Source organism: Streptomyces sp. NPDC001515 (assembly GCF_053597115.1).
Map to the genome: position 1 here is coordinate 169,612 of NZ_JBSFHN010000012.1, position 47,488 is coordinate 217,099.

Sequence of the window (47,488 nt, forward strand, 5' to 3'; positions counted from 1 at the left end):
TACGCCATCCGCCAACACGACCCTGACGGTGGTCAGCGGTCAGTTCTTGACCGGGTCCTACTCGCTGCGGTTCACGGCGACGGCTGCCGTTCCGAGCGGAGCGGAGAGCGTCAGCGCGAACACCCCGTACGTACGGGACGTGATCCCGGGTGTCACCTACGTGGCCCACATTCCGGTCCGTGTCAGTGCGACGGGTGCGGGGAGATCCGTCAAGGCGCGCATGCTTTTCTATGCCGAGACCGGCGGGAATATTGGCTACACGGACTCTACGATCCAGCTAGACCCCGCACAGACTGGTTGGGTCCCCGCCAACTACCTGTCGGTCTCGATGGTCGCCCCTCCAGATGCGGTTCGAGTGCGAGTCACCTTCTACGCCTACGGCCTTGCCGCTGGTGAGTACGTCAACGTCGATGACGTGATCCTGACGAATGTCACTGACCGTTACGGCGAACTGCTGGAGTTCGAAACGCGCTCCATTGAGAGCGACACGTCCAGGTGGACCGCGCAGAATGCGACGTTGCGCCGCGCCTTCGGGTACCTAGCCACGGGGGCTGGGTATCACTGCCTCGCCGGAGCGTCTACGGCGGCCAGCGGGGTTATGTACCTGCGGACGACGGCCCTCTACCCGGTCACGCCGGGAAAGTCGTACGTGACGTATGGGGCGATCCAGTGTGCTACGGCCACCAATACGGGCAGCGTTGGGATCGAGTGGTACACATCGGCAGGGGTGTGGATCTCTACCACGTCACTTCCCCTGTCCTTCTCTCCCACCATTCAGAGGGTGGCATGCTCGGGGGTAGCCCCCGCCAATGCCACCAAGGCGCGTCCGGTTTTCAGCATGGTCCCCACTGCGGTGGGGCAGGAAGCGGCCCTGGATGACGTCAGCTTCGCCTCTCCGCAGACCACTCCGGCGGGCGCTGCACGTAACCTCCTGACCTACGAGGAGTGGTCCACTGAATCCACTCTTCCAGCCTGGACCGTGACGGGCGGATCGACGGCCCGTGCCTACTTCACCAGCGCACTCACTGAGGGGTTTTTTGCTCTACGGGTGACCCCCTCCGTCCCAGGTGCCGGTACCGTCCAGGCCAGGCTAGACCGCCTCGCTCCAGTCACTCCCGGCTTGACGTACCAGGTCGGCGCTACGGCCTTCCGGCACAGCACCTCGCCAGGCCAGGCCATTGTTTCCATGATGCGCGCAACGATCGACTGGTATGACTCCAGCGGCGCGCCCTTCATGATTGATGAGCCGGACCAGTTTTACCCGGTAGAAAGCCCGGACGAGTGGTACGCATCGGTGAACACTGAGACGCGTACGTGCCCTCAGGGAGCCGCGTACGCCCGAGTTGGCCTGGAGCTGGTCTGCGACACTCCGCTGATTGACTTCTGGTCGGTGGACAACATATTCCTGGTGGAGGCCACCAGTGAGTACGACCTGACCGCCAACAGCGACATCGGGTGTGTGACTCTCAAGGTCAACTATGTGAGTCCGAATGTACCCAAGAACCAGAGAATCACCATTCGGCGCATTGATGAGAGTGGGGATTCCACACCCATGCGCACCTATGGGGGCGAGTGGGAGCTAACCCCCAACCCGTTCTCTCCACTGATAGTGGAGGACTATGAGGCCCCCCTAGGTTCTCGGGTCTGGTACCAGGTCACCTGGTCCAACGAGGATGGCAGCCTCTACGGGTCACGCCTGTTCACGCGGCCCATCACAGCGCCAGTACTGGACAACGGGGACTATGTCTGGTTCAAGGCGCCAGGCGTCCCAGCCCTCAACACGCGAGTGATGATGGAGGGTCCTCTCACCTGGGCCAGGGAGGCAAGGTCCGCACGGTACGACATCGTCGGCCGAAAGCACCCGGTACACCGCACCGATGTCCGGGCTGGGCGAACGTCGAACATCACCGTGCTCATATGGGACGCCGGAGCGCACGACCAGTTCAACAACCTGTTGGACGCCGGAGGGCCAGCGCTGATCCAGGCCATGCCCGGCTACGGGATCGAAGGAAATCTCTACGTCGCGGTGGGCGCGGTAGAGGTAGAGCCGCTGAGCCCGGATGCCCGGGAGGACGGCTGGCGTTGGAAGCTGGCCGTGACAGAGGTTGACCGGCCAGACGGCGGGCTCCAGGGGAGTGCGGCCAGCACTTGGGCGAGCATCCTTTCCGGGTACAGCACTTGGGAAGCGCTCTTCTTTGGCAATGAGACCTGGACCGATGTTCTGACAGGGGGCTAACTGTGCAGCCAGTAAGCACCAAGTGGGCCCGAGCGCTGAGCGCAGATCACGAGCTGTCGGTGAAGGTGAACGTGCTCTACAACGGCGCTGTCGTGGCCGAGGACGTAACCTTCACCGACGGTTCGATACAGGTGGACCGGGGTAGTGATGTGCGCCGGTCCCTGACGCTGGTCATTGACGATCCAGCGGCCTTCCCGGTAAACCCCACCGACAGATACGCAGTTTACGGACAGCGCATCTACGTTGAGGCCGGGATCCGGTACCTGGATGGTGCGGCAGAGCGCGTGCCCGTCGGGACCTTCGTCATTACTTCCGTCAGCGGGGACATCCACATGGGCCCGATGACCGTTGAAGCTGCCGGGCTGGAGATCCTGGCTAAGCGCTTCCTGTGGGACTCGGCGCAGTCCACCAGGGGGTACCAGAGCGCGGCCACGTTCCTGGCCAGCCTTCTGCCCGCAGCGGTTCCCGGAGCGGCATTCGTGGACTCTTCCACGCTAGGCGCCTCCACACCGCTGGCCACACGTACCTGGGACGCCCAGACGGATGCCTGGAGCGCATTCCGCGAGGTAGCGCTGTCGGTGGGTTGTGAGCTGTTCTGCGACGCAGCCGGGACCTTCCGCCTTGTGGACATCCCTGACCCACTCAACGCTTCTGTGCCGCCCGTCTGGGATGTCGCAGCGGGCGAACGCGGTGTCATGGTGCGAGCAACCATGGCTCTGACGGCGGATGGAGTCTACAACCGGGTCGTCGTCACAGGGGAGAACACCAGCGACAACGCGCCGCCAGTCCGCGCGACAGCGAGCATCACAGCGGCCTCGGATCCGCTTCGGTACGGGGGCCCCTTTGGGCGAGTCACCAAGTCAGTCAGCTCATCGCTGGTGACTAGCACCGCGCAGGCTCAGGTGATGGCCGCTGGTCTCCTGGCCAAGCTGCGTGCGCCGAACCGCAGCGTCTCCCTGGAGGCGATTCCAAACCCGGCCCTGGACGCGGGGGACCGGATCCGGGTTGACTACGGCGCTGCCGCCCCTCCAGAGATTCACATCGTCCAGGCCTTTGACCTTCCGCTGAGCGTGGCAGGGGGCGCGTTCAGCATCGAAACCGTGGCAGGAAGGAGGGAGGACGATGGCGGGACTTGATGCCCTGCTGGGCGCATCGGTGGAAGCGGTCCGGCGATCCGGCGCGCTCGAATCTGGGGCCATCATGGCGGTTGTCTCGGCCGTCAGGGTTGACGGCACCGTGGACTGCGCACGGGCCGACGACCTGTACCCCAGCGTGCGCATCCTGAGTGGCTACCAGGCCCCGGCAGTGGGCGACCGCGTCGAGTTGCTGCGAACGGTTGGCGGCTGGGTATGCCTTGGTGCTCTTCAGTCAGCCACACCAGCACCGCAGTGGATCACGGCTGCGCTAGCCGGTGGCTATACCACGGACGGCAATGCGAACGGCGTCGTTCAGTACCGCCGCTACGTGGACCGGGGGACGCCCTACGTGGAGTGGTCTGGTGGGCTCTCGTGGACGACATCCGGCACCCCGCCTAACGGAGGCGTCTTCTTCACCGTTCCAGCAGCCTTTCGACCCACCTCTCTGCGGTCCGTTGCAGCCGCTGCGGGTGGCGTGTGTACGAAGGTTGACTTCACCGCCGCTGGCGCCTGCACAGTCATTATTCCCAGCGGGTCAGCGCTGACCACCTGGTGCAGCCTCAACAACGTCCGATATCGCATCGACTAGGAGCGACCCATGCCGCTGACAGACTCGTACGGGCAGGGAGTCACGTACCCCACGCTGACGGACAAGCCGAACGCTCAGACCCTGGGCCAGGGCATCGTGGACGGGCTAACCCCTCGCGTTGTCATGGTCTTCGCCAGTGCGGCCGTCCGAGGGGCGACGATCATCAAGCCATCGTCGGGCATGGTTACGTGGCTACGAGACGTCGCCCGTCTGGAGGTGTACGACGGAACGGGGTGGGCAACCGTGGCCGCCGGGACGTCCACGTGGAAGACGATCAACCTTTCGGGTACCCACCTGACCCACAACGGCAACAGCCAGGGCACCTTTCAGTACCGCTTGGTGAACATGTTCGGGGAGATGACCCTCATGTTCCGGGGCGGTATCAATGTCACGTACCCGAACCCCAACGGCATCCTGCCGGGTGCAAACCGACTCAACGCCGACCCCCTTCCCGCTCAGTGTCGCCCAACGACGCTCCGTACGGTGGTCGTCCCATGCTCAGACTCCAACTCCAACCGGATCACCATGAAGCTCGATATCAGCAAGGAGGGAATCCTGAGCATCATCGGAACCTCCGCCAATGCGATGCCGCCCTGGATCGGATTCAACGGGGTGTTCTGTTCCCTGTAGCACCTACGAATATTCGTAGGTCATTCGACTCCCTAGAACATAAGCGGTACCCATCGAATTAGAGGAGTGAACCTGTGATACCCACTGCTGCCAGCGTGCTCGCCATCGCCAAGGCGGAGGTTGGCACCCACGAGACCCGATCGGGCGGCCACTGGGTCAACGACAGCAAGTACAACCGGTGGTATGGCCGTATCCCTGGCTACCCCCGCGACGGCATGGACTACCCCTGGTGTGCCGTCTACGTGGCGTGGGTGGCCGACAAGGCGAAGGCTGCCGCGCTCTATCCGAAGACCGCCGGGTGTGAGACCGCCGTCGCCTGGTTCAAGAAGGCGCGGCGATTCAGCGAGTACCCTGCCATCGGGGCCCAGGTGTTCTACGGGCCCGGAGGCGGTACCCACACCGGCCTGGTGTATGCCTACGACGCGGACTACATCTACACCTACGAGGGCAACACCAACGCCAACGGGTCGGCCGAGGGTGATGGGGTCTACGCCAAGAAGCGCGCACGGCGGGACAGTTACGTCTACGGCTACGGCTACCCCGCCTTCGCTGAGGGCATCAAGAGCGCGGACCCCGCCTGGGCGGACCAGGCCCCCAAGGTCACCAAGCCCAAGCCGCCCGCAGTCAAGCCCAAGCCGCTGGTGGACCTGTCGGAGCTGATCCGTGCCGCCAAGCTGGACCCCACTGCCAGGCAGGGGCACCAGACCTACCCGTACGGCGTCAAGATCGTGGAGGCGGCTCTCCGGGCCGAGGGGCTGCTGAGCGCCAAGTATGCGTCGGATGGGTCGTATGGGACCACCACCCTGGAGGCCATGTCCAAGTGGCAGCGCCGACTTGGCTACACCGGAAGCGTTTCCCGGGTTGGGTCTTCCGCTGACGGGCGCCCCGGTCTGGCGTCGCTGACGCGCCTAGGGGCCAAGCACGGGTTCGGGGTGAGGCCCTGATGGCGGGAGAGGAGTCCGGGGCATGGATCCCGGCCAGCGAGCTGTTCGCGGAGCTGCGGCGGCTCGCAGAGGTGACGACCAGGCTCGATGAGCGCCTATCGCAGAACCGCACCCATGAGGACGTGGAGGCGCTGACAGACCGGGTCACGGCGCTGGAACAGCGGATCTGGCGGGCCAGCGGGTTCGCTGCTGCTGTCGGCGCGCTGGTCAGTATCGGCGTAGCGGTCATGACGAAATGAGGGGAGTTCCGATGGGAACGCACAGAGCTGATGGACCGGGGCGTATACGGACGGCCCTGGCGTGGGCGGTCCGACACAAGGGCACGATCCTGAGTGTGGCGGTGGCTGCGCTGCCGCTGATCGCCCGGTACGTCCCGGACTTCCCGGCGGACATGATCCTGTCTGTCATCCGGGGCTTCCTGGGCGCCTAGCATTCGACCCCCTAGCCCTCTCCTGAAGGCACCAAACGAAGGAGAGGGCGAATGGGGCTTCCGAACATCGCGCTGATCGGCAAGGCTGGCAGCGGCAAGGACACCGTGGCGGAGCGTCTGACCACGCGCTGGGCGTACACCCGGCTGGCGTTCGCGGACCCGCTGCGGCATGTGGCGCTGGACATCAACCCGTACATCCCCACGGGCCCGGGGATCACCGTGCGACTCCATGCCTTGGTGGCGGACGTCGGATGGGATTACGCCAAGCGTACCTACCCGGAGGTGAGGCGGGTACTCCAGCAGGCGGGCCAGGGTGTACGCAACATCGACCCGGACTTCTGGCTCAATCTCCTCATGAAGAAGGTGGAGGCGGCCCGGTCCTGGAACATGCCGCTGGTCGTCACGGACTGCCGCTACGAGAATGAGGCCATCGCGCTCAGGCTGGCGGGCTTCCGGACCGTGCGCGTCCACCGGCCCCGGGGTACAGCCATGACCTTCTCGGAGGGCCGCGCGGCCATGCACGCCAGCGAAACGGAGCTGGACGACTACCCCTGTGACGGCACGCTGCACAACGTCTCCACGGTCTCCGACCTGATCGCAGCCGCTGACGCACTGATCCAGTAGGTACCCTGACGCCCCCAGTGACTCCCTTACCGGAGCGCTGGGGGCGTTTTTGTTACCTCCGAAAAATTTTCGGAGGTGGCTTGCAGAGACCACCTCCGCCGTGCTTAGCTGTACCCACAACGACAACGAAGGGGCGGACACCATGATCAAGGTCATCCAGGAGAACGGCAAGTTCACGGGTCACGTGGGCGACATGTACGAGACCCCCGCCTACGTCACGGAGGAGATGGCGCAGGCAGACGCCAAGTGCTGGCTGGCCTTCAACGGGGAGGCGCTGGACGAGTACACCCGTGGGTACCAGCTTGGCCTTGCCGCCCGCCGCGTGGCCGACCGGAACAACACGATCACCGTTTCCACGGGGACCTTCGTCATTCCGTCGGAGATCGCGTTTGAGCTGCGATCCTCGAACCCCCACCCGCGATCGATCGTACCCGGGATGTACCACAAGGCCATGATGAAGCGCCAGGAGGCGTTTCAGGAGGTGGAGCGCCTGTGTGGGATCGACGGGGCCGAGGCGCGCAAGGTTCCGGCACTCCTGAGGGCGAACAGCCCCCACTCCTACTAGTACTCTCCCGGGGCGGAGTTCATGAACTCCGCCCCGGGGACACGTACCTCCGAAAATTCGGAGGTAGCTGGACCCTGGCGGCGGAATCCGCTATCATCACCACCTGTACGGCAACACCACTCGGAACGGGAGAGAGACCATGGCTGCAACCCAGAAGCTGGACGTTACGACCGAGGCGGGCGCGGAGGCCATCGACCAGGTCAAGGCCAACGCGGAGCGAGTGAAGGCCCTCCTGATTGAGGCCGGTGAGGGGTCCGGCGAGGCCGCTGAGGAGCTGGACAGGGAAACCGAGGCGATCATCAGCGCTCTGAGCGGGAAGGGCTCCATCAAGATCAAGACGGAGCTTCGTTCCGCCTGGAAGGAGTCGGTTGCCGAAGGTCTGAAGCGCGGCCCCGTGTCCGGAGAGGTTGCCGTCAAGACCTGGGACCAGTACGAGGGTACCGAGGAGCTTGTCTCCATGGGTGCTGAGAAGCTTGCCGAGGGTGTGAAGCTCAACATCAAGGCTGGCACCGTTGCCAAGGAGGTGGCCGCCCTGGTCTTCGATGTCTGGACGCGCATCGAGAACAAGGACGGGAACCCGGACCTGAAGGGGGACAGTAACGCGGCCAAGGAGGCGTCGGGTGAACTGCTCCGGCGCGCCGGACAGGGATTCGAGGACTCCTACGACACGCAGAGGGCGCTCAAGCGGCTCATGCGCTCCGTCCAGGACTTCCGCTCGGATGTCCGCGCTGAGTGGCTGCGCAGCCTGGACGGAAACGACGAGGTCGCCCAGGAGCGCCGGGAGCTGGTGGCCAGCGTGTTGGAGAACAAGCCGGAAGGCGAGAAGGCGTCCGAATGGGTCGCTACCGCTTACGGCACGGACACGATCGGTCAGACGGAGCGCAAGCGCCTGGCCTACCACCAGAAGCAGGCGGCCCTCGCGGCGGCGCAGAGCGGTGAGGAGTCCGAGAACGTTCCGGAGACCGCCGCCAGCCAGAGCACCCCGGACGAGCGGGTTGCCCAGATGGCCAAGCGTGTCATGAAGGACATCACCGCTGCGACACCGGCTGACTTCGAGGCGGCCTCTGAGGAGACCAGGAAGGCGGCTCGGGACCAGCTTGAAGCCGTCATTGCCAAACTGAAGGCATTTGTAGCGGCCACCATCTAAGCGAGTGCCCTAGAAGCCCCACCTGACACCTGGTCAGGTGGGGCTTCTGCATGTCCGGGCACAGCGGAAGGGGCGCAACAGCCTCATGACCTGCATAAATGTAGAAGATGTAGTTTCTGTACCTAGTCTGACATTCCCTATAGAAACCCATAGCTAAACCGGAGCCGCCTTCATACCTACACTTCCTACACTCAGCATTCGGCCCCCTAGGTCCCCTGTGAAGACACAGAAAGGGGCCGTCATGGCCAGAGTTCTGAACGAGGAGACCGGGCAGTTCCGCCGCTACTACCGGGAGAGCGCTCCGGACGTCCGCTACCCCAGCGTGACCAGCATCGTGGACCACGCCCCCAAGAAGTTCCTGCCGCGCTGGTACGCCGACATGGCCGCAGACCTCGCGCTGGACAGCATCGACTACGTGGCCCGGATGAAGGAGCGCGATCCGCGTGGGGCCAAGAAGTGGCTGGCCGGTGCCGCTGGTCGCTACACGCGCAATCGTGGCGACGTCGGCAGTGACGCCCATGACCTCTTCGAGCGGATGATCAGGGGCCACCAGGTCCGCCGCCAGTCGATCGACATGGAGCCGTACCGGGCCCAGTTCCGTTCGTTCCTGACCTTCGTCAACCCCGAACTGGTGAGGGCGGAGGACGTGGCCTGGTCGGACACCTACCAGTACGCGGGAAGTTTCGACGCCTGGCTACGGCTGTGGGTGGTCAAGGGGGCGGACGGCACCTGGACTCTCGACCCGGGACGGAGCCACCCGATGTCCGTGCCCGTGGACGTGATCGCGGACTGGAAGACGTCTAAGAGCGTCTGGGCCAGCGTCGCCCTTCAGATGGGTGGATACGCGTTCGCTGACCTCATCATCGATCCGGACGGCACGGAGACCCCCATGCCCGCGTTCGATGGCGCCGTTGTCCTCCACATCACCCCGGAGGGCTGGGCCCTGTACCCGGTCTACCTGGACAAGCTCCAGAGGGCGTTCCGCTACTTCCTGCACCTGCGGGCCACGCACGAGTGGGAGACGGCGGACAGTAAGACGGCCCTGGGCAAGCCGCTGGCACGCTCGCAGCGGGAGACCGGCACGGAGCGGAGAGGCTGAGCCATGGGAAGGAAGATGACCAAGGCGCCCTCTCACGCCTATCGCGCTGTGGTGGTCTGGGAGCAGCGGGATGGCGGCCAGGAGACCGAGTACCTAGGGCCCTACTGGCGCCGGTCGGATGCTCAAGGACGCCTGTCCCACATCGAGCACTACAGCCGACATGGCCGCCTGACGTTCATCGGCGGACACATCGAGACTGCATCCCTGGGGGAGTGGACAGCGTGAACACCACCAGCAGCGCCCAGACGGGCCCCAACTGCCTCTGTAACCCGCAGAAGTCGGGCCTGTGCCCCATCTGTAGCGGCTGACCCTCTAAGGCCCCCAGTGACCCCCTCCAGGGCCGCTGGGGGCCTTTGGCATTCGACCCCCTAGGCCCGGTGTGTAAGGGGAAAAACACGCGGGACCGGGGCGGGCATTCGACCCCCTAGGCCCTGAGTGAAGGGGAGCGAGGCGGCAGGAACAGCCCGCGCGGCGCGGTTCAGCGCATAAGACGCGGTGACCCTGCCTCGCTCCCCGATCAATTCACAGCAGAGGGGACCAGATGGACGCCAGCATCTTCCACGACCCGGAGCGCGAGGCCAGAGAGGCGGAGTTCGCCCGCCCGGACTACGCATTCCAGCTCCGCACCGGCACGCAGATCACTCCGCCCGGTGCCAAGAAGTCCACGCCGGTCAGCCTGGCCCAGTGGCGCATCCTGGCCGCCGGGGAGGAGACCGCCAAGGGGCTGGCGGAGCTTCTGGGGGGCTCCCCGGACCACAAGTTCCCGGAGAAGGAGCACGACTACGAGGTCATGACCGAGACCTCGTCCCTGGAGGTGGTCATCAACGGCTCGGACGCCGTCGATGACAAGTTCGTCCAGTGGGGCACCCACGGTCTGCCCATCCACGAGTGCGACGGCCTGCGGTCTCTCCTCAAGGAGGACAAGGGCGCGCCGTGCGGCTGCTCCGGCACCCTGAAGGAGCGCAAGGCCAAGAACCGCGCGGGCAAGGCACCCGGCCCGAACATCGTGATCTCCATGCGCCTGGCGGGCCTGGGCTACGAGCTGGGCGTTGGCCGCTGGATCGCCACGAGCTGGCAGTTCGCGGAGACCATCCACCAGATCAAGGATGAGCTGGACGACGTGGACGGCGAAGCGCTGGTCCGCCTGGAGATCGTCCCCGAGGAGTTCACCAACAGCGACGGCGAGCTGGTGAAGTACAAGAAGCCGGTCCTTACGGTGCTCGGCTCCTACAACGACGCGATCTCCGAAGAGCGCTGATGCTAGACCGCGCCGAGCCGTACGACTGGGCGCGGGCAGTCCGGGGGACAGATGACGTCACGTTGTCCGTCCCCCTCTGGGACTGGCCCGTGAGCGCCCGCCCTGCCGTGCTCGCTGAACGCCAGCGACGCGGGATCCTACAGCATGACCCCGAGCCCATCGGGGACACCGACTACCGCTAGCGCCTGAAGCGCAGCAAGGAGAGGTATCACATGATCTACCACGTCACCCGTACCGACACCCCCGGACCCGGAGAGTTCGTTTCGGCCGTCGTGATCGCCCGGGGGCGGTCCCTGGCCCGCGAGGCCGTCAGCCACCTCAGTGGCGTCATCTCGAACGGCACCCAGCGCAACGTCTGGGCCAGGCCGCTGGACACCGTGAACGAGAGCGGCATCGTCGTCGCCTACCACGACGAGACCCCCACCCTGGACGACGCGATGGACATCGACCCGGCCACCGACTATGACTCCCAGCTCGTGGAGCCCGAGGCCGTCTGATCTTCTGGCCCGGTACCACTCCCGAATATTCGGAGGTGGTACCGGGCTTGAGGCAGTAGAGGGGGCAGGTGGCCCCGCGATGGGAGAGCGCTCGTGTTCAAGGCTGAAGAGAAGGTCAAGTACGCCCGTATGGCGATGCCCGCCACGATCCTGAGCGGGCCGCACAACTCGCCGGGGCACGACCGCTACCTGATCCGCAAGGCGGACGGCAACGTGTCTCTGGTGAAGTTCACGGAGCTGTCCCCACTGGCGCCCGAAGACCCGCGCGTGGAAGTCCTCACCCGCGCTCTGATGGTCAGCTACGAGATCGCCTCGGAGAGCATGCGCGAGTCGTTCCGGGTGAAGGCCAAGCGACTCCTGGCGACCATCGACCGGGCATCGGCACCCGAGCCCGAGCCGCTGACCAAGGGGAGCCGCATCCGCATACTCAAGAGGTCTGCCGAGGGTGCGATCGTCCGGGAGGGGGATGTCCTGGAAGTCGTGCACGTCACAAGGCACTACGTGTGCACCGAGGCCCCCCGTTCCCTCCGCAACCGCAACTGGGCGTTCCAACTGTCCGGCGAGGGTGACCTCTGGGAACGTGTCTAGCGCAAATGATTGCCCGGTACCACCTCCGAATATTCGGGGGTGGTACCGGGCTTCCGGCGGTAAGGGGTGCACTACCCCACGGAAAGGGGTTATCTATGGCCGAAGTGAGGTACGAACGGGCCTTGGTTGATATGACCACGGAGGAGATGCGCGTCATTCGTATGGCGCTGGCAACGTTTATCGATTACGCGGCCTACACCAACCAGCAAGAGTGCGACTTGGCTCATTCGCTGAAAGTCGATCTGGGCCCCCGCTCCCGTGGGTAAGCGTGCGGTGTTCACGGATTATGCCGGGAACGAACTGCATCCCGGGGACCTGATCACCTACAGCGCGCGGCAGGGGAACAGTGTTCGGGTCACGGATGCCGTGATCCTGGAGGTGACCGCCGAGAAGGCCAACGTGCCTCATGTGGGGGTTGTGCTGGTGCCGGTCCTCAGGGTCCAGCCCACGGGCGTGGAAAGCGGCCCCGTCAAGCGCAAGTCGGGTGACCCGCAGTGGATCACCACTGAACATGTCCGCTTGATCACTCCGGACTTTGCGCCATGAGCGCCGGTCTGATCGTCGGGCCGTACGCTGCGGTTCCGCTGGGCAACCTACGAGCATCAGGCCCCCGAGTCACTGTCTGGATAAAACCGGGGGCGCCCTCGCGGGCTGACTGGCCAAGGTATTTGGATGCGATTGCTGCGGCCGTCTCCCGTGGCGCTGATGTGAGGTGGCTACGCGAATGAGCTTCGATGCCAACAGGGACAAGCTGGCCTCCATTCTCATGGAGTATGAGCACACCACCGCACCACTCATTGACGCGACCAACAGGCTGCGTGAGGAGCTGGTGAAGAAGGGGTGGTCCCCGCAGGGGGCGGAGAACATGGCTGCCACCTGGTACGGGACGCTCTTCAGCTCGAACGGCGGCGCAAGGTGACCAGGCTCGGGCTCAGTCGATGGCGCAGTGTGCGCCTTGAAGACGCTGGCCCGTACCGCTGGCGCCGCCTGTTCAGTCACCGGCGGTTCGCGCTGGTGTGGATCGAGTGGGAGGGGAAGTCGTGAAGAAGTGCCGACTATGCGAGCGGGTGAAGCCCGCTGATCAGTTCCTGGCAGGGAAGGCGAAGAAGCCTTCGAGCGCCTGCGCCGATTGTCGCCGCAAGAAGCAGCAGCAGTACGTCCGCAGCTACTACCGGTCACTGCCGCCGGACAAGCGCCACACGCTGACCCACAGGCGGCGCGCGGAGGCGTACGGCGTAGAGCACGTCCCATACAGCCGGACGGCGATCCTGGCTCGCTGGGGCCACGCCTGCGCCTACTGTGGGGCGTTTGCCACCCACCTAGATCACGTCCACCCGCTCTCCAAGGGTGGCGCTGATGCTGAGCACAACGTGATTCCTGCGTGTGCTGCATGCAACTTGTCGAAGGGGCCCAAGACCCTGGCCGAATGGTCCGAGACCTTCGGGCCCAGTGAGGACCCGGGCATCGGGCTTCCCTTCTAGCATTCGACTCCCTCTCACACCCTCGAAGACAACAGAAGGGCACCACTGTGGAGTTCGCAGAGATTCTGAGCCGCTTTGAGGGTGTGGGGGAGCACGATGACGGCGGATACACCGCGCTGTGCCCGTCCCATGGAGACAGCCGCCCGTCGCTCCGTATCTGGCTCGGGGATGACCGCAAGGTCAGGATGAGTTGCCGGGTCGGGTGCGAGACCAGGAACGTGATCAAGGCCGTGGACCTGCGCTGGCGTGACCTCTTCGATGCGGAGGGGGAGGGGTCCACGGTGGCCAAGGAGCGCCCGGCCTTGGTGGGCATCGCGCATACCGCTGGCCTCCAGTCCTTCGTGGACATTGCCGGGCAGCACTTGCGCGGCACCAGCAGTGACACGGCGGACAAGGCCAGGGCCTATGCGCTGCACCGCTTCGGCGTCACCCCCGGTATGTACGAAGCGCTTGAGCTGGGGCTGAGCGATGATGAGACCGGGGCCAGCCTGCCGTACCTGGGCCGGGGCTTCCTGGCGTACCCCCGCCTGGTTGTGCCGCTGTGCAACTTCGATGGCATGGTGCATGGGATCCAGGGGCGGGACCTGACGGGACAGTGCCCGGGACGCTGGCTGTCCCTGACCAACCCTAAGGGACACCGCTGGGGCCAGTACGGCTACCTGAGTGGCGCCAGCGGCTACGGGGTCACCCTGGTAACCGAGGGGCCCGGAGACGGGCTCACAGCCGTCGCGGTGGGGTACGACGTCGTGATGATCAGAGGCGCCGCCTTGGTGGGCAGTCCGGAGCTTCTGGAGGAGCTGGCGGAGGGGCTGCGCGGCAGCCTGGTCATCGCCTGCGGTGACGTAGATACCTCTGGACAGGACTTCAACGCCAAGCTGGCAGAGGGCCTGCGTCCATTCGGCATAGACGTCCACGCGCTGGCCATTCCGCGACTCGGCCCGAAGACGGACCTTACCGAGTGGCGAGAGCACAACCCGGTCGCCTTCGCTGCGTCCCTCCATGCTGCGGTCAAGGCCGCCAAGCCGGTGGCACTCCCTGAGGAGGCCGCCAGGGTCGCGGTCAGTGAGGAGCTGAGCGAGGCAACCGGATCTGACGTCATCAGCAAGGACCAGGGGATAGCTGCTGCCCGGATCATCGCTGGGCTCCTGGAGAGGTATGAGGCGAGTGACACCATGAATGCCCATGCCCTGGTCGCATGGTGCGGGGGGCGGATCAAGTACGCGCCCGCAATGGGGTTCTTCGTCTGGAACGGGCGCAAGTGGAAGGCTGACCCCGGGGCCGATCTTGTGCGCCAGGAGGTCCACCGCATGGGAGGCGCGCTGGTCCTCGCCGGACGTACCCGTGAGTCGCGCGGCTTCACCATGACGACCAACATCGACAACCTGATGAAGGAGCTTCGGAGCGTCCCGAGCGTCTACATCTCACACACGTCGTTCGACAGCCGTCCGGATCTGCTCAGCTTCCGAAACGGCACGGTGGAGCTTCGGACAGGACGCCTGCGTCCGCACAGCAAGGATGATCTTCTCACCTACTGCCTGGACATCGACTACGACGAGAACGCGCAGTGCCCCCGCTGGGAGCAATTCCTGGGAGAGGTCTTCCCGGACAACGCGGACCTGGTCCCGTACATGCAGCGACTCATTGGCTACGGCATCACGGGATACACCGACGAGCAGTGCTTCGTTGTCTGCTGGGGGAAGGGCGCCAACGGCAAGAGCGTACTCACTGACACTCTGTCAAGTGTCTTTCGCTCCATTTCCAAGACGACACCCTTCGCCACCTTCGAAGAGCGGTCCAGCGGCGGGATCCCGAACGACATCGCGGCTCTCCGGGGCAGCCGCCTAGTGATGGCGTCGGAGGGAGAAAGCGGAAAGCCGATGTCGGAAGCCGTGCTCAAGCGGGTGACCGGCAAGGACATGATCGCGGCTCGCTTTTTGCGGCAGGAATTCTTCGAGTTCAAGCCGTCGTTCCTGCTGATGCTGGCGACGAACCACAAGCCGAAGTTCAGGGGTCAGGATGAAGGGCTCTGGCGGCGCGTCAAGATGATCCCCTTCACGCGGTACTTTGCCCCCGAGGAGCGTGACTACACCTTGGACGCCAAGCTAGAAGCGGAAGCGTCCGGCATCGCCGCGTGGGCTGTCAGAGGGGCTGTCGAGTGGTTCGCGGAGGGCCTGAAGGACCCGGGCAGCATCAGTGCGGCGACGAAGGAGTACAAGGAGACCAGCGATGCACTGGCTGGCTTCTTCCCTGGCATCTTGATCCCTGACGACTCGGCCCGCTTGGAGGGGTCTGAGGCGTTCACGGCCTATCTGGATTGGTGTGAGGCGGAGAACCTGCCCGCCAAGGAGCGATGGACCCGACGAGCGTTCTACGGAGCCATGGAGGAGCGGGGCATCACGAGGGTGCGGACATCCAAGGGCATGGCCCTGGTCGGCGTTCGACTCCCTGGCGCAGTCGCAGGGGCGGGGCCGGGCATCTTTGGCAGCGACTAGGCGCTAGCTAGCCCATCATGGACCACCCCCGAATATTCGGGGGTGGTCCTTCGTGTAGGTCGAAGGGGAGAGCGTGAAGAGGTACGACTACAGGGTTGCTGGTGAGCGGGTCACGGTGAAGGTGCCGGAGGACAGCCACGACGTTCGGGCCTTCCGGATGTGGTTCGAAGGGGCTGACCGGCGCGGACCTGTCGGGCTGGACACGGAGACCACGGGCCTTGACATTTACGCCCCGCACTACCGACTGCGAACGGTCCAGTTTGGCGACAGGCGCACCGGATGGGTGCTGCCCTGGGAGCTGGGAGGGGCGTTCCGGCATGCCGCCAAGTGGGCGCTGGGGGTGGGGCGCAAGTTCCAGATCCACAACGCGCCCTTCGACTGGGCCGTTCTGGACCGGCATGCGGGGGTCGCAATTGAGTCACTGGCGCCTCGCACCATTGATACCCGCCTGAAGGCCGGTCTGGTGGACCCTCGCCAGCCTCAGGAAGGGGGCAGAGGGACTGCCCTCAAGCCGCTGATGAACTGGTACGTGGATCCCCGCGCGGCGGACACTCAAGGCGATCTGACGGCGGTCTTCCGTGAGCTGGGACTGACCAAGTCCACCGGATGGGCGGGGATACCTCTGGACCATCCGACCTACTTGCTCTACGCCGGGCTGGACCCCATCTTCGCCGCGAGGCTTGACGCCTGCCTTGATCGCGAACTGGACATGCTCCGCGTCCGGCCCCGACTGGTTGAGTACGAGCACCGGATAGCCCGCATCTGCGCAATCATGCAGCGGAAGGGCATGGTCCTGGATGTGCCGTACACCAAGGCTCTTGATGCCCGGCTGTACGATGAGGCCGAGGAGTTTGCCGCCAAGGCTGCGCGCTACGGGGTGAGCAACGTCAATGCGCCTGCCCAGCTCCGGGAAGCCCTTCAGGCCATGGGGGAGATCTGGGAGGCAGAGGAGAGGACCGCGACGGGTGCCCTGAAGGTAGACAAAGCCGTGTTGCACCGGTTCGCGGACCTTGACTTTCAGACGGGTGCGCCGCTGAACAGTCGCAGGCCTAATCCGCTGGCGGAGGCCATTATCCGCAGTAAGAGGGCTGGCAAGTGGCGCTCTGCCTACACCCAGACCTTCTTGGAGACGATGGACGCTGACGGGAGGGTGCACGCCTTCATTAACTCCATGATGGCGCGCACGGCCCGCATGTCCGTGACGCGGCCAGCACTCCAGACGCTCCCCTCGGGCGACGCCACGATACGGCGTGCGCTGCTGGCGGAGGAGGGGCACGTGATGGTGTCCACGGACTTCAGTGCTGTTGAGATGCGGGTGCTGGCCGCGCTGGCGGACGTGAAGCAGATGAAGCACGGCTTCCAGCACGCCGACAGCTACCCCAAGGACGAGTACCCGGACGGGTTCGACATCCACATGTACACGGCACGCCTGGTCAAGGGTCCTGGTGCCACCAAGGCGGACCGAAAGATGTTCAAGGGCGCCGGTTTCGGCAAGGTCTACGGCGGCGGCTACAAGGGAGTGGCCCGTCAGACCGGGGCCGATCCTGAGGACATGCGGAGGACCTTTGCTGAGTACGACAGGGTCTTCCCGGAAATCAAGCGCAAGTCCAACCGCTGGCAGCGCGAGGCGTATGAGACGGGCATGGTGCACCTGAGTGTGACTGGCCGACGTCTTCCGCTGGACCGGGAGCGAATGTACGCAGTGGTCAACTACGCCTGTCAGAGCGTGGCGCGGGACTGCCTCGGCCAGAGCCTGATCAACATGGAGGACGCTGGCCTTCTGGAAGCACTCCGGTTGCCGATCCACGATGAGGTACTGGCGAGTGTTCCTGCGGCTGAGGCTGAGGACTACGCCCGGCGCATCAAGGAGTGCATGACCTTCGATCTCTACGGGGTGCCCATCGTCGCGGACGCGGACATCGGCAAGCGGTCTTGGGGCAGCCTCTATGGCGCAGATCAGTAGGTGACACAGGGTGACCGCCAAGTGGGTTCCTGACCACTGGCGGTCACCTTCTTTTTTCGGAGGTGCCTACCGAGGGCACCAATCCAAGAAATTTTGGCCAACAGCCCGTCGAAGGTTGCGTCCGAGCCACAAGAACCCATCCCTGGCGTGTCCGTCACTCTGGCCTCTCATTCCAAGGGATGAAGCGGATTACGCCTTGGATTCTAGGTACAACGACCCGGGCTTCAGGGCGGTCTAACTCGCAAAGGACGTTGACCACCTCCGAAAAACGGAGCAACCTCTACCCCAGCAAGCCCGAAGCGACCGGCCGGATCTTCGGACAAGCGGAAGCCCCCAGGAAGGGGCTTAGCCCGCTCAACCCCGCTGTGATCTCGCAACGGCACTCCCTTGTCTAAATCAGGGTGTGACGGGGGTCACAACTGATCCGGCCCCTTCCTGGCATTCGACTCCCTCGCTCAATCAAGAGCGAGGAAATCAACCAGGAAGGCACGCGCCATGACCACCACCCTGACCATGAGCCAGATACGGGACGCGCAGGCGAACGGGCTGGAGGGCACCAGTGCCGTCCTTTCCGCCATGAGCAGCCGACTGGACCAGCTTGCCGCGATCGCCGCGAACCGCATGACTAAGTCCCTCCACAGCGCGGCCGACTACAGGGAGGACTTCCGGCAGGACGCGGCGCTTGCCATGTTCGAGGCGCTGCCCCGGTTCCAGGGGCAGTCCACGGACAGCTTCTACGGCTTCATGTGGACGACCGTGGAGAGCGTCCTCAAGGACAAGGTCCGGGCCGCGAGGAACCAGGGTGTGGACGAAGACGCCACCAAGGTGTTCGCGGCGATGATGGAGCGCGCTGACAACAACGTCTATCTGGCCGAGAAGTTCGCGCAGACCGTTCCCCCGAAGGGCAAGCGTCTGAGTGCCGACCGGGCCGAGGCTGCCCGCCTTGCCTGGCAGGGCGCCCGTAGCCTGGATGCACCTACCTCCGTCACCCACAACAGCAACGGGCACCAGACGATCGCGGACGACCTGGAGTCCACGTACGGGATCCCGGAGGATCTGGTGACTTCCGAGGACATCAGCGCCGAGGAGCGCCGGGAGAAGCACGCGGTGGTCAACGCCATCCTGGATGTGATGAGCGAAAACCAAAGCAACGCCCTCCGCCACTCGTACGGCATCGGGGGTGTGCGCTGCTACGGAACCGGGGACAGCGGTGACCTGGAGGGGCTGGCCGCTGAGCTGGGCCTGTCGGTGATCCAAGTCCGTGATGCCCGTACGAAGGGCCACAAGGCGTTCGCCAAGCGCTTCATCAAGGCTATGGCCCGCACCGCCGAAGAGGCCCAGGCCATGGAGCAGGCCGCCGCCTCCAACCTGGGACGTGGGGGCCGCAAGTGAGGTTCACCATCAGGGTGACGGATGGCGCGCGGGTCTACCGGCTGGCCCCGCGTCGGGACGGCTACAGAAGTCTCGCGGAAGCGGAGGCCGGTCGTCGTGTCCTCAGGCTCATGTGGCCCGGCGCCACCCTGGAGATTGAGCCGCTGGATGCGTCCTGAGTACGCCGCGCTGTACTGGTCACATCGGAGGGTCAGGGCGGCGCCCTATAGGCGCTCCCAGGTCTTCACCCGCTGGGGAAGTGTCTGTGCCTACTGTGAGGCGCCAGCGGAGCACCTGGACCACGTACGGCCCCTCTCGCGCGGCGGACGGGACGTGGAAGCGAATGTCCTCCCGTCGTGCGCCGACTGCAACCTGTCCAAATCTGATCTGACGCTGGCCGAGTGGGCCAGCACCTTCTAGGAGATCCGCATGCGTACGTTCAATCTACCCTCCGGCTACATCGTGAAGCGCCGGGTGTGCCGCCTCACCCGGGACCGGCTGGAGTTCGAGACGATCAACCCTGAGGGGGAGACGATCAGCTCTGTGTCGCTAGACCGAGCCGACTCGGCCGTTCTTTCGGAGGAGTTGGGGCGCGCATCCCGTTCTCAGGGATGAGTCACCCCCGAATATTCGTAGGTGGTTGCGCGGCACGTGGTCGTGTCGCATAGTGGGTCGGACGGGGACCGGGACGCATCTGGTCCCCGTCTGAAGGAGGCGGAAATGCACAGCGAGACGATCAAGAAGATCGGCAGAGTTGACCTGGTGGAGGGCGAAGAGGGCTTCTTCTTCGTCCACATGGAGGTCATCACGCGGGGGAATGTGCGCAAGATGATCCGGATTCCGCACTGCGCCGCTGATGGGTTGAGGGTGGATCTCGACTGCATCATGGGGGCGATGGAGCCGCAGGCCCGGAAGCTGTCCTGGGAGTCCTGCATGACGTGGTGGCGGGGTCTCGGTCGATGAGATACGCAGGGGCCGCACTGGTAGCCGTCCTGGCGCTTCTCGCGGCTGCCGTGATTTCGGCCAGTCCAACAAGCGATTCGTGGTGCGAAGGCCCGCCCAGGGTTGACCGGGAAGCCCCGCACACTGATAGAGTCGGTCCACGCAAGCACATCACGCCAAGAAGGGGTCATCATGGCTGACATCAAACTGAACCTGATCGAAGTGACCAACGCGGTGCGCATTGAAGGTGCTACCCGCGCGGTTGCCGTGTACGCGGTAGATCTGGTACGCGGGCCGGTCACCATCGTGATGAACGAGGACGGAGCCCGCTGGCTGCGAGCCTCCATGAACGACGCCCTTGGGCCTTGGCTGGCCGAGGACGAAACCGAGTAGCACCCTGGGCTTCCGCTTGGCCACCTCCGAATTTTCGGGGGTGCCTTGCGGGGGCCCTTCGTGTGTGCGATGATCCACGCATGTCGAACGAAGGGGACAATGTGTACACCGTGACCTACACCATGAACGGCGAGCCTCAGCGCACGGAGGGGTTCGAGACGGAGAGGGAGGCAGTCCGCTTCATCGGAGACGTGGAGCTGTACGTCAATATGGAGCTGATCGGGTACAGCGGCAACATCAACCGGGCCGCGTACCGGCGCTAACCGAGGGCCCCTGGCGCAGCAGCCAGGGGCCCATTCTCTTGATCATATACATGCGTGGACGTTACATGTATATCTACGCACGGTGATTCTCTGACCAAAGGACTTTTACATTTCCGTCACAGGGGCCACACTTCTGCTCAACAGGCTGTTGAGGAGTGGACGACTCCGCTTAGCTTGTGACGTACGAAAGAGGCGTGGGTTACGTGGGGGAGTGGTAAAGATGATCACTTGTGTGGACCTGACGCCAGCAGCAAACACCCGGCTTGTAGTGCGGGTACCTACGCCGCTGGGTGCAGGTGGCTGGACGTGGGGGCCGCTGGTAGAGCTGCCCGGGGATCTGGGCCAGGAGTGGGCGTACAGCGACACGGAGGTACGCGCCCTGGTTCACGTGTATGGACGCATGGTGTCTCAGATCGTGACGCGCAGTCAGGTGGGCGCGGATCGATTCAGGGTGGATGCGTGGGGGATGGTCACCGGCCTGTGTGTCGGCATGCGCGAGTGGGCGTGGTCGGTCAGCGCGAGGGCCTTCGAGCCGGTAGGGGAGTACCTGAGCGGGTGGAGGGACGCGGCCCGCGCGTACTACCTGAAGACGGGCAGGATGATCGACCGGGAACGCTTCACGGCCAGCATCGGTATTCCCGCTGTGCCCGCCATGGGAGCGCTGCCATCATCGGCGCTGGCCGCCTAGGGTCGGCGCATGAAGGTGACATGGGTAGTGGAGGGGCGGGGCAGTTCCCGCCGGTCTGTTGAGTCCGCAGAGGCCGCCTGGACCGCCGTCAGGGACGACGTCAGACGGGAGCATGCGCGCATCTGCCCACTGAGGCCCTGTCAGCGCTCCTGGGGGCGGTACACAGCCTGCGGCTGGCGATGCTGACGGACGGACACGCAGCCGTAGTACAAGGGCGCGACTGGGAAGGCGCTGTCGGACCCGTATTGGTGACTCTCTCGCAGGGGCGGTAGCGCCGTACTACCGTGACCGCATGACTGAAATCCAGACACACCCATCAGCGGCGGTCATTGAGGGGCCCGTGCGAACGCACCGGTTCGGATCCATCGGATTCCGGCTGGACGATCGCCGGGCCCCGTTCGCGTGCCGGGCCGCCGCCGCCCATCTGCTCCGGGAGTTCGGACTGACGTGGGTGCCTGACCTTGCCGACGATGTGGCCGTGATGGTCACGGAGCTGGTCACCAACGCCGTACTGCACGCCCGCCCGCTGACCAAGTTTCCGGCGGGAAGCCTGACCGTGTGGCATCCCAACAAGTGGCTGGTTCTCACGGTGCACGACAAGGCCCCCAGGACAGCAGCGGTGACCGCGCCTCACCCGGCGGACATGTCCTGGGGGGTGGGGGAGAAGGGCAGGCGCCCCGGGGCGATCGACTGGTCATCCACCAGCGGGAGAGGGCTGTCCATGGTTCAGGCCCTGGCGCTACGGCACTGCGGACGGCTGGACTGGGCCAGTGACGATGACCCCGTGATGCCCGGCAAGGTGGCCAGGGTGAAACTGCTGTTGCCGGACGTGAGCTGGCCTCACACCTTCATTGACCCGCACAAGTAAAGGGCCCCGGGAGCGACGCATGCCCCCGGGACCCACGTAGACCCTACCCTCAGCCCCAGATCGCGCCTGTGATCTGGGGCTTTCTCGTTGCATAGGTGTTCCCATATCATTCGGCATGGTCATGGGCAACCTCGGGATCACCTCACACGGCGCCTGCATCGTGATCCCGGCCGCCGCGTTCGAGCCGGGGGCGGTGCTCTCCGCCGTCCAGCAGGAGCGCTGCACCTCGCTGTACGGCGTCCCCACGATGTTCATCGCCGAGCTGAACCTGCCCGACTTCTCCTCGTACGACCTCTCCTCGCTGCGCACCGGCATCATGGCCGGATCCCCCTGCCCGGTCGAGGTGATGAAGCGCGTCGTCGCGGAGATGCACATGGACGAGGTGTCCATCTGCTACGGCATGACGGAGACCTCGCCGGTCTCGACGCAGACCCGCCGCGACGACGACCTGGAGCGCCGCACCGGGACCGTCGGCCGGGTGATGCCGCACATCGAGGTGAAGGTCGTCGACCCGGTGACCGGGGTGACGCTGCCGCGCGGTGAGTCCGGTGAACTCTGCACCCGGGGCTACAGCGTGATGCTGGGCTACTGGGAGGAGCCGGAGCGGACGGCGGAGGCCATCGACGCCGGGCGCTGGATGCACACGGGCGACCTCGCGGTGATGCACGAGGACGGTTATGTGCAGATCGTGGGCCGGATCAAGGACATGATCATCCGGGGCGGCGAGAACGTGTACCCGCGCGAGATCGAGGAGTTCCTCTACCGCCACCCCAAGGTCGCCGATGTGCAGGTGGTGGGGGTGGCGGACGAGCGGTACGGCGAGGAGATCCTGGCCTGCGTCATCCCTGTCGACCCGGCCGATCCGCCGGAGCTGGAGGAGATCCGGGAGTTCTGCCGCGAACAGCTCGCGCACTACAAGATCCCGCGTCTGCTCCAGATCATGGACGCCTTCCCGATGACGGTCAGCGGAAAGGTCCGCAAGATCGAACTGCGGGAGAACTACGGGAAGTAGAGGAGACCGGAGGAAGCGGGAGGGTGCCGTCAGGCGGCTTCTATGACGTCGCCGGCGGTGCCCTTCGTGGCCGCCGCCCATTCGATCAGCAGGACCTCGTACGCCGCGGACTCCACGGGGGACCACTCCTGGCCCGCGCGCGCGTCGACGAGCGCACGGATCGCCTCGTTCGCCTCGACGGCCGCGGGGTGGGCCGGCTGGGCGGGGAAGACGGTGTACGACGGTGTCGTGGCGGTGGAATGCCGTGGAGTTAAGACCATGTGCCCCACTCTAGAGCCCGCCACTGACAACACACCGAACAAATGTGTCCCCCTGGCTCGAACGTGACCGATCGCACTCAGTGTGGCCGCCCGGTTTCTGTGAGCTGCGGCACGTCACGGCGCATGCAGACCCGTGGCCACCGGTCCAGGCCGTGCCGGGCCTCCTCGGCGCGGATGGCGCGCAGGCCGTCGGTGAGTCCGGATTCGTTCGGTCGGGGCCGGTCGAGACCGCCCCGGCTGTCCAGGCCGTCCAGAGGATCCGGTCCGGCCCCGTCCGGGCGATCCGGTCCGGACCCGTCCGGGCGATCCGGTCCGGACCCGTCAAGGACGCGGAAGCCGAGCCGGGCGTAGTACGGGGAGTTCCACGGGACGTCCCTGAACGTGGTCAGGGTCAGCGCGGCCAGCCCTTCGCGCACCGCCCACCGTTCGGCGTCGTCGACGAGCGCGCGGCCCAGCCCGCGCCGGGCGGCCGACGGATGGACCGAGACCTGCTCGACATGGGCGCAGCCGTCCACGCGGTCGACGAGCAGATACCCGAGCGGCCGGTCGTCGTCGCCGGTGACGACCCGGGCGCGCCCGTCCGCGCGGTAGGCGTCGAGCAGGTCCAGCGGCGGGGGAGCGTCGTCGGCCACGGCCGCCATGCCGAGGGCGCGGAACGCTTCGCCGGCGGCGCGTTCGATGTCCTGGAGCAGGGGCAGTTCCGTGCTGCGGGCGGTACGGATGTGCATGCCCCCGAGTATCCCGCCCACCGCTTCCCGGGCGACGGGCACCCGGTTCAGGGGCCGGTCCCGAGCAGATCGTGCGCCGGGCCGTTGAGCGGCCGGGGCTGCCCCGTCAGATCCAACACGAAGAGCGGGACGCCGAGCGCGTCGGCCCGCTCCCGGGCATCCGGGGCGTATCCCGCGAGCGAGAAGAAGACCCCGGCCACCGAGGAGTTGAGCGCGTGGAGCCACAGGCACTCGACATCGCGCAGGGTGCTGGGCCGGGTGGTGGCGTCCACCTGGGCGATCGCGCCCGCCGCCCGCAGATCGATCCGTGAGGCCGGGCGCCCGGCGGGCCGCGTCACCTCGCGGAAGCCCAGCCAGGCCAGATACCGCGCGGCGGCACCGACCGCGTCCTGCGTGGACCGGATGGCGAGGGGCCGGAAGGGCGGCCTGGGCGCCGGCGCGGTGCGGGGGAGCGGGATGTGGGAGGGGCCGGTGGCGGGCGGCGTGCCGGGGCGCTCGGACCGGCCTGGGCGTTCGGACGGGGCGGTGTCGCCGGGTCCGCCGCTCGGAGCGGGGCCGGCGGGCCCGTCGGGGCGGCTGGGATCACCGGAACCGCCGGAACCAGGACCGCCGGAACCGCCGGAACCGCCGGAATCACCGGAGCCCCCGGGACGACCGTGCCCGCCGGGGCGACCGGGGGCGGACATGGGCCGGACCGGCAGGCGTAATACGGCACCGCACGGGCAGCACAGTTCGGGCTGCGGCCACTGGTCGTGCCTGCCGCAGGCGTGGCAGCGCACGGTGACCCAGTCGTCGGTCCAGGTGCGGTGGGTGACCGGGGCGGCGGGTGCGCCGCGCAGCAGGGGCGGGACGGCCGGGGCGCCGCAGGGGCAGGTGTAGGCGGGCGGAACGTACGCGTGGTCGCGACGGCAGGCCGGGCACCGTACCGGAACCGCTCCACCCACCTGCTCGCTGTGCTCCCTCTGCTCCCCCTCGTCCACCGCGGGGCTCCTTCCGGCACGCGGACGCGGCCGGTCCCCGCTGTCCGGGGCGGCTCCGCTCCGTGCCCCATGCTCCACCAAGAGCGAGGCCCGGGGCAGGGAGTTGAGCCACTTCGACGCCTCGGCGGGCGGGAGCGCGTAGGCGGCCTCCTTCCCTTGACGCCCGTCCGGCCGGACTTTACATTGACTTCCATATAACAGAATCAAGTTTCCGTCATGCGGAATTGGCGCTCTCAGGTGGCGCGACAGAGCCCGACTCCACCCAGGTCCGAGCAGGAGCACTCAATGCCTCGAATGACCGCTGCCCGCGCGGCAGTCGAAATCCTCAAGCGCGAGGGCGTCAGCAACGCGTTCGGTGTGCCGGGCGCGGCGATCAACCCCTTCTACGCGGCGCTCAAGGCGGCCGGCGGGGTTCATCACACGCTCGCCCGCCACGTCGAGGGCGCCTCCCACATGGCGGAGGGCTACACCCGGGCCCGTCCGGGGAACATCGGCGTCTGCATCGGCACCTCGGGCCCGGCGGGCACCGACATGATCACCGGTCTGTACTCCGCGATCGCGGACTCGATCCCGATCCTCTGCATCACCGGCCAGGCCCCGACCGCCGTACTCCACAAGGAGGACTTCCAGGCCGTCGACATCGCGGCGATTGCCGCCCCGGTCACCAAGTCCGCCACCACGGTCCTGGAGGCCGCCCAGGTCCCGGGCGTCTTCCAGCAGGCGTTCCACCTGATGCGTACGGGACGCCCGGGCCCGGTCCTGATCGACCTCCCGATCGATGTGCAGCTCACCGAGATCGAGTTCGACCCCGACCTGTACGAGCCGCTGCCGGTCCACAAGCCCGCCGCGTCCCGCAAGCAGATCGAGCGCGCGATCGACATGCTGAACGCCTCCGAGCGCCCGCTGCTCGTCGCCGGCGGCGGCATCATCAACGCCGACGCCTCGGACCTCCTGGTGGAGTTCGCCGAACTGACCGGCGTCCCGGTCGTCCCGACCCTGATGGGCTGGGGCACGCTCCCCGACGACCACGCGCTCAACGCCGGAATGGTCGGCCTCCAGACCTCCCACCGCTACGGCAACGCGAACTTCCTCGAATCCGACTTCGTCCTCGGCATCGGCAACCGCTGGGCCAACCGCCACACCGGCAAGCTCGACGTCTACACGGCCGGCCGCACCTTCGTCCACGTCGACATCGCGCCCACCCAGATCGGCAGGATCTTCGCCCCGGACCTCGGCATCGTCTCCGACGCGAAGGCGGCCCTCGAACTGTTCGTGGAGGTCGCTCGCGAACGGAAGGCGGCCGGCCGTCTGAAGGACCGCGCGACCTGGGCCGCCGCCACCCAGGAACGCCGCGCGACCCTTCAGCGCCGCACCCACTTCGACAACGTCCCCCTGAAGCCCCAGCGCGTCTACGAGGAGATGAACCGCGCGTTCGGCCCCGAGACCCGGTACGTCACCACCATCGGCCTCTCCCAGATCGCCGGCGCCCAGATGCTCCACGTCCACCGCCCCCGCCACTGGATCAACTGCGGCCAGGCGGGACCCCTCGGCTGGACCATCCCGGCCGCCCTGGGCGTCGCCACCGCCGACCCCGACGCCTCCGTCGTCGCCCTCTCCGGCGACTACGACTTCCAGTTCATGCTGGAGGAGCTGGCGGTGGGCGCCCAGCACCGCATCCCCTACGTCCACGTCCTCGTCAACAACTCCTACCTCGGCCTCATCCGCCAGGCCCAGCGCACCTTCGACATCGACTTCCAGGTCAACCTGGAGTTCGAGAACCTCAACTCCCCGGAACTGGGCGTCTACGGCGTGGACCACGTCAAGGTGGTCGAGGGCCTGGGCTGCAAGGCCATCCGCGTCACCGAACCGGACGCCCTCCTGCCGGCCTTCGAGGAGGCCAAGAAGCTGGCGGCGGAGTTCCGCGTCCCGGTCGTCGTCGAGGCCATCCTGGAACGCGTCACGAACATCTCGATGAGCGGGACGGACATCGCCTCGGTCAACGAGTTCGAGGACCTGGCCACGGAGCCGGGGCACGCGCCCACGGCGATCAGGCCGTACGCGGAGGCCTGATCCTCAGGGACCGTTGCCCCGCCCCCAAGAGCGCCTACGGACCCTCGTAGGCGCTCTTCCTGTTGTTCCTGGTCATGTGCTGGGCCGGCCGCATGCCCTCGGGGTGCCCCGCAGCGGGCGGCAAGACACCGCGGCCGTTCGGAGCCCGTGCGGACCCGTACGGCGCTCTGCGGTGACGTCCGTGATACTGGCGTGGTCCGTATGAAGAAGTGAGCCGGCGGGGGGCGCATATGGGTAGCTTTCGCGTGAGTCGAGAAACGCCGTTCGCGGAGTGGAGGAAACCGGCGATCGCTGCCGAGGTCTACGCGAGATGTATGACTCCCCGCGGTGAGGTGACCCTGGTCCGGGAACGCGGCCCACGGACCTGTCCGGAGGACCACGCCGATGCGGTGGAGAGCTGGACAGTGTCTCTGCGGGACGAAGAGGCCACGCTCAAGGTTCACCGGCTCGTTGCGGATCCCCGGTTGTTGCGGTGGCGGATCCGGAAGGGCTTCGAGGGTGAGGCGGCCGGGGAACCGTTCCGTTTTACCGGCACGTCCGCGCTGCGGCGCTCCCGCCGATCGGTCACGTATGAAGGACCCGCGATCGATGTCCGGATCGTGCCGCGTGCCTTCGGCCTCCGTCTTGTCGAGCGGGGAGAGGAGGTCGGATCCCGCTCATTCAGCACTCAGTGGGAGCTGCCGGACCCCACGGATCACGCCGTGCTGGCCGTCTGTCTCTTCGAGTGGGCCGGGTTGGAGGATCTGCTCAGGACGCCCGTGCTCCGGGACCTGTGACCGGCTGACGCATGCTTCCTCGTTCAGGACCGCGGGCATGCCTCAACCCGACCGACCCGTGAGCAGGTTGGAAAGGCTCCGTGGCTGGCACCGGGTGGTGCGCGAAGCTGCCGCCGTCCACGAGCGTGGGGATGCCGAGCCGTCCCACGGGGGCGACGGAGTGCGGGCCGGTTGTGGTCAGTCCGGGTCACGGACGGCCCTGACCGTCACCAGCTGGGACGCGGCGAGCCGGTATTCCTCCCCCGACGGCGCTCTTCCGACCAGAAGGTCGTCGAAGAAGCCGCCCGGCACGATGGTGCAGAAGGTGTACGACTCGTCTGCCTGCGCGAGGCAGACCTCCACCGACCGGCCGCGTCGCATGGCCCAGTGGAGGACACGGAGGGCTTCCTCCTGTTCGTTCTCGTACGACCACACCTGGAACCGCCACTCCAGCCGCCGGGGCCGCCATATCGTGGCGTCCACCCTGTACAGGCCGTAGAAGGCGGCGAGCGCGAGAAAGCCGCCGAAGCCGCTCACCACGATCAGTGCCGAGGTGGTCACGGCCTGGCCGGCACTGCGGCCCGAGGCGATCAGGGCGATGGCGACCAGCCCGAGGAGCAGCAGCACTGCGCCGACGAACACGGCGAGGAGCCGCGCCCAGGTCAGGCCTCGGGAGATCACCTCCCCCGAGTGCGGACCGGTGGTCCCCAGGGCCTGGGCCTTGGTCGAAAGCCCGGTGGGCGAGCGTTCCTCGGCGGACGCCGCCCCGGGCCCGCCCCGGCCCGCTGCGGTCTGTGTCACGGCGTCCGCCGTCGCGTTGCCGCGCGAACCTCCCTCGGTCCCGGCGGCCCTGTCCGGCGGGGAACCGTCGGGTGCCATGCGTTCCGTCATCACCGCGTCGGGGTCGACGAGGGTGGCCGCGAGAGGGGGTGCGGCGACGGGCGCCCCCTCGGGCAGGGTGCGGTCGGGCGGCGGCAACGGAAGGGCACGGAGCCGATCACGTACCGCCTCTGCGCTCGCCGGCCGGTGTTCCGGCCGCTTGGCGAGGAGTTCCAGCAGCAAGGTGTCCCATGCGGGCGGAAGCCCCTCCCGGCGGAGGCTCGGCGCGGCGGGCATGTCGTCCATGTGCTGCAGCAGAATCCGCTGCCAGGGCCCGTCGGCAAAGGGCGGGCCGCCTGTGAGCGCGGCGTACAGAAGGCAGCCCAGGGAATAGAGATCGCTGCGTGCGTCGACATCGCTGCCGCCGTCGGCCTGCTCGGGGGACATGTAGGCGACCGTGCCGAGGACGTGGCCGGTGCGGGTCAGTGTCGTGAGGTCGATGCCGGTGGCGTCGAGCCGGGCGATGCCGAAGTCCAGCACCGTCGCATGACCATCGGGTCTGATCATCACGTTCGCCGGCTTCAGGTCCCGGTGCACGATGCCCGCCCCGTGCATGGCCGCGAGCGCCTCACAGATCTCTCCGCCCCACCGGGCGACCTCGGCCAGCGAGGGTCTTCGCGCGGCGAGCACCCGGTTCAGCGGGTCCCCGGGGACCTCCTCCATCACCAGATAGAGCACCGGGCGCCCGTCCACGACCGCTTCTCCCGCGTCATGGGTCTCCACGATGTGCGGGTGGTGAACCAGGGACGCGACCTGGATCTCGCGTCGGAACCGCCCCACCGACTCCGGTGAAACGGCCTCCGCCGACCCCGCCACCGTCTTCACCGCGACACGACGCTGACGGTAGACATCTGTTGCCCGCCACACCGTCCCCATGCCCCCGGAACCGAGCGGCTCCCCCAGCCGGTAGCGCCCCCCGACCAATGCCCCCCGCATACCAACTCCCTCTGGCAGAAAGGACTTTGCGTGCACCCCGCCGGGCTATTGTCGGCTGTGTGCCCCAGCTCCGCCAGAACTTCAAGACCGCTCCGGGTACGAGAGACATGACGCATCCCCCGTTGGCCGGACCCGCCCACAAGCGCCAGGCAGAACCTCGGCCGCTCCTCCCAGGATCCGCCGTCCGGATGCCACGGAGCTGCGGAGTCGGCCCGGAGGCGTCCTCGTTCGTCTGCGCACAAGTGTCGCGGCTGCTATGCGATCACAGCGCGTCTCGCACACGGGGCGGTGACGCGCGCCTATAGGCCGCGTAGAGGTCGCCGTAGGCTTCCCAACAGTCGATGCTGCCGTCGTCGTACAAGCTGCCCATGTACCAGTTCATCGTCGGCGGCATACTTCACGAGACACAGGGGATCTCGCGCAGCAGATCACCGCGCTGCTCGCGGAAGGCCGGCACAGCGACGCGGGTCACGTTTTTCATGACGAGGGTGCAGGGCATGCCCGGCCTCGCCGTGTTCCTCATGAGGCTCATGCCGAAGATGTGGGCCAACCTCACCAAGCCGGCCTGCACGCTGCTCTACGACATCGCGGTCATGGTGATACCCAGCAAGGCAAGCCGCTCGATGCCGAGGAGTGGAAAGGGGTGGCGGTGCCCACCCGCGTGCTGACCGGTGGCAAGAGTCCGGCCGCGTTCCGGCGCGCCGCCCCCGCCGTCACCGAGATCCTGCCGCAGGCCGACCACCGCACGCTGCTCGGACTCAACCACGGCGCCGTCGTCATGGCCCCGAAACCGACCAGGACGTGATCACAGGCATGACGATGCTGCAGTCGGAACTGGGAGACAGTCTCTAATGATCAACGGAGGCCATACCTGGCCGCGTGCGCAGGCTACCGACGACCGACGCTCCCATGCATGATCACGCTCCACCGCTGGAGTTGTCACCCAAGAAGGGCCTCTCGCGCCGCCCGACACCAGATGGATTGTTGTCGGAGGGTGAAGCCCATCCGGTTCCAGTGAAAGAGGATGTGTCGTGCGAGGACGGCGCGCTTGCCGATGCTGAGTTGGTTTGCTTCGGTGGTCTCCGCGAGGCGTTGGCCGTGTTGTTGCAGGGCCTCGATCCACGGACGGACGGGAGTGAGGGGACCGTCCGCGAGGAGGGGGCGGGCGTCGGTCAGCAGGAGGCGCTTCGTGGGAGCAGTCATGGCGCTTACCTGTTGCGGCATCACATCGTCGGCCAGGGGACGCCGCTGTTCGACACGGCCCCATACGTCGCCCTGCTCGCCGGCTTCGAGTCCGGCCGCCCGCATGAGGAGCGTCATGGCCAGGAGTGATGTTTCCTTCGGCCCGAGGAGGCCGGAGAACTCTCTCTCGTAGACGCCGAGGTAGGTAAGGGCCCCTTCGCTGTCCGCATGAAACAGGGCATGTGCCAGCGGTAGTCCGGTCAGGCCGCCGAAGGCGATCGTCTCCGGTTCGTACAGGGCGGGGTGCCAGTTCGCGGTCACACCGTAGGACACTGACCTGTTGAGGGCCTGGGCGACGTGGTCGGCGACGTCCTGCGTGGTCGCTCCGGTCGCGGGGTGGCAGCGGATCCGCCAGTGCGGGGCCTTCCGTACGAACCACCACAGGCCGATCGGTCCGCCGGGGCGGAGGCTGGGAACGATGTGGGACCGGAAGATGCGTTCGGCGCGGTCGTAGTCCGCGAACCGGATATTGACCTGGTGCCAGCCGGGGCGCGCTGTCTCCAACGAGGCCCGGCCCGCTGCTTGGTAGTGCTCCACCGCCTCGGCGAGCTGTTCGGCGGGGACGAGCGCTGTGCGTGCGGCGTCCTCCACGGGTGTGCCATTGAGGACGCGATGGACGGCGTGCTCGACGCGGGCCGGGTCGTGGTCGGTCATGTCAGGAGGAGGCACGTGTCCCACTGCCCCTTGGGTGTGGTGGCGGCTGCGGCGTCCTGGTAGGCGAGGGCCGCGCCCGAGCGGCCGACGAGAAAGCCGTTCTCGTCGGGGACTGCGGCCAGCAGGTATCGCTCCAGGAGCGGTTCGAAGCGGTGGCCGCACTCGCTGGGGTTGTCGGCGTCGGCTGCGACGCGCTGCACCGTACGCAGGAAGCCACCGACTCCGTGGCAGAGCCCACGGTCGGTCAGCAGGTCGAGTTGGCGGGTGTCGGCGAGGCAGCGGACGAGGGCTTCTTCGGCCATGTGTTTGCGGTGGGTGTCGTCCAGGACGATGGCGGCGAGCTGTTGCGCGCGTGCGAGCCCCGGTGTGCCGTAGCACCAGCTCGGCGCGGCGGGCCGGGAGGGAGACGCGCCACGCTGACTGATCCAGCGCGGCCAGCGCAGCCCGCAAGCGTCGCTCTGCCGGATCTGGTCGAGCCATCGGCAGATGCGTTGGATCGCCTGCTCCTGACGGTCGGTGTGCACGCCCGCACGCATGGCGAGGGAGAGCAGGGCGAGCGGGCCGGTGATGCCGTGGGCGAGCCCGGCGTTGGCGTGCCCGCCCGGGGTGGTGCTCTGATTGGCGGCGGGAGCGTGGCCCACCCACCAGCCGGGAAGTGTCTGCCCGGCTCGGTCGGTGAGCGGTTCGGTGAGGCGGACCAGATAGTCCAGGATGCCGCGCAGTTCGGCCCCGTGGGGCTTGCGGAGAAGGAGCAGGGCGCCGATCCCGGTCAGGCCGCGCAGCAGGTCGTACTCGGCGAACGTGGGGCGCCGGCGCGCGTCGATCCGGTCGTGCGCTGCCGCGAGCCGTGCGTGGGTGTGCTCGGCCACGATGTGGTCGAGGGTGTGCAGGGCCCCGGCATAACGGTTGCTTCCGTCGGCGGCCAGGTGCAGGGCGAAGGCCATCGCCGGAGCGCCGAGGAAGAGACAGGCGTCGCCGCCCTCGATGAGCGGGCCGGTGGCGGCGAGTACACGGTGGACCTCCGTCCAGTCACCCGCGCCGCGCAGGGCGCGCTCGATGTGCAGCAGCACCGTACTCATGGGGCCATGTGCGAGGGACTGGCGTGCGGCCAGGGAGGTGTCGGAGGTGGGCGGGACGATGGTCATCGCGCGGCTCCTTCGGTGCGGACGGTCCAGGACAGCGCGGCGGCGCGGACCATGCGCCGGCACAGGGCCTCGGCGCCGGGGGCGATTCCGGCGGCACGGTTGTGGTGCATGTGCAGGAGGGACGGCAGCACGCTTTCCGGGGTGGGGCCCGGCCGCAGGAGCTTGCTGTGGTAGCGGGAGAGGGCGTTGCGGCGACGGGCCCAGGCGTCGCGCACGTCGTCGCCGCCGGGGAGGTCGCTCAGAGCGGCGCCCGGGTCGTCGTTGTCGGTGAGCCGGAGAACGAGAGCCTGTGTGCCCCGGGGGGCCGTAGCTCCGTCGCCGCGCAGAAGGTGTGCTGCCAGCCAGACGTGCGCGGCGCCGGGGGAGCCGAGGAAACCGGTGGCGATGTCCATGTACGAGGCCGCCGTGATGGCCGGGCTCAGTTCTTCGGGCAGTTCGAGGCGCAACTGCGCCAGCGCGGCATCCGAGTCGGCGGCGAAGTAGTCCTCGGCGGCGTCCAGAGCAGCGCCGGTCCCAAAGCGGCCGGCTTCGGGAACGTAGGTGTCCCACTGCACATGCTGGATCAGACCCTCCTCGCGCAGCGGGTCCGCCCACCGGGCGACTTCCCGGGCCGCATTGGCGAAGTCCCCGGGCCGGGGAAGACGGAGTCGGATACGGAGATGAGGGTCGGGGTCCGCGTAGCGGACGAACCACGCTCCGGGGTCCGGCAGATCATCGACGAGTTCCGAGGAGCCTTCGTAAGCCAGGGTCTTCCGGAACACGGCTGCCACGTCGTCAAGCAGGCGCGGCAGGTGAGTCCGGAGTACGTCGTCGGCGCGTTCGGCGCTCCCGTACAGCTTCAGGTACCCGGTGTTCGCCGTGCCCGGGACCTGGCCGTCCTTGCGCCGGGCGACCGTGTGCCAGAGGGGCGCAGGGACAGTCGGCTGGTCGGCGGCGAAGGACATGGTCACCTCGTGTGCACGGCCGATCCAGCCGTAGGCGCTCTCTTCCGGCGCTTTGTGCAAGGACAGGGTGCGTTGGCGTTCCAACTCGGCTCGCAGGAGATCGCGGTGGCCGGCCCGGTCGAGGTCCAGGCGGAGCTGCTGGTCTGTGGAGCCGGCGAACACGGTTCGCGGCAGGCCGTAGCGGATACGCCAGTTGGCGAAGTCCTCCGCCCACCGGCCGGCGTCGGGAAGGTCGCGGGCGCGCAGCCGCCAGCAGGCCGCCGACAGGACGGTGCGGCCGTAGCGGACTTCGGGAAGAAACGGCAGCCGGGCCGCGACACCCCAGGCGAAGGGCAGGGGGATGGCGGTGTGGAAGCGGTGGACCTCGGTCAGGAAACGGACCAAGGGGTGTGTGGCGGAGCTCAGCTCCACCGCGCTCATCACCGAGGGTTCCAGGCACCGCCCCGTGGAGAGGGAGACGAGGTAGAGGCGTTCGGCATCGGCGACGACCCCCAGGTCGTCCAGTCCGAGGCCGGCGTCCTGGTTGTGCTCGCCCACGGCCAATGCTTCGGGGGCGACGAGGGGAGCGCGTCCGACGTTGGATGTGTGCCGGCGCAGTGGGGGTGAGGAGACCTGAGCACGAACCGCGCCCTCGGTGAGGGTCGGCAGTGCGCGGTACGCATCCGTCATCCGAGCCTGGTCGGCGGTGTCCAGCATCGGCAGGAACCGGCCGGTGAGCGTGCCGGCCGCGAGGGACAGGCCGACGGTGGAGAGGGCGAAGCGCCCCTCCGTCAGCGCGCGGGTGGACTGTGCGAAGACGGTGAAGCACAGTTCGACGTGGGCCGGGATCGCCGTGGGTTCGCCGACGGACAGCGCGTCGATGTCCTCTTCGGTGAGGACGATTTCGCGCCGCTCGGTCAGCGCGGCGTCCTGCGCGAGGGCAAGCAGGTGTTCATCGCGTGGCGTTGTCGCAAGTGTGGGGCGGGGCAGGACCGTGCCGCGGTATCCGACGGGGAAGCCGAGGCCGGTGTCGGGGCTGGTCAGCTCACGGACAGGGACGACGGTGCCCATGCTGTAGCGCTCCAGGAACCGCGCCCGGTAGTCCTGCCAGGCCGCCGAGCCACGTGGATAAGGCGTGATCCGGACCATCAGGCTCAGAGCTTGCTCCGCCTCCCGGGCCACCGCTTCGGGCAGGACGACGTCACCGTCCGGGCGCACGTTCACAACCAGGGCCTGCTCGCCGACGCCGCTGAGTGCGGACATCGCGTCGGTGGCCTGCGCGCGCAGGCCCGGCTGTTCGGCGGGACGCGCATGGTCGTGGCGGCGCAGCAGGCCGTGAACGTCGCGCAATCCGTCGGCCGTTGAGACGTCGGCGCCGCTCTCGTCGATCCGGGCAATCACGTAGCCGAGAGCGTCAGGGGCGGTCATCGGCGCCGGGAGTTCGGTCAGCAGCACCCGGTGCGCGACCAGCGCGCGGATCATGTCCTCGACTGCGGCCTCGGCGACCGCCGGGTACTCGATGCGGAGTTCCGCCACCAGGTCGCGGACCCGGATCGGGGTGCGAGCGAGCCCCAGGGCCACATCGGCGGCACGGGTGCGGCGCAGGCTGGTGTCCGTCGGCCCGTCCTCGCCGGGCTGGTTCATCACGCTGATTCGGGAACCGCGTACGACGCAGGTGGGGTCGGCGACGACCATAAGGCAGCGCAGCACGGACATGTCGCGCTCCAAGGCGGTGGTTACTGCGTGCAGCCATGCGGATTCGGCGCGCGCGGTCGCGCGGGTCAGCGGGCCCCAGCGGACGTGCGCCTCCTGCCCGATATGTGCGACAGTCGGCCCGGCGAACAGCCCGAAGGGGGTCGCCCGGTAACGCATCCTGAGCATGTAGCGGGCCAGAGACCGACTGAGTCGGCGAAGACGGCTGGGCTTGATCGGCTTGCCCGCCAGCAGGCCCCGGACGGCGTGAGCCAGCAGAGGCGAGGCGTGGCTGATGGCCGCCGCGCGGGAGCCGTCTGCCCAGACGTCCTGAATCCAGGCGACGGTCTTCTCGATGCCGGCCTCCTCGCCGGGCCAATCGAGGGCGGGGGCGGTGAGCGGAACCACTGATGCTCTGATCATGCTCGCGTCTATGTGGCGGTACATCCGTACTCCTTTCGGATTGCGGCCCCGGGGGGCGGACCGGCCCGCCCGCCCCCGGGGCCCGCCAGCTGCGGGGTTCGGATACCGCCGGGTCAGCTGCCGATGCAGGTGCTGTTGGAGCAGGCCGACTGGCAGGTGGAGGTGCAGTTGTCGCCGGTGTCGTTCAGCAGCGCGCCGATGACGGGCGCCGAAGTAACCGTCTCGATATTCAGGTCGAAGTCCCCGGCGTCGGCGCTGAAGTCCGTCGCCGCCTTCAGCCCGGTGCCGGACGTCGTGCTCATCCGCTGTGCCATCTCGCTCTCCTTCTGGGGAGGTGGTGGAGGGTGTTGTGCAACCTGGCGGGCCGGTGGCGGCTACGGCCAGGTGATCGAGACCCGCGAGTGCCGTCGCTCGATGCGTCGGCCGTCGTCGGGAAGGCGGTCGTCCGGCGTGCCCGCCGGGTAGACCTCGATGTGCGCGCGGTCGCCGCGGTGCGCGCGGTCCCACACCTTGATCTCCTCGACCAGGCGCTCGGCGAGCTGCCGCCCGCGCGGACCGTGACCGATGGCGCCCAGCTCGTAGCGGTCCTCCTGGTCCGTCGCCCGCACCGTGCGGTACGCGAAGCTGCCGCCGTCCACGAGCGTGGGGATGCCGAGCGGCGACACCGAGGCGACGAGCCCGCGCTCACGCGCGCCCGGCATCGCTGCCAGCAACGGCAGGTTGTCCAACGCGGTGGTCAGCCACAGGTCGAGGTGCTCGTTGGACTCGCTGCCACCCAGCGTCACACCGGACCACCGTGCGGTCCTGGGCATCGAAAGGGCCCGGGAGAGGGCTTCGGCGTCCGGCTCGGGGTGTCCGTCCACGCGCAGCCCGACCTGCTCGCCCTCAACGTCGTGCAGCACGGTGACGCGGACGCGGTCCTTGCCGGCCCCCTGCATCGGCACGAAGCCGCACAGCTCGAACCCGTCGCTGATGAGCCGGTCACCATCGCGGACGAAGGCCACGGTGCGGGTCATGCCACGCAACCGCAGCGGTACGACGAGCCGCCCACCCTCCTTGAGCTGGTCGCGCCAGGCCGGCGGGATGTCGGCGGCCTGCACCGTCACCACGATCCGGTCGTACGGCGCGTGATCGAGGACCCCGACCTCCGCATCCCCGGTGAGTACGGTGACATTGCTGTACCCGGTCTCCTTCAGAAAGGCCGAGGCGCGGTCCGTCACCTCCGGATCGATATCCACGGTCACGACATGGCCGGCGTCGCCGACCACTTCCGCCAGGAGTGCGGCGTTGGGGCCGCCGGAACCGATCTCGAGCACGGACATCCCCGGCGCGAGCTGGGCCTGCTCCATCTGCATGGCCTGGACTCGCGGCGCGGAAACCGAGCTGATCTGCACCCCGTGCTCGTCGGTCTTGGTGATCGTCGCGACTTCGGCGCTGTACGTCGAAGCCAAGTCCGCGTCAGGCGTGGCGAGATGCCGGCGAACGTTCCGGAACGCGGCGATCACGAGCGGGCTGCGGGCGGCTCCCAGCTCGATGAGGCTCTGGGCGAGCCCATCGCGCAACTCCTGCTCCGACGGCGTCCTGACGCTGTTGGTAGTGCTCGTGTTGTCCACGCTGTTCTCCTCGTCGGCTGCGCCGGGCTCGGTCCATGCGCAACAGGTAACTCCTGATTTGCTGAGCTTGGTTAGGGGGTTTGGTGCCGAACGACGATGAGCGGCCTAGGGGGTTTTGGTGACTGCTTTACCTTGCGCCGTGTGCACGCATGATGACGTTGTGCTCGAAGCATGTCGCCCATAGGGGATGGCTACGTAGGTCAGAACTGAGAGCAGATGTTCATGGCTCTCGGGAACGATCCCGTGGGCAGAGACTCGGAAATGTTGATGAGAAGTAGCAACGCTTCGACAGCCTGTGTGTCTGAATCGTCGGGAGGATCACTCTGCGAGGCGGCGCCTCCACCAGGGATCTGTGGGCGGTGAGAAGGGATCTGGCAGGGTCCGTGTCAAGAAGCGGTCGTCCAGGGGAGCAACCGCCCCAAGAAGTTCACGGCGTGCCTTGCGAGTCATGGTCGAGGCCGCGCCCTGTAGCAGGGTTCGCGCGTGCATGTCTCGCCAGAGGGTGGTTCCCCGCCCGTGGTTGGGGCCGTGGTCGGGCCATGGATGAAGCGCCAGAGCCCATGCCCGGAAGGCGTGGGCGACGTGTCCGGGAGGCAACCGGTGCTGAACTTCGAACTGTGCGATCTGCCGGTTCGTCGCAGTGGACAGACCAGGGATGACCTGTCGGCTTCTGGCGCTTCTGCGAAGGGATTGTGCGGTTCTGATCTCGCCCGGTGAACGGCGAGGCATGGACACTTCCAGCTGCGAAGACGAGTGACCGTCCGACGGTAGATGGCGTCGGTTCGAAGAGCAAGCGGTCAGCTGGCCGCTTGTTGTTCGGCGCGTGCTCGGGTGGTGGCGAGGCGGTAGGAGTCGGTGCCGGTCTCGATGATGTTGCCGCCGAAGGTGAGGCGGTCGACGATGGCCGCGCAGAGGCGGGGGTCGGTGAAGGTCTTGGTCCAGCCGGAGAAGGACTCGTTGGAGGCGATGGCGACGCCGTTCTTCTCCTCGCGTTCGGTCAGGACCTGGAAGAGGAGTTCGGCGCCGCGGCGGTCGAGTTCCATGTAGCCGAGCTCGTCGATGCAGAGCAGGTCGACTCGGCCGTAGCGGGCGATGGTCTTGGTCAGCTGTTTCTCGTTGGCGGCTTCGACGAGCTCGTTGACGAGCTTCGTCGCCAGGACGTACTTGACCCGGTAGCCGGCCATCGCGGCTTCAGTGCCGAGCGCGATCAGCAGGTGGGACTTGCCGGTGCCGGAGTCCCCGATGAGGCAGAGGGGCAGACCCTTCTTGATCCATTCGCATTTGGCGAGGGTGTGGATCATTGCCGGGTCGATGTTGGGGTTCGCGTCGAAGTCGAACTTGCGCAGAGACTTGTCGCGGGGGAACCCGGCTGCCTTGATGCGGCGCTCCGAGCGGCGGCGGGCCCGGTCGTCGCACTCGGCCAGGAGGAGCTCGGCGAGGAAGCCGAGATAGGACATCTGCTCGCGTTCAGCGGTCTCGGCCACCTCGGAGAACTGGGACCGGATGGTGGGCAGACGGAGCATGCGGCATGCCTGGTCGACGCCGGTGGTGGCGGCGTGCTCGGTGAGTCCTCGCTGGCGGGGAAGGGACACGGTGATCTCCTCTATGACGGGGTGGGGCGGTCGGATGGGCGGAGTCGTAGAAGGTGGTCGTAGTGGGCGACAGACGGAAGAGGCCGCTTGTCCGGTGGCAGATGGGCCCGGACGGCCGCTGGCAGCTGGGCCATGCCGGCCTGGCTGCCGGACCCGGGGGACGGCGGAGCCTGCTGGGGCTCGGTGTCGGCGTCTGCCGCCTTGCGTGCTTCCAGGGCGACGGCGTCCGCGGTCAGGGCACCGCTCTTCAAGGCTGCTGCGAGCCCCGCAACGAGCTGTTCGTGGGGCAGGTGGCGGCTGAGCAGGAGGACTTCGATCAGGGCCCGGGTGCCGTCGCGTTCGCTGTGGGCTTTGACAGCGGCATCCCACCAGGCGTCGTGGATCGGGGTGAACCGGCCGGCAGCCCTGGCCTGGTCCAGGGCTGTCGCGCCGGGCAAGGCGCCAGGCTTGCGGATCAAAGCTTCCAGGTAGTGGTCGAGATCGAGGCGGGATTCGTTGCGGGCGATGAGCCGCTCGTGCCGGGCGACTTCCTCGCGGCCGTCGTAGACGACGAGCTCGGAGGCGTGGAGCATGACGCGGACGGTTCGGCCGATCAGCCGGACCGGGACCGAGTAGCGGTTCATCCGGACGCAGATCTGGCTGTAGCGGTCGACTCGTGGTGTCGACAGCCTGCCTGTCTCGAACGGTTCTTCCGGCAGCGGCGCCAAGAGCGGCCGCTCGGCCGCGAAGTACTCGCCGATCGTGCGGGGGCGGGAGCGGATGCGGCGGGCGTCGTCCTGCTGGTCCCACCGGTCGATCATCTCGTTGAGTTCGGCGAGCGTGGCCACTTCGGGGACGGGGACCAGGTGGTTGCGGCGGAACCATCCGATCTGGCCCTCGACTCCGCCCTTCTCATGGGCGCCGCGGATGCCGGGCTGGCAGTAGAGCGCATCCAGGCCGATCTTCCGTGGGTTCAGGAAATCTGAAGGCTCCGTAGCGCGAACTCAGGGGCTCGAGGGTGACTCTGCCGCGTGAAAGGGGCCGGTTGCCACAGCGGAGCCCCGGTAGTGGGCGACGGACCTGTATCCGGCTCAGGTAGAGCATGGCCGGGCACCGGCCCATGACCGCGATCCGGTGGCATCTGCGGGAGACTGTGGGGTGCCTACTTCCAGATCGCTTGCAGCCCCCGACGAGATACGTGCGTATCTCATCGATCAGTTGAATCTCGCCCTGCGCCGTCCCGGAATGTTCGGGAAGGAGTCGGAGCTGGCCCTGCGCATGCTGATCGACCACTTGTCGTTCGTGGAGTGCCAGCCCGAGGCTTTGGCCGAGCAGCAGCGGGTCTGGAAAGAGCGCGGCGCCTGGTCCAGCACCGGCGTCGCGGGCGTGTTCCGTGATCTGATCCCGGAGCGCTATTACGAGTACGGCATTGCCTCGGTGTATGCCGAGTTCGCACACCGCCGCGGCTGGCTCAAGCCCGACCGCGTACTGGACCCTGACGAACACGCAGTCCTGCGGGGTGCGGTCCGCCAGTGGGCGGGCGAGGACCGCGTGTGGACGGACGTCGTCGACGAGTTCGGCATCCCGTCCATGCTGTTCGGCGGCAACAACCCCTACTACGGCAAGACCCTCAGCTACCTGGCTGAGAACCCGGAGGAACCGATGGTGTCCTTCCATCTCTGGAACGGTAGTGCTCCGGGAGCCGAGCAATCATGGCCACCTCCGTACAAAGAACCCCTCCTGCTTGCAGTGCGCTTCGGAACGGGGTCCTTCCGCCAGACCTTCACCTTCACCCCGGAGGGTCGGCGACGGCTCCCTGTGGAGTAAAAGCTCAAGATCAGCGGGTGCTCGGTGCCTGTTCTGCTTCCGATTCGGTCACTGCGCTGGTGTAGCGGAGGCTGGTCTTGGCGCCGAGGGAGAAGACGTGGGCGAGGTGGAGGGGGTCCGCGCCGTTGGCGAGGGCTTCTTCGAGGATGCGGTCCTGTCTCAGCCGGTCGACGCCCACGGGCAATTCCCTGACCAGTCTGTCCATCCAGAACGTGCCCACGGCCGTTGCAGTGGTGGCGGTGTTCCTGGTGATCAGCAGATGCGGGTTGGTGCTGTTCGGCCATCGACGCTGACGGTAGGCGAGGTACTCGCTGATTGCCTCGGCTGTGTAGTCGTCCAGGGGACGGTTCAAGCCTTCGGGGACGAGTCGCCGTCCCGGTAGGTCCACGTGCTCGACCAGCATGGAGCGAATCTGGCGGGCGGGCAGCGCGTGGATCCCGGACAGGGCCACGACCACGCGAAGGGCCGGATCCTGCAGTGCGGCAACAGCGACGGACTCCACCTCGTCCGCGGTGAGTGCTGTGGGGATCTTGATCGCCGTCTTGCCGCCTTTGACGCCTCGCATCGGGTTGGCAAAGATCAGCCGCTCGGCCTTGAGGGTGCCGAACAGCGACCGCAAGGCACTGGCGTCGTATGCGCGATGGGGCCGGTCGGCGAGCCAGCTGGTGATGTCGTCGCGGGTGGCCTGCCGCAGGGTCGTGTACTTACTGGCGTACTCGGTCAGGAACGGCAGGATGCTCCTCAGGTTGGTGATGACCGTGGCTCGGGCACGTGGCCTGCGGCGCGGGGTCCCGTGCCGCAGGATGTCGATCCAGACGTCCAGCTCAGAGCGGACGTCCGAGGCAAGGAAAGACAGGTGTTCCTCGCACCAGGCGTCGAGCGCGTCGGGCCGGTCGTCGAGGAAGTTGTCGAGTTCCTCGAATACCTCCAGGACGTGGTTGGCCGGCACTGCCGTGTGGGTGAGCTGGCTGATGGTCGAGGCTCGGATTTGCTCACCTGGCCGGTGAACCGCGCAGAGAATGCGGATGCCGCGTCGCACTGAGCCGAGAGTGCGGGGCGGCCAGCCGCGCAGTTCCGCGATCCGGGCCGCCCGGGCACTCAAGGATGCGGACAGCTGAGGGTCGAGTGGTGGGGCCTTGCTGCTGACTCCGCGAAGCTCGCGTGGCATCTCGAACAGCAACAGTTCCGTCCAGCGCTCCGGAACACGGTGTGGCCGCGGCGACCGTGGTTCCGGCAGGGCTGGCTGCGGCTGGGGCCGCCGCGTGGTCGCAGGGTACCGATGATGAAGAGCTGGTGTCCTGTGCGGGCGGCTACGGTCAGGTCGACGCGGGTCTTGTTGTCCGGGCCCGCGATCAGGCTGGCCTGACGGCGGCAGAGACGGCAGATCCCGTCCAACGCGGCGACCTCACGTGTGCAGACGTCGCAGTGGCGGCTGGTGGCCTTCGAGGTGAAGCCCCAGCACGCTTTGCAGCGAGGGCGGTCGATCCAACCCCATCCAAAGCAGTCCCGGCAGCTGCGGGTGGCCCAGGGGCGTGATCGCCGGACGGGCGTGCTCATAGCGGCGGCCCCGAACGGCCCGGCCGGCGCTGGCGCGTGATCGGGCTGCCGCCGACGACCTGCTTTTCCGCCTCCGGCGTCGTGGTCGCCTGCCGGACGCTGGCCTTCTCCGGGACGAGAAGGTCGGAGGTCGTGCAGTCCAGCACCTCGCAGATGATGTCGAGGTCGGCCAGGCGGACAGTCAGTGGCCGTCCCGACCACAGGTGGGACATCTTGCCGGCCGAGATCACCAAGCCGGCGTCCGCGAGCATCCGTTGGAGCTCGGATGCCTTCCAGATGTCGCGCTGGGCGGCGACCATTCGCAGGTTCCACTTCATCGGCGTGTCCCTCCGAATCGGGTCGTGGCCCGTTGGCCTGCTCGGATCCAGGCATCTTCGACGTGGGACTTCTCGACGTGCACGTAGATCATGGTCGTGTTGAGCCATTCGTGTCCGAGGATCTTTTGGATGGCAACGACGTCCATGCCGTTGCGGTAGAGGTCGGAAGCGGCGAAGTGCCGCAGCACGTGCGGTGTGAGCTGACCGACCTGGTGCGGCAGATGCCGGACGACCGCCTCGGCGAGCCCGGTCCGCAGAGCGTCGTCGGTCACTGCCCTGCTGGAGCCGTCGCCGTATCTGCGTTCCGAGGGAAACAGCGGTGCACGAGGGTCGTTGACCTTGTCGTCGAACTCCCACCGCGGCCCGGTGACCCACCATTCCAGCAGGTCACGGGAGCCGTTGATGAGCGGGACGAGCCGTTCCTTCTTGCCACGGCCCTGGCTGCCCTTGCCCTTGAGGAGGACCTTGCCGAACCGCCCCAGGTCCCAGCGAACGTCGCCGATCCGCAGCAGGCACAGTTCCGAGATTCGCGGGCCGATGAGGCTGGCCAGCCGTGAGGCGGTGTAGTTCCGGGCGGCCGGAGCGTACTTGCGTGCCTCTTCCATGTCGCACCGCCAGCCGCCGAAGAGCGCGGTGACCTCCGCTTCCGGCGGCGGGATCCGCAGCCTCGCGGAGGTGCCACCGCGGGGCCGGTTCATCTCGTCCAGCGGGGACTCGACGACGAAGCCGGTGGCCGAGTGGATGCCTACCTTGTGCCGTAGTTCGAGGAACTCGAAGAACACGGCGAAGGCCGCGGCCTGGCGGACCTTGGTGCCCGAGGCTGAGTCACGACGGTGCCGCCCGAAGTACCGATCGAGGTCCAGGGCCTCCATCTCCCACAGGGGCCGACCAAACCATTCCCTCAGCGCGAGAACGGGGCCGACGTCACCGCGGATGGTGTCGTCGAGGACCCCGGCAGAGGCCCGCGCGAGGACGAACTCAGCCAGCAGATCCTGCTCGAAGGCAGCGACCTCCTCGGAGGTCTCCAGCCGGAGCTCCGGCCGCAGGTCGCGCACGACGGCCAGTGCCATCCCGTTCCTCCTCTTCAGCTATCCAGCGACTCCGCCATGACAGCCGAGGAGACTTCAGGATTTCTGAGAAACGAGCAGCAATCACCCGATCGTGTCTAGGAGGCCGGAAGCCCCAGATCACGCGGCCATCGAGGTCGTCGACGCAGTCGGGAGGCTGAGGGAACTCACGGGAAAATGGACATAGTGCGAGCGGAAGGCGGTCCAGCGTTCGGCTTCGATGCGACGGCGTGAGAGGCCCAGCACCTGGGCGACGGCGGCTCTAAGGCTGTCGTAGCGGACCTTCCCGGTCGGCACTCCTCGAATATGCGGGTCTCGCTGTCAAGCTCCGGGAGTGCACTTTGGGGGGCCGGTGCTGGCCAGGGCCGTTGGCTGTTGGCCGGATCACCGGGGTTCATCACGCGCCGAAGCCGTCATCTGGAGCGTGGGTTGGCTGCAGGGCGCACTCATGAGGGTTGCTCCAGTGGCTGGCACTGTCGAGGAGTGGCTCGGCGCCAGCCTCGGTCCGGAAGGTGAAAGTGACACCTGTCGCCTCGACCTGCAGAGCCATTTGTCCAGGGGGCTGGTGGAGTGTCAGCGGATTGAAGCGGCAGCCCATCGTGTTGAGTTCCGCCGTGATTTGCGAGTGTGTGAGGGGTCCGGCGAACGCCGCGAGTCTCTCCGTTCCGGGGACGGGTAGCTCGACGGCGTCTCGCCAGGTCTGGACGCTGATCATCGTGACGCGGCGGCAGCGACAGACGCAGAGCTCAGCATCCCCGTAGGAGAAGAGATGAGGCCATCGCCGCCGCTTGCTCACCCGACCGATTTCCCACGGCGGGCCCAGGGTCGCCGCGATGTCGTTGAGAGACGCGCCGCAGTGCAGTGGGCCGATGGCTGCGGAGGCGCCGAACTCGGCCAGGATTCGAATCGCGGTCACGGAGTGGAGCGTGCCACCTGACCTGGTCGGACGTCCATCGAGTTGATCCGCTGACTCGGAGGAGGTCAGGACGCTTCTTCGTCCAGTCGGCTGAGGAGCCCGTCGAAGATCTGCTCGCGGGCGACCTGTCCTTTGGCCGCCGCGTCGTCGCGTTGGCGTTCGAGGATGGGACGGAATTCGATGGTGGTGACGAAGAACGTGCAGGACTCGCAGATGGATTCGAAGTGGCAGTCCATCTCGACGGGGCGTGCGCAGTAGCCGTTGCCGAGCATCCGGCGGTGCATCTCCCGTCGGAGTTTGGCCATCTCGGTTCCTTCCGCGTCGGCCGGCAGCTGGCGCGGGGCGTCGTAGAGGGCCTCGACCTTCTCCGAGACGGCGAAGTACTCGTCTGCCACTGTCCGGTCGGCGATCCGAGCGTAGACACGCGTCATGGACAACGATCGGTGACCGAGCAGAGCGGCGATCGCCTCCAGGGACATGCCACGATTGATCGCCTGCGTGGCCAGCGTGTGCCGCAGCTGGTGCGGGGTGACGCGGCCGAGGCCGGCGCCCGCTCCGCCGCCTTGCGGACAGCCTGCTCGATGCGGGAGGCGTTGACCTGGCGGCCGTGATCGGTGAACAGCAGGTTCGACCGCAGGCCCTCGGGCCGGTGCAGAAACCAGTCGTCCAGCAACGTCTTCAGCTGCGGGTGCAGGGGGACGTAGCGGTCGGTGTGCATCTTGCCGACCGGGACGCGCAGCCAGTAGGCGGAGCCGATCTGGACCACCGCATCGATCGTGAGGCCGAGCATCTCGCTGCGGCGCATCCCGGTGCGGGCGAGAATCTCGATGGCCAGCCGGGCGAACGGATCAGGGTCCTGGCGGGCGGCGGCCAGCAGCTTGGCGGCCGCCGCGTCGTCGAGGAAACGGGGCAGTGGCTCGTCCGCGATCGGGAAGTCGCTGTCGAACACCAGCTGGCGAGTCGGCCGGTCGTCGGCGTCCCACTCGTCCAGGCGGCGGAAGAATCCCCGGAGCTTGCTCAGCCGGTCGCGGACGGTGTGCCGGTGCAGCGGTCCACCGCGGGCGGCCGGCCGCCCCAGCAGCCACTGCCTGTAGCGCTCGACGTGCCGCCGTTTGAGGTCGGCCACGCAGCCCACCGTCGCATCCTCGTCGGCGACCAGCAGGGCGAACTCCCGCAGCGTCAGCTCGGCGTTCTTCACGGTGCCCGGCCGCAGCGAGCCGCCGATCTGCTGCAGGTAGTGCTGCATGCTCTCCGCCAGTGCGGCCGGGACCCGGGCCCACTCCTGGGCCCGTATGTCGGCCCGGTCCGGAGACCGCCTTCGTGGCAGCTGGTCGCACAGGCTGCAGTGGAACAGCGTCGCCTCGAGATTGAACAGGGCCGTCGAGAGGGCTTTCACCCCGCGGCTGGGTATGCGGCGGGCCGCTTCGAGTAGCCGCCGCCGACCCTGGTCCCAGTCGGCTTGCTGCAGCTCGTGCGGCTGCCGGCCGAAGAGCGCGACGAAGTGGGCCAACAGGTTGAACTGGGTCATGGCGACCGTGTCGCGGAACCCGAGCGCGCGTGCGGTCTCCATGAAGCGCAGGTGCAGTTCCGGGTCGGTGCGGGCCAGCACGATGCCCAGGCGTGGGCGCCGGGCGACCAGGTAGTCCGCGCCGGGCTGGAGGCGTCCGGTCACCGCGAGCCAGCTGATGAACCGGTGCGTCTCGTGGTTGAAGGCGAGCTGGCGTTCCAGCGGCAGGCCCGCGAAGTCCGCGAGGTCCGGGACTGTGGCGAGCAGGGCGCGGGCGCCCCAGCGGACCTTATGGTCGGTGTTCATACCCTGGGCGGCCCGGTGGGCGAGGTAGTACTCGACGAGGTCGGGGCGCACGATCGGCAGGGCTGCGGCGCGGGCCCGGCGCATCAGACGCCCGTCCTGTCAGCGTCGATGGCGGCGCTGGCCTGCAGGTATTGTTCGGCGAGCCAGGAGTTCGCCAGGTGGATGTAGATCCGGGTCGATTCGATGGAGCGGTGTCCGGCCTGGGCCTGGACCGCTTCCAGGGCCATGCCCGCCTCCCGTAGCCGGGTCAGACAGGTGTGACGAAGCTGGTGGCAGGTCAGCCGGGTCAGCCCGGTCCGTCGCTGTGCTCCCTCGAGGATCTCGTCCAGGCCGGCGGCGGACAGCGGCTTGCCGCGGGTCGGCCCGCGCAGAACCACGAACAGCCGGTCGTGGTCGACCGGGGGACGCTCACGGCCCAGGTAGTCGCCGACTGCGGTGAAGAACTGCGCGGAGATCGGTATCAGCCGCTGGTGGCCGCCTTTGCCCTCGCTGATGAAGACCCGACGCTCACCCGGGGAAATGTCGCCCAGCCGCAGACCGAGCACCTCGCAGCGGCGCAGGCCTCCGAGCAGCATTGCCAAAACCATGGCCCTGTCCCGGACGGTGTTCAGCGTACCCAGCACCGCCTCGACCTCACCCGGGCCAAGCACGCGGGGCAGAGTGCGCGGCGTGCGCAGCAGCGGTGCCCCGCGATTGCCACTCCGCCGCCGGTTGGCGTGCCCCACCGGCACCGGATTGCGCTGAACGGCCACGTCGTCGCGGGTCATCAGGTATCCGAACAAACCCGAGACACTGGCCAGCCGGCGCTTAGAGCCGCTAACAGAAGTGTCTGATGGTGTGACGGTCAGCTTGATCGCTCGTTGATTGGTGCGTGGGGAAGAGGGAGTCGCGGCCGTGGGTCGTG

At 67.2% G+C, this 47,488-nt stretch carries 47 protein-coding genes and 2 pseudogenes (1 of these 49 cut by a window edge); 31 read left to right on the forward strand and 18 right to left on the reverse strand.

Annotated elements, in window-relative coordinates:
• From ACWCXC_RS15575 to ACWCXC_RS15705, 27 genes and pseudogenes are all read left to right on the forward strand, one after another.
• A protein-coding gene (locus ACWCXC_RS15575) for a hypothetical protein (RefSeq protein WP_450889131.1) crosses the window boundary here: on the forward strand, window positions 1-2,236 show its 3' portion. Its footprint begins 71 nt before the window's first position; 2,236 of the gene's 2,307 nt are visible here — the last part of the coding sequence; its start codon lies beyond the left edge, outside the window; the stop codon is at window positions 2,234-2,236.
• A gap of 59 nt (window positions 2,237-2,295) precedes the next feature.
• Entirely contained in the window at window positions 2,296-3,372 is a 1,077-nt protein-coding gene (locus ACWCXC_RS15580) for a DUF5047 domain-containing protein (RefSeq protein WP_450889133.1), read from the forward strand.
• A complete protein-coding gene (locus ACWCXC_RS15585; protein WP_450889135.1) occupies window positions 3,359-3,961 on the forward strand; it encodes a hypothetical protein in 603 nt (200 codons plus the stop codon). Before ACWCXC_RS15580 ends, ACWCXC_RS15585 begins: the two co-directional genes overlap by 14 nt.
• Window positions 3,962-3,970: 9 nt before the next feature.
• On the forward strand, window positions 3,971-4,591 hold the full coding sequence (locus ACWCXC_RS15590) for a hypothetical protein (RefSeq protein WP_450889137.1): 621 nt from the start codon (window positions 3,971-3,973) through the stop codon (window positions 4,589-4,591).
• Between the two features lie 95 nt (window positions 4,592-4,686).
• Complete coding sequence (locus tag ACWCXC_RS15595; RefSeq protein WP_450889139.1) at window positions 4,687-5,535, forward strand: CHAP domain-containing protein; 849 nt, start codon at window positions 4,687-4,689, stop codon at window positions 5,533-5,535.
• The gene (locus tag ACWCXC_RS15600) at window positions 5,535-5,774 is read left to right on the forward strand and encodes a hypothetical protein (RefSeq protein WP_450889141.1); all 240 of its coding nucleotides are present in this window, start codon (window positions 5,535-5,537) and stop codon (window positions 5,772-5,774) included. Before ACWCXC_RS15595 ends, ACWCXC_RS15600 begins: the two co-directional genes overlap by 1 nt.
• Window positions 5,775-6,016: 242 nt before the next feature.
• Entirely contained in the window at window positions 6,017-6,589 is a 573-nt protein-coding gene (locus ACWCXC_RS15605) for a hypothetical protein (protein WP_450889143.1), read from the forward strand.
• Between the two features lie 142 nt (window positions 6,590-6,731).
• Window positions 6,732-7,154: a hypothetical protein gene (locus ACWCXC_RS15610; protein WP_450889145.1), complete on the forward strand. Its 423-nt coding sequence runs from the start codon at window positions 6,732-6,734 to the stop codon at window positions 7,152-7,154.
• Window positions 7,155-7,293: 139 nt separating this feature from the next.
• The gene (locus tag ACWCXC_RS15615) at window positions 7,294-8,301 is read left to right on the forward strand and encodes a hypothetical protein (protein ID WP_450889147.1); all 1,008 of its coding nucleotides are present in this window, start codon (window positions 7,294-7,296) and stop codon (window positions 8,299-8,301) included.
• 241 nt (window positions 8,302-8,542) lie between these two features.
• Window positions 8,543-9,400: a hypothetical protein gene (locus tag ACWCXC_RS15620; RefSeq protein ID WP_450889149.1), complete on the forward strand. Its 858-nt coding sequence runs from the start codon at window positions 8,543-8,545 to the stop codon at window positions 9,398-9,400.
• 541 nt (window positions 9,401-9,941) lie between these two features.
• Window positions 9,942-10,658 (forward strand): recombination directionality factor, encoded by a 717-nt coding sequence (locus tag ACWCXC_RS15625; RefSeq protein WP_450889151.1) that lies wholly within the window; start codon window positions 9,942-9,944, stop codon window positions 10,656-10,658.
• Between the two features lie 212 nt (window positions 10,659-10,870).
• Window positions 10,871-11,155, forward strand: a complete 285-nt coding sequence (locus tag ACWCXC_RS15630; protein WP_450889153.1) for a hypothetical protein — start codon at window positions 10,871-10,873, stop codon at window positions 11,153-11,155.
• A gap of 93 nt (window positions 11,156-11,248) precedes the next feature.
• Window positions 11,249-11,743 (forward strand): hypothetical protein, encoded by a 495-nt coding sequence (locus ACWCXC_RS15635; protein WP_450889155.1) that lies wholly within the window; start codon window positions 11,249-11,251, stop codon window positions 11,741-11,743.
• Between the two features lie 95 nt (window positions 11,744-11,838).
• Window positions 11,839-12,009 (forward strand): hypothetical protein, encoded by a 171-nt coding sequence (locus ACWCXC_RS15640; protein ID WP_450889157.1) that lies wholly within the window; start codon window positions 11,839-11,841, stop codon window positions 12,007-12,009.
• Between the two features lie 7 nt (window positions 12,010-12,016).
• Window positions 12,017-12,289, forward strand: a complete 273-nt coding sequence (locus ACWCXC_RS15645; RefSeq protein ID WP_450889159.1) for a hypothetical protein — start codon at window positions 12,017-12,019, stop codon at window positions 12,287-12,289.
• Window positions 12,290-12,467: 178 nt separating this feature from the next.
• Complete coding sequence (locus tag ACWCXC_RS15650) at window positions 12,468-12,662, forward strand: hypothetical protein (RefSeq protein ID WP_450889161.1); 195 nt, start codon at window positions 12,468-12,470, stop codon at window positions 12,660-12,662.
• A 148-nt stretch (window positions 12,663-12,810) separates the two neighbouring features.
• On the forward strand, window positions 12,811-13,224 hold the full coding sequence (locus ACWCXC_RS15655) for an HNH endonuclease (protein WP_450889163.1): 414 nt from the start codon (window positions 12,811-12,813) through the stop codon (window positions 13,222-13,224).
• Window positions 13,225-13,271: 47 nt separating this feature from the next.
• Entirely contained in the window at window positions 13,272-15,716 is a 2,445-nt protein-coding gene (locus ACWCXC_RS15660) for a DNA primase family protein (RefSeq protein WP_450889165.1), read from the forward strand.
• Between the two features lie 73 nt (window positions 15,717-15,789).
• Complete coding sequence (locus tag ACWCXC_RS15665; RefSeq protein WP_450889167.1) at window positions 15,790-17,679, forward strand: DNA polymerase; 1,890 nt, start codon at window positions 15,790-15,792, stop codon at window positions 17,677-17,679.
• Window positions 17,680-18,192: 513 nt separating this feature from the next.
• The gene (locus ACWCXC_RS15670) at window positions 18,193-19,071 is read left to right on the forward strand and encodes a hypothetical protein (protein WP_450889169.1); all 879 of its coding nucleotides are present in this window, start codon (window positions 18,193-18,195) and stop codon (window positions 19,069-19,071) included.
• A 147-nt stretch (window positions 19,072-19,218) separates the two neighbouring features.
• Window positions 19,219-19,470 (forward strand): HNH endonuclease, encoded by a 252-nt coding sequence (locus ACWCXC_RS15675; RefSeq protein WP_450889171.1) that lies wholly within the window; start codon window positions 19,219-19,221, stop codon window positions 19,468-19,470.
• A 300-nt stretch (window positions 19,471-19,770) separates the two neighbouring features.
• Window positions 19,771-20,013: a hypothetical protein gene (locus tag ACWCXC_RS15680; protein ID WP_450889173.1), complete on the forward strand. Its 243-nt coding sequence runs from the start codon at window positions 19,771-19,773 to the stop codon at window positions 20,011-20,013.
• A 171-nt stretch (window positions 20,014-20,184) separates the two neighbouring features.
• Window positions 20,185-20,385: a hypothetical protein gene (locus tag ACWCXC_RS15685; protein ID WP_450889175.1), complete on the forward strand. Its 201-nt coding sequence runs from the start codon at window positions 20,185-20,187 to the stop codon at window positions 20,383-20,385.
• An 80-nt stretch (window positions 20,386-20,465) separates the two neighbouring features.
• A complete protein-coding gene (locus ACWCXC_RS15690) occupies window positions 20,466-20,648 on the forward strand; it encodes a hypothetical protein (protein ID WP_450889177.1) in 183 nt (60 codons plus the stop codon).
• 232 nt (window positions 20,649-20,880) lie between these two features.
• Entirely contained in the window at window positions 20,881-21,336 is a 456-nt protein-coding gene (locus ACWCXC_RS15695) for a hypothetical protein (RefSeq protein WP_450889179.1), read from the forward strand.
• Between the two features lie 292 nt (window positions 21,337-21,628).
• Entirely contained in the window at window positions 21,629-22,204 is a 576-nt protein-coding gene (locus ACWCXC_RS15700; protein WP_450889181.1) for an ATP-binding protein, read from the forward strand.
• A 106-nt stretch (window positions 22,205-22,310) separates the two neighbouring features.
• Window positions 22,311-23,216 (forward strand): annotated as a pseudogene (locus tag ACWCXC_RS15705) (AMP-binding protein); the annotation flags it as partial.
• A 29-nt stretch (window positions 23,217-23,245) separates the two neighbouring features.
• On the opposite strand, the gene ACWCXC_RS15710 reads toward ACWCXC_RS15705, so the two are convergent.
• From ACWCXC_RS15710 to ACWCXC_RS15720, 3 genes are all read right to left on the reverse strand, one after another.
• Window positions 23,246-23,476 carry a hypothetical protein gene (locus ACWCXC_RS15710; protein ID WP_450680396.1) on the reverse strand — a complete coding sequence of 77 codons (231 nt, stop codon included), beginning with the start codon at window positions 23,474-23,476 and terminating at the stop codon, window positions 23,246-23,248.
• 77 nt (window positions 23,477-23,553) lie between these two features.
• Window positions 23,554-24,204, reverse strand: coding sequence for a GNAT family N-acetyltransferase (locus ACWCXC_RS15715; protein ID WP_450889183.1), 651 nt, complete (start codon window positions 24,202-24,204; stop codon window positions 23,554-23,556).
• Between the two features lie 47 nt (window positions 24,205-24,251).
• Window positions 24,252-25,148: a hypothetical protein gene (locus tag ACWCXC_RS15720; RefSeq protein WP_450889212.1), complete on the reverse strand. Its 897-nt coding sequence runs from the start codon at window positions 25,146-25,148 to the stop codon at window positions 24,252-24,254.
• Window positions 25,149-25,469: 321 nt separating this feature from the next.
• On the opposite strand from ACWCXC_RS15720, the gene gcl reads away from it, so the two are divergent.
• A complete protein-coding gene (gcl, locus tag ACWCXC_RS15725) occupies window positions 25,470-27,254 on the forward strand; it encodes a glyoxylate carboligase (RefSeq protein WP_450889185.1) in 1,785 nt (594 codons plus the stop codon).
• Between the two features lie 245 nt (window positions 27,255-27,499).
• Complete coding sequence (locus ACWCXC_RS15730) at window positions 27,500-28,030, forward strand: hypothetical protein (protein WP_450680392.1); 531 nt, start codon at window positions 27,500-27,502, stop codon at window positions 28,028-28,030.
• Between the two features lie 177 nt (window positions 28,031-28,207).
• Here the strand turns inward: ACWCXC_RS15730 and ACWCXC_RS15735 are convergent, their stop codons facing one another.
• A complete protein-coding gene (locus ACWCXC_RS15735; RefSeq protein WP_450889187.1) occupies window positions 28,208-29,824 on the reverse strand; it encodes a serine/threonine-protein kinase in 1,617 nt (538 codons plus the stop codon).
• A gap of 412 nt (window positions 29,825-30,236) precedes the next feature.
• Between ACWCXC_RS15735 and ACWCXC_RS15740 the strand changes: the two are divergent.
• Window positions 30,237-30,629: pseudogene (locus ACWCXC_RS15740) on the forward strand (alpha/beta hydrolase); the annotation flags it as partial.
• Window positions 30,630-30,763: 134 nt separating this feature from the next.
• On the opposite strand, the gene ACWCXC_RS15745 reads toward ACWCXC_RS15740, so the two are convergent.
• The 7 genes from ACWCXC_RS15745 to ACWCXC_RS15775 all read right to left on the reverse strand — a co-directional run bounded on the left by ACWCXC_RS15745 (window position 30,764) and on the right by ACWCXC_RS15775 (window position 39,935).
• The gene (locus ACWCXC_RS15745; RefSeq protein WP_450889189.1) at window positions 30,764-31,720 is read right to left on the reverse strand and encodes a thiopeptide-type bacteriocin biosynthesis protein; all 957 of its coding nucleotides are present in this window, start codon (window positions 31,718-31,720) and stop codon (window positions 30,764-30,766) included.
• On the reverse strand, window positions 31,717-32,865 hold the full coding sequence (locus ACWCXC_RS15750) for a lanthionine synthetase C family protein (RefSeq protein WP_450680389.1): 1,149 nt from the start codon (window positions 32,863-32,865) through the stop codon (window positions 31,717-31,719). Before ACWCXC_RS15750 ends, ACWCXC_RS15745 begins: the two co-directional genes overlap by 4 nt.
• A complete protein-coding gene (locus ACWCXC_RS15755) occupies window positions 32,862-35,927 on the reverse strand; it encodes a lantibiotic dehydratase (protein WP_450889191.1) in 3,066 nt (1,021 codons plus the stop codon). The genes ACWCXC_RS15750 and ACWCXC_RS15755 overlap by 4 nt, the downstream gene beginning before the upstream one ends.
• Before the next feature lie 89 nt (window positions 35,928-36,016).
• Window positions 36,017-36,217 (reverse strand): FxLD family lanthipeptide, encoded by a 201-nt coding sequence (locus tag ACWCXC_RS15760; protein WP_450680387.1) that lies wholly within the window; start codon window positions 36,215-36,217, stop codon window positions 36,017-36,019.
• Between the two features lie 60 nt (window positions 36,218-36,277).
• Window positions 36,278-37,516 carry a methyltransferase, FxLD system gene (gene fxlM / locus ACWCXC_RS15765; protein WP_450889193.1) on the reverse strand — a complete coding sequence of 413 codons (1,239 nt, stop codon included), beginning with the start codon at window positions 37,514-37,516 and terminating at the stop codon, window positions 36,278-36,280.
• Window positions 37,517-38,313: 797 nt separating this feature from the next.
• Window positions 38,314-39,108 (reverse strand): IS21-like element helper ATPase IstB, encoded by a 795-nt coding sequence (istB, locus tag ACWCXC_RS15770; protein ID WP_450889195.1) that lies wholly within the window; start codon window positions 39,106-39,108, stop codon window positions 38,314-38,316.
• Between the two features lie 11 nt (window positions 39,109-39,119).
• The gene (locus ACWCXC_RS15775) at window positions 39,120-39,935 is read right to left on the reverse strand and encodes a Mu transposase domain-containing protein (protein ID WP_450889197.1); all 816 of its coding nucleotides are present in this window, start codon (window positions 39,933-39,935) and stop codon (window positions 39,120-39,122) included.
• 370 nt (window positions 39,936-40,305) lie between these two features.
• Between ACWCXC_RS15775 and ACWCXC_RS15780 the strand changes: the two genes are divergently transcribed.
• Window positions 40,306-40,914, forward strand: coding sequence for a hypothetical protein (locus ACWCXC_RS15780; RefSeq protein WP_450680383.1), 609 nt, complete (start codon window positions 40,306-40,308; stop codon window positions 40,912-40,914).
• A 10-nt stretch (window positions 40,915-40,924) separates the two neighbouring features.
• Here ACWCXC_RS15780 and ACWCXC_RS15785 read toward each other — a convergent pair whose 3' ends face one another.
• From ACWCXC_RS15785 to ACWCXC_RS15815, 7 genes are all read right to left on the reverse strand, one after another.
• Complete coding sequence (locus tag ACWCXC_RS15785) at window positions 40,925-42,094, reverse strand: hypothetical protein (protein ID WP_450680382.1); 1,170 nt, start codon at window positions 42,092-42,094, stop codon at window positions 40,925-40,927.
• Between the two features lie 373 nt (window positions 42,095-42,467).
• Window positions 42,468-42,788, reverse strand: coding sequence for a helix-turn-helix domain-containing protein (locus tag ACWCXC_RS15790; protein ID WP_450680381.1), 321 nt, complete (start codon window positions 42,786-42,788; stop codon window positions 42,468-42,470).
• Window positions 42,785-43,858, reverse strand: a complete 1,074-nt coding sequence (locus ACWCXC_RS15795; protein ID WP_450889200.1) for a tyrosine-type recombinase/integrase — start codon at window positions 43,856-43,858, stop codon at window positions 42,785-42,787. The genes ACWCXC_RS15790 and ACWCXC_RS15795 overlap by 4 nt, the downstream gene beginning before the upstream one ends.
• 394 nt (window positions 43,859-44,252) lie before the next feature.
• Window positions 44,253-44,771, reverse strand: a complete 519-nt coding sequence (locus ACWCXC_RS15800) for a hypothetical protein (RefSeq protein WP_450680379.1) — start codon at window positions 44,769-44,771, stop codon at window positions 44,253-44,255.
• A 65-nt stretch (window positions 44,772-44,836) separates the two neighbouring features.
• Window positions 44,837-45,250, reverse strand: a complete 414-nt coding sequence (locus ACWCXC_RS15805) for a hypothetical protein (RefSeq protein WP_450889202.1) — start codon at window positions 45,248-45,250, stop codon at window positions 44,837-44,839.
• Entirely contained in the window at window positions 45,199-46,668 is a 1,470-nt protein-coding gene (locus ACWCXC_RS15810) for a tyrosine-type recombinase/integrase (protein ID WP_450889204.1), read from the reverse strand. The genes ACWCXC_RS15805 and ACWCXC_RS15810 overlap by 52 nt, the downstream gene beginning before the upstream one ends.
• Window positions 46,668-47,488 (reverse strand): tyrosine-type recombinase/integrase (locus ACWCXC_RS15815; protein ID WP_450889206.1); only part of this gene is annotated, 821 nt, incomplete at its 5' end. The genes ACWCXC_RS15810 and ACWCXC_RS15815, both read right to left, overlap by 1 nt.

Bases quoted from the DNA above. Each gene is read 5' to 3' on its own strand.
- ACWCXC_RS15685 (WP_450889175.1), top strand. From the start codon at position 20,185: ATGGCTGACATCAAACTGAACCTGATCGAAGTGACCAACGCGGTGCGC.
- ACWCXC_RS15710 (WP_450680396.1), bottom strand. From the start codon at position 23,476: ATGGTCTTAACTCCACGGCATTCCACCGCCACGACACCGTCGTACACC.
- ACWCXC_RS15640 (WP_450889157.1), top strand. From the start codon at position 11,839: ATGGCCGAAGTGAGGTACGAACGGGCCTTGGTTGATATGACCACGGAG.
- ACWCXC_RS15620 (WP_450889149.1), top strand. From the start codon at position 8,543: ATGGCCAGAGTTCTGAACGAGGAGACCGGGCAGTTCCGCCGCTACTAC.
- ACWCXC_RS15670 (WP_450889169.1), top strand. From the start codon at position 18,193: ATGAGCCAGATACGGGACGCGCAGGCGAACGGGCTGGAGGGCACCAGT.
- ACWCXC_RS15610 (WP_450889145.1), top strand. From the start codon at position 6,732: ATGATCAAGGTCATCCAGGAGAACGGCAAGTTCACGGGTCACGTGGGC.
- ACWCXC_RS15590 (WP_450889137.1), top strand. From the start codon at position 3,971: ATGCCGCTGACAGACTCGTACGGGCAGGGAGTCACGTACCCCACGCTG.
- ACWCXC_RS15615 (WP_450889147.1), top strand. From the start codon at position 7,294: ATGGCTGCAACCCAGAAGCTGGACGTTACGACCGAGGCGGGCGCGGAG.
- ACWCXC_RS15680 (WP_450889173.1), top strand. From the start codon at position 19,771: ATGCACAGCGAGACGATCAAGAAGATCGGCAGAGTTGACCTGGTGGAG.
- ACWCXC_RS15805 (WP_450889202.1), bottom strand. From the start codon at position 45,250: ATGTCCCTGGAGGCGATCGCCGCTCTGCTCGGTCACCGATCGTTGTCC.
- ACWCXC_RS15760 (WP_450680387.1), bottom strand. From the start codon at position 36,217: ATGGCACAGCGGATGAGCACGACGTCCGGCACCGGGCTGAAGGCGGCG.
- ACWCXC_RS15625 (WP_450889151.1), top strand. From the start codon at position 9,942: ATGGACGCCAGCATCTTCCACGACCCGGAGCGCGAGGCCAGAGAGGCG.
- ACWCXC_RS15735 (WP_450889187.1), bottom strand. From the start codon at position 29,824: ATGCGGGGGGCATTGGTCGGGGGGCGCTACCGGCTGGGGGAGCCGCTC.
- ACWCXC_RS15690 (WP_450889177.1), top strand. From the start codon at position 20,466: ATGTCGAACGAAGGGGACAATGTGTACACCGTGACCTACACCATGAAC.
- ACWCXC_RS15585 (WP_450889135.1), top strand. From the start codon at position 3,359: ATGGCGGGACTTGATGCCCTGCTGGGCGCATCGGTGGAAGCGGTCCGG.
- ACWCXC_RS15790 (WP_450680381.1), bottom strand. From the start codon at position 42,788: ATGAAGTGGAACCTGCGAATGGTCGCCGCCCAGCGCGACATCTGGAAG.
- ACWCXC_RS15605 (WP_450889143.1), top strand. From the start codon at position 6,017: ATGGGGCTTCCGAACATCGCGCTGATCGGCAAGGCTGGCAGCGGCAAG.
- ACWCXC_RS15750 (WP_450680389.1), bottom strand. From the start codon at position 32,865: ATGACCATCGTCCCGCCCACCTCCGACACCTCCCTGGCCGCACGCCAG.
- ACWCXC_RS15630 (WP_450889153.1), top strand. From the start codon at position 10,871: ATGATCTACCACGTCACCCGTACCGACACCCCCGGACCCGGAGAGTTC.
- ACWCXC_RS15795 (WP_450889200.1), bottom strand. From the start codon at position 43,858: ATGGCACTGGCCGTCGTGCGCGACCTGCGGCCGGAGCTCCGGCTGGAG.
- gcl (WP_450889185.1), top strand. From the start codon at position 25,470: ATGCCTCGAATGACCGCTGCCCGCGCGGCAGTCGAAATCCTCAAGCGC.
- ACWCXC_RS15755 (WP_450889191.1), bottom strand. From the start codon at position 35,927: ATGTACCGCCACATAGACGCGAGCATGATCAGAGCATCAGTGGTTCCG.
- ACWCXC_RS15600 (WP_450889141.1), top strand. From the start codon at position 5,535: ATGGCGGGAGAGGAGTCCGGGGCATGGATCCCGGCCAGCGAGCTGTTC.
- ACWCXC_RS15715 (WP_450889183.1), bottom strand. From the start codon at position 24,204: ATGCACATCCGTACCGCCCGCAGCACGGAACTGCCCCTGCTCCAGGAC.
- ACWCXC_RS15700 (WP_450889181.1), top strand. From the start codon at position 21,629: ATGACTGAAATCCAGACACACCCATCAGCGGCGGTCATTGAGGGGCCC.
- ACWCXC_RS15650 (WP_450889161.1), top strand. From the start codon at position 12,468: ATGAGCTTCGATGCCAACAGGGACAAGCTGGCCTCCATTCTCATGGAG.
- ACWCXC_RS15810 (WP_450889204.1), bottom strand. From the start codon at position 46,668: ATGCGCCGGGCCCGCGCCGCAGCCCTGCCGATCGTGCGCCCCGACCTC.
- ACWCXC_RS15745 (WP_450889189.1), bottom strand. From the start codon at position 31,720: ATGACCGACCACGACCCGGCCCGCGTCGAGCACGCCGTCCATCGCGTC.
- ACWCXC_RS15675 (WP_450889171.1), top strand. From the start codon at position 19,219: ATGCGTCCTGAGTACGCCGCGCTGTACTGGTCACATCGGAGGGTCAGG.